Origin of the sequence: Sphingobium sp. S6 (assembly GCF_905120495.1) — a bacterium.
GTDB lineage: Bacteria > Pseudomonadota > Alphaproteobacteria > Sphingomonadales > Sphingomonadaceae > Sphingobium > Sphingobium agri.
In genome coordinates, this window is record NZ_CAJHOG010000001.1 from 1 (window position 1) to 54,204 (window position 54,204).

Annotated in this window: 58 protein-coding genes (1 of these 58 only partly in view); 29 read left to right on the forward strand and 29 right to left on the reverse strand. The window is 63.9% G+C overall.

Going from position 1 to position 54,204, the window contains the following annotated elements; translation table 11 throughout:
- Window positions 1–376: 376 nt before the first annotated feature.
- The 6 genes from SPHS8_RS00005 to uvrA form a co-directional block, all read right to left on the reverse strand.
- Window positions 377–616, reverse strand: coding sequence for a hypothetical protein (locus SPHS8_RS00005; RefSeq protein ID WP_201513370.1), 240 nt, complete (start codon window positions 614–616; stop codon window positions 377–379).
- Between the two features lie 301 nt (window positions 617–917).
- Window positions 918–1,178, reverse strand: a complete 261-nt coding sequence (locus SPHS8_RS00010) for a hypothetical protein (RefSeq protein ID WP_097091098.1) — start codon at window positions 1,176–1,178, stop codon at window positions 918–920.
- Between the two features lie 68 nt (window positions 1,179–1,246).
- On the reverse strand, window positions 1,247–1,459 hold the full coding sequence (locus tag SPHS8_RS00015) for a cold-shock protein (RefSeq protein ID WP_097092702.1): 213 nt from the start codon (window positions 1,457–1,459) through the stop codon (window positions 1,247–1,249).
- A 306-nt stretch (window positions 1,460–1,765) separates the two neighbouring features.
- Window positions 1,766–2,809 carry a hypothetical protein gene (locus SPHS8_RS00020; protein WP_201513371.1) on the reverse strand — a complete coding sequence of 348 codons (1,044 nt, stop codon included), beginning with the start codon at window positions 2,807–2,809 and terminating at the stop codon, window positions 1,766–1,768.
- A 133-nt stretch (window positions 2,810–2,942) separates the two neighbouring features.
- Entirely contained in the window at window positions 2,943–4,784 is a 1,842-nt protein-coding gene (locus SPHS8_RS00025; protein WP_201513372.1) for an RNA-directed DNA polymerase, read from the reverse strand.
- A gap of 53 nt (window positions 4,785–4,837) precedes the next feature.
- Window positions 4,838–7,786 (reverse strand): excinuclease ABC subunit UvrA, encoded by a 2,949-nt coding sequence (gene uvrA / locus SPHS8_RS00030; protein WP_201513373.1) that lies wholly within the window; start codon window positions 7,784–7,786, stop codon window positions 4,838–4,840.
- 470 nt (window positions 7,787–8,256) lie between these two features.
- Between uvrA and SPHS8_RS00035 the strand changes: the two genes are divergently transcribed.
- The 5 genes from SPHS8_RS00035 (at window position 8,257) to SPHS8_RS00055 (ending at window position 10,597) form a co-directional block, all read left to right on the forward strand.
- A complete protein-coding gene (locus SPHS8_RS00035; RefSeq protein WP_201513374.1) occupies window positions 8,257–8,619 on the forward strand; it encodes a UrcA family protein in 363 nt (120 codons plus the stop codon).
- A 225-nt stretch (window positions 8,620–8,844) separates the two neighbouring features.
- Window positions 8,845–9,078 carry a hypothetical protein gene (locus tag SPHS8_RS00040; protein WP_201513375.1) on the forward strand — a complete coding sequence of 78 codons (234 nt, stop codon included), beginning with the start codon at window positions 8,845–8,847 and terminating at the stop codon, window positions 9,076–9,078.
- 109 nt (window positions 9,079–9,187) lie between these two features.
- Window positions 9,188–9,436 (forward strand): hypothetical protein, encoded by a 249-nt coding sequence (locus SPHS8_RS00045; protein WP_201513376.1) that lies wholly within the window; start codon window positions 9,188–9,190, stop codon window positions 9,434–9,436.
- Between the two features lie 42 nt (window positions 9,437–9,478).
- Window positions 9,479–9,841 carry a winged helix-turn-helix domain-containing protein gene (locus tag SPHS8_RS00050; protein WP_201513377.1) on the forward strand — a complete coding sequence of 121 codons (363 nt, stop codon included), beginning with the start codon at window positions 9,479–9,481 and terminating at the stop codon, window positions 9,839–9,841.
- A gap of 207 nt (window positions 9,842–10,048) precedes the next feature.
- Complete coding sequence (locus tag SPHS8_RS00055; protein ID WP_201513378.1) at window positions 10,049–10,597, forward strand: hypothetical protein; 549 nt, start codon at window positions 10,049–10,051, stop codon at window positions 10,595–10,597.
- A gap of 203 nt (window positions 10,598–10,800) precedes the next feature.
- On the opposite strand, the gene SPHS8_RS00060 is transcribed toward SPHS8_RS00055, so the two are convergent.
- Window positions 10,801–11,667, reverse strand: coding sequence for an SDR family oxidoreductase (locus tag SPHS8_RS00060; protein WP_201513379.1), 867 nt, complete (start codon window positions 11,665–11,667; stop codon window positions 10,801–10,803).
- A gap of 92 nt (window positions 11,668–11,759) precedes the next feature.
- Window positions 11,760–12,638 (reverse strand): hypothetical protein, encoded by an 879-nt coding sequence (locus SPHS8_RS00065; protein WP_201513380.1) that lies wholly within the window; start codon window positions 12,636–12,638, stop codon window positions 11,760–11,762.
- A 103-nt stretch (window positions 12,639–12,741) separates the two neighbouring features.
- Between SPHS8_RS00065 and SPHS8_RS00070 the strand changes: the two genes are divergently transcribed.
- Window positions 12,742–14,052 (forward strand): SLC13 family permease, encoded by a 1,311-nt coding sequence (locus SPHS8_RS00070; RefSeq protein ID WP_097091108.1) that lies wholly within the window; start codon window positions 12,742–12,744, stop codon window positions 14,050–14,052.
- Here the strand turns inward: SPHS8_RS00070 and nhaA are convergent.
- The 16 genes from nhaA to SPHS8_RS00150 form a co-directional block, all read right to left on the reverse strand.
- Window positions 14,030–15,226: a Na+/H+ antiporter NhaA gene (gene nhaA, locus SPHS8_RS00075; RefSeq protein ID WP_201513381.1), complete on the reverse strand. Its 1,197-nt coding sequence runs from the start codon at window positions 15,224–15,226 to the stop codon at window positions 14,030–14,032. The genes SPHS8_RS00070 and nhaA overlap by 23 nt on opposite strands.
- 186 nt (window positions 15,227–15,412) lie before the next feature.
- Window positions 15,413–15,853: a nuclear transport factor 2 family protein gene (locus tag SPHS8_RS00080; protein WP_236574892.1), complete on the reverse strand. Its 441-nt coding sequence runs from the start codon at window positions 15,851–15,853 to the stop codon at window positions 15,413–15,415.
- Window positions 15,854–15,962: 109 nt separating this feature from the next.
- Window positions 15,963–16,220, reverse strand: coding sequence for a hypothetical protein (locus SPHS8_RS00085; RefSeq protein ID WP_201513383.1), 258 nt, complete (start codon window positions 16,218–16,220; stop codon window positions 15,963–15,965).
- Between the two features lie 133 nt (window positions 16,221–16,353).
- Window positions 16,354–16,932 carry a helix-turn-helix transcriptional regulator gene (locus tag SPHS8_RS00090; RefSeq protein WP_201513384.1) on the reverse strand — a complete coding sequence of 193 codons (579 nt, stop codon included), beginning with the start codon at window positions 16,930–16,932 and terminating at the stop codon, window positions 16,354–16,356.
- A 246-nt stretch (window positions 16,933–17,178) separates the two neighbouring features.
- Entirely contained in the window at window positions 17,179–17,877 is a 699-nt protein-coding gene (locus SPHS8_RS00095; RefSeq protein ID WP_201513385.1) for a hypothetical protein, read from the reverse strand.
- 105 nt (window positions 17,878–17,982) lie between these two features.
- Window positions 17,983–18,345, reverse strand: a complete 363-nt coding sequence (gene csgH, locus SPHS8_RS00100) for a curli-like amyloid fiber formation chaperone CsgH (protein ID WP_201513386.1) — start codon at window positions 18,343–18,345, stop codon at window positions 17,983–17,985.
- 2 nt (window positions 18,346–18,347) lie between these two features.
- Window positions 18,348–19,037: a hypothetical protein gene (locus SPHS8_RS00105; protein ID WP_236574893.1), complete on the reverse strand. Its 690-nt coding sequence runs from the start codon at window positions 19,035–19,037 to the stop codon at window positions 18,348–18,350.
- 42 nt (window positions 19,038–19,079) lie between these two features.
- Window positions 19,080–20,429, reverse strand: coding sequence for a hypothetical protein (locus tag SPHS8_RS00110; protein WP_201513388.1), 1,350 nt, complete (start codon window positions 20,427–20,429; stop codon window positions 19,080–19,082).
- Window positions 20,430–20,489: 60 nt separating this feature from the next.
- Complete coding sequence (locus SPHS8_RS00115; protein ID WP_201513389.1) at window positions 20,490–21,725, reverse strand: hypothetical protein; 1,236 nt, start codon at window positions 21,723–21,725, stop codon at window positions 20,490–20,492.
- Window positions 21,726–21,754: 29 nt separating this feature from the next.
- Entirely contained in the window at window positions 21,755–23,785 is a 2,031-nt protein-coding gene (locus SPHS8_RS00120) for a hypothetical protein (RefSeq protein ID WP_201513390.1), read from the reverse strand.
- A 146-nt stretch (window positions 23,786–23,931) separates the two neighbouring features.
- Window positions 23,932–25,002 (reverse strand): CsgG/HfaB family protein, encoded by a 1,071-nt coding sequence (locus SPHS8_RS00125; RefSeq protein WP_236574894.1) that lies wholly within the window; start codon window positions 25,000–25,002, stop codon window positions 23,932–23,934.
- Window position 25,003: 1 nt separating this feature from the next.
- Window positions 25,004–25,528 (reverse strand): curli assembly protein CsgF, encoded by a 525-nt coding sequence (locus SPHS8_RS00130; RefSeq protein WP_268933184.1) that lies wholly within the window; start codon window positions 25,526–25,528, stop codon window positions 25,004–25,006.
- A gap of 708 nt (window positions 25,529–26,236) precedes the next feature.
- Window positions 26,237–26,932: a tRNA (guanosine(46)-N7)-methyltransferase TrmB gene (gene trmB / locus SPHS8_RS00135; protein WP_201513391.1), complete on the reverse strand. Its 696-nt coding sequence runs from the start codon at window positions 26,930–26,932 to the stop codon at window positions 26,237–26,239.
- Between the two features lie 176 nt (window positions 26,933–27,108).
- Window positions 27,109–28,314, reverse strand: a complete 1,206-nt coding sequence (gene metK / locus SPHS8_RS00140; RefSeq protein ID WP_201513392.1) for a methionine adenosyltransferase — start codon at window positions 28,312–28,314, stop codon at window positions 27,109–27,111.
- Between the two features lie 59 nt (window positions 28,315–28,373).
- Entirely contained in the window at window positions 28,374–29,969 is a 1,596-nt protein-coding gene (gene lnt / locus SPHS8_RS00145) for an apolipoprotein N-acyltransferase (RefSeq protein WP_201514815.1), read from the reverse strand.
- An 11-nt stretch (window positions 29,970–29,980) separates the two neighbouring features.
- A complete protein-coding gene (locus SPHS8_RS00150; RefSeq protein WP_201513393.1) occupies window positions 29,981–30,616 on the reverse strand; it encodes a YqaA family protein in 636 nt (211 codons plus the stop codon).
- A gap of 143 nt (window positions 30,617–30,759) precedes the next feature.
- On the opposite strand from SPHS8_RS00150, the gene SPHS8_RS00155 reads away from it, so the two are divergent.
- Window positions 30,760–31,563 carry a hypothetical protein gene (locus SPHS8_RS00155; RefSeq protein ID WP_201514816.1) on the forward strand — a complete coding sequence of 268 codons (804 nt, stop codon included), beginning with the start codon at window positions 30,760–30,762 and terminating at the stop codon, window positions 31,561–31,563.
- 253 nt (window positions 31,564–31,816) lie between these two features.
- Entirely contained in the window at window positions 31,817–32,386 is a 570-nt protein-coding gene (locus tag SPHS8_RS00160; RefSeq protein WP_201513394.1) for a hypothetical protein, read from the forward strand.
- Window positions 32,387–32,569: 183 nt separating this feature from the next.
- Here the strand turns inward: SPHS8_RS00160 and SPHS8_RS00165 are convergent, their stop codons facing one another.
- A complete protein-coding gene (locus SPHS8_RS00165) occupies window positions 32,570–33,019 on the reverse strand; it encodes an acetyltransferase (protein ID WP_443020023.1) in 450 nt (149 codons plus the stop codon).
- 109 nt (window positions 33,020–33,128) lie between these two features.
- On the opposite strand from SPHS8_RS00165, the gene SPHS8_RS00170 reads away from it, so the two are divergent.
- The 9 genes from SPHS8_RS00170 to SPHS8_RS00210 all read left to right on the forward strand — a co-directional run bounded on the left by SPHS8_RS00170 (window position 33,129) and on the right by SPHS8_RS00210 (window position 39,525).
- Window positions 33,129–34,463, forward strand: coding sequence for a DNA-packaging protein (locus SPHS8_RS00170; protein WP_201513396.1), 1,335 nt, complete (start codon window positions 33,129–33,131; stop codon window positions 34,461–34,463).
- Window positions 34,464–34,525: 62 nt separating this feature from the next.
- Entirely contained in the window at window positions 34,526–34,864 is a 339-nt protein-coding gene (locus SPHS8_RS00175) for a hypothetical protein (RefSeq protein WP_201513397.1), read from the forward strand.
- Between the two features lie 233 nt (window positions 34,865–35,097).
- On the forward strand, window positions 35,098–36,225 hold the full coding sequence (locus SPHS8_RS00180; protein ID WP_201513398.1) for a phage portal protein: 1,128 nt from the start codon (window positions 35,098–35,100) through the stop codon (window positions 36,223–36,225).
- A 98-nt stretch (window positions 36,226–36,323) separates the two neighbouring features.
- Window positions 36,324–36,644, forward strand: coding sequence for a DUF6127 family protein (locus tag SPHS8_RS00185; protein WP_201513399.1), 321 nt, complete (start codon window positions 36,324–36,326; stop codon window positions 36,642–36,644).
- Window positions 36,641–37,054 (forward strand): HK97 family phage prohead protease, encoded by a 414-nt coding sequence (locus tag SPHS8_RS00190; RefSeq protein ID WP_201513400.1) that lies wholly within the window; start codon window positions 36,641–36,643, stop codon window positions 37,052–37,054. The genes SPHS8_RS00185 and SPHS8_RS00190 overlap by 4 nt, the downstream gene beginning before the upstream one ends.
- 124 nt (window positions 37,055–37,178) lie before the next feature.
- Window positions 37,179–38,294, forward strand: a complete 1,116-nt coding sequence (locus tag SPHS8_RS00195; RefSeq protein ID WP_201513401.1) for a phage major capsid protein — start codon at window positions 37,179–37,181, stop codon at window positions 38,292–38,294.
- Between the two features lie 63 nt (window positions 38,295–38,357).
- Window positions 38,358–38,933: a head-tail connector protein gene (locus tag SPHS8_RS00200; protein WP_443020024.1), complete on the forward strand. Its 576-nt coding sequence runs from the start codon at window positions 38,358–38,360 to the stop codon at window positions 38,931–38,933.
- Window positions 38,909–39,127 (forward strand): hypothetical protein, encoded by a 219-nt coding sequence (locus tag SPHS8_RS00205; protein WP_236574896.1) that lies wholly within the window; start codon window positions 38,909–38,911, stop codon window positions 39,125–39,127. Before SPHS8_RS00200 ends, SPHS8_RS00205 begins: the two co-directional genes overlap by 25 nt.
- Window positions 39,124–39,525, forward strand: a complete 402-nt coding sequence (locus SPHS8_RS00210) for a DUF3168 domain-containing protein (protein WP_201513404.1) — start codon at window positions 39,124–39,126, stop codon at window positions 39,523–39,525. The genes SPHS8_RS00205 and SPHS8_RS00210 overlap by 4 nt, the downstream gene beginning before the upstream one ends.
- Window positions 39,526–39,792: 267 nt before the next feature.
- Here SPHS8_RS00210 and SPHS8_RS00215 read toward each other — a convergent pair whose 3' ends face one another.
- The gene (locus SPHS8_RS00215) at window positions 39,793–40,122 is read right to left on the reverse strand and encodes a hypothetical protein (RefSeq protein ID WP_201513405.1); all 330 of its coding nucleotides are present in this window, start codon (window positions 40,120–40,122) and stop codon (window positions 39,793–39,795) included.
- 54 nt (window positions 40,123–40,176) lie between these two features.
- Here SPHS8_RS00215 and SPHS8_RS00220 point away from each other — a divergent pair, with 54 nt between their 5' ends.
- The 11 genes from SPHS8_RS00220 (at window position 40,177) to SPHS8_RS00270 (ending at window position 50,067) form a co-directional block, all read left to right on the forward strand.
- Window positions 40,177–40,584 carry a phage tail tube protein gene (locus SPHS8_RS00220; RefSeq protein WP_097091129.1) on the forward strand — a complete coding sequence of 136 codons (408 nt, stop codon included), beginning with the start codon at window positions 40,177–40,179 and terminating at the stop codon, window positions 40,582–40,584.
- A complete protein-coding gene (locus tag SPHS8_RS00225) occupies window positions 40,581–40,892 on the forward strand; it encodes a gene transfer agent family protein (RefSeq protein WP_201513406.1) in 312 nt (103 codons plus the stop codon). Before SPHS8_RS00220 ends, SPHS8_RS00225 begins: the two co-directional genes overlap by 4 nt.
- Window positions 40,889–41,086 (forward strand): phage tail assembly chaperone, encoded by a 198-nt coding sequence (locus SPHS8_RS00230; protein WP_201513407.1) that lies wholly within the window; start codon window positions 40,889–40,891, stop codon window positions 41,084–41,086. The genes SPHS8_RS00225 and SPHS8_RS00230 overlap by 4 nt, the downstream gene beginning before the upstream one ends.
- 120 nt (window positions 41,087–41,206) lie before the next feature.
- On the forward strand, window positions 41,207–41,758 hold the full coding sequence (locus tag SPHS8_RS00235) for a tail tape measure protein (RefSeq protein ID WP_201514817.1): 552 nt from the start codon (window positions 41,207–41,209) through the stop codon (window positions 41,756–41,758).
- Window positions 41,755–44,085, forward strand: coding sequence for a DUF2460 domain-containing protein (locus SPHS8_RS00240; protein WP_201513408.1), 2,331 nt, complete (start codon window positions 41,755–41,757; stop codon window positions 44,083–44,085). The genes SPHS8_RS00235 and SPHS8_RS00240 overlap by 4 nt, the downstream gene beginning before the upstream one ends.
- Window positions 44,082–44,897 (forward strand): DUF2163 domain-containing protein, encoded by an 816-nt coding sequence (locus SPHS8_RS00245; protein ID WP_201513409.1) that lies wholly within the window; start codon window positions 44,082–44,084, stop codon window positions 44,895–44,897. The genes SPHS8_RS00240 and SPHS8_RS00245 overlap by 4 nt, the downstream gene beginning before the upstream one ends.
- Window positions 44,894–45,316: a peptidoglycan endopeptidase gene (locus SPHS8_RS00250; RefSeq protein ID WP_201513410.1), complete on the forward strand. Its 423-nt coding sequence runs from the start codon at window positions 44,894–44,896 to the stop codon at window positions 45,314–45,316. Before SPHS8_RS00245 ends, SPHS8_RS00250 begins: the two co-directional genes overlap by 4 nt.
- Complete coding sequence (locus SPHS8_RS00255) at window positions 45,304–47,499, forward strand: phage tail protein (RefSeq protein WP_201513411.1); 2,196 nt, start codon at window positions 45,304–45,306, stop codon at window positions 47,497–47,499. The genes SPHS8_RS00250 and SPHS8_RS00255 overlap by 13 nt, the downstream gene beginning before the upstream one ends.
- Window positions 47,500–47,528: 29 nt before the next feature.
- Window positions 47,529–48,032 (forward strand): DUF2793 domain-containing protein, encoded by a 504-nt coding sequence (locus tag SPHS8_RS00260; protein WP_201513412.1) that lies wholly within the window; start codon window positions 47,529–47,531, stop codon window positions 48,030–48,032.
- Between the two features lie 177 nt (window positions 48,033–48,209).
- A complete protein-coding gene (locus tag SPHS8_RS00265; RefSeq protein ID WP_201513413.1) occupies window positions 48,210–49,298 on the forward strand; it encodes an OmpA family protein in 1,089 nt (362 codons plus the stop codon).
- Window positions 49,299–49,518: 220 nt separating this feature from the next.
- Window positions 49,519–50,067, forward strand: a complete 549-nt coding sequence (locus SPHS8_RS00270) for a superoxide dismutase family protein (protein ID WP_201513414.1) — start codon at window positions 49,519–49,521, stop codon at window positions 50,065–50,067.
- 32 nt (window positions 50,068–50,099) lie between these two features.
- Here SPHS8_RS00270 and thpR read toward each other — a convergent pair whose 3' ends face one another.
- Window positions 50,100–50,645, reverse strand: coding sequence for an RNA 2',3'-cyclic phosphodiesterase (gene thpR, locus SPHS8_RS00275; protein WP_201514818.1), 546 nt, complete (start codon window positions 50,643–50,645; stop codon window positions 50,100–50,102).
- A gap of 159 nt (window positions 50,646–50,804) precedes the next feature.
- Between thpR and SPHS8_RS00280 the strand changes: the two genes are divergently transcribed.
- Complete coding sequence (locus SPHS8_RS00280) at window positions 50,805–51,539, forward strand: Bax inhibitor-1/YccA family protein (RefSeq protein ID WP_201513415.1); 735 nt, start codon at window positions 50,805–50,807, stop codon at window positions 51,537–51,539.
- A 79-nt stretch (window positions 51,540–51,618) separates the two neighbouring features.
- Here SPHS8_RS00280 and SPHS8_RS00285 read toward each other — a convergent pair whose 3' ends face one another.
- Both SPHS8_RS00285 and clpA read right to left on the reverse strand, forming a co-directional pair.
- A complete protein-coding gene (locus SPHS8_RS00285) occupies window positions 51,619–52,248 on the reverse strand; it encodes a glutathione S-transferase family protein (protein ID WP_201513416.1) in 630 nt (209 codons plus the stop codon).
- A gap of 218 nt (window positions 52,249–52,466) precedes the next feature.
- Window positions 52,467–54,204: the 3' portion of an ATP-dependent Clp protease ATP-binding subunit ClpA gene (gene clpA, locus SPHS8_RS00290; RefSeq protein ID WP_201513417.1), read on the reverse strand. Its footprint extends 581 nt past the window's final position; only the last 1,738 of its 2,319 coding nucleotides appear in the window; the start codon falls outside the window, past its right edge — the gene reads right to left on this strand; it ends in the stop codon at window positions 52,467–52,469.

Below are 54,204 nucleotides of genomic sequence, written 5' to 3' on the forward strand. Positions count from 1 at the left end.
CGGACTGGTCGGTGACCTGTTCAAGGTCGTGCCGGAGTTGACTGGCAAGCTGTGATTATGGTGCCGGAGGGAGCTTGCTCTCTCCGGTCGCTGTTGCGGCATTGAAAGGGCGTGGCGGGGCTGCGCCCTTTTTGCGTTCGGAGAGGATGGCGTCGCGCGATTGTGGAGAGGCGGACATTAGTCCGCCCGCCACAGCGCCGCGAAAGGGGGGAGAACGCGGAGCCGGGCGGGCGGTGGCCAGCGGCCAGAGGGATGAGCCGCCGGAAGAGAAATTTTGAAGCGTCAGCTTTCGACGTGACGTCGAGCAGCGGTTTTGCCGCCGGTCAGCCAGCGCCGCGCCGCTGGAATGTAAGGGCGCGGCGGAACGCTGTTCCGTTCAGCTGACGAGGGGCGAGCTGGACGGCGTCTGGCGCGGGGCGGTTGAGGTGACCGCGGGGGACATGTCACTGCCGCTGAGGCTGCTGCTGCTGGAGCTGCCGGTACGGCTGGAAAGGTCGCCGCGTACCTGATTGTAGCGGCCGACGAGGTCATCCTTGAACTCGGTCAGCTTGCCTTCGTCATACAGTTTCTTGCCGACATAACCGGCGATGGCGCCGAAAATCAGAGTGCGGATCATTTGGTGTAGCTCCTTACCGGATAATATCTGCCAGGTTCGCGGGGATAACCGGTCAGGAGGCGTCGAGTTCCGGGCGCTTTGGGAGTAATCGACAAGATGAGCGGCTGTGGCGATTTCCGGATGGGCGATTGCGAGCCGCTTGAGCGAAATGGCGGAAAAGCGCGATTCCGGGAGGCTGTTGCCAGCATCGCCGCCATCATCGGGAGCGGCGGGGTGAGGCTTCGCGCAGCGGCCAGCGGTGCTTATGAGGGGCGCCCTGCCTTGGCCCGTCCGGGGGGGTGGCAGCATGGCCCCGCTATGATCAGGCGTCGGCGGGGGCCTGCTGGGCCTGCAATTCGTTAGAGGCGTCGTCGGACGGCGCAGCGGCAGCATTTTCTTCAGCGAGCGCGGCGGCGGCGGCTTCGCGACGGGCGCGGTTGCGGTCGGCGAGATCCTGCCGCTCTGCCATGGCGAGGAAGCCGGCCTCCGATCGGAGGCAGCGGTCGCGGACATTGGCGAGAGTGGCGGCGTCCGCTTCGCTGCGGGCCTGGGCGGCGAGGGCGCGATAGTCGGGGTGGGTCATGGGCGCTCCTTTCTCGAAAAATGGTGCCCGGGCGCTGCAAAGCCGCGCCCGGACGGTTCGGCAGAGGCTTATTCAGCGTGCTGAAGGTTGACGGCCGCCATCTTGCCGCGGCGGTCCTGTTCCAGATCATAGGATACGCGGTCCTTTTCGCGCAGCGTGGCAAGGCCAGCGCGCTCGACAGCGGTGATGTGGACGAACGCGTCGGGGGTGCCGTCGTCAGGGGCGATGAAGCCATAGCCCTTGTCGGCGTTGAAGAATTTGACGGTTCCGGTGATGCTCATGGTAGTTCCTTCGTTCGTACGGCCCATCCAGCGTGGACGGACCGGTCGCTAGAGGGGCAGGGAAAGAAGGAAGTTTGGTGCCGCAAAGCGCCGAAAGACCGTCGATTTGCGTCTGTAGCAGTGGAGATGTGGGGAGGGGGTGGGCGGATTGCAAGGGCGGGGGATTGCTGGGGTGCTGAAATGGTAGAGCGTGTTCCTGCGAAGGCAGGAACCCAGTCCCGCCCTTGTTTGGAAACTCAGCGTCTGGACTAGGCTCCTGCCTACGCAGGAGCACGGTGAATTTGCCGCAAGCCTCCTGCCATCCCATCACCCCGCCTGTTCCAACGCCGTGAAACCGAAAAAGGCGTCGCGCGCCAATGCGGCGGCGGCCTCATAGGGGCGGCGCTGGGCTTCCTCCATTGCGGCCAGGGCTTCGCTTTCCTGCGGGGTCAGGTCGCGCTCATAACCGTCTATGTCGTATATGTCGCCGCTCTCTTCGCCGTCGAAGCCGGGCGGGGCGGGATAGTCGGTGCGCCAGGCTTCGCGCTCCTCATCCCACCATGTGCCGCGCAGGCGCGCGGCAGCTTCGTCGGGCGGAAGGGTGGCGCGATCGACCAGCGGCGGGCGAAGTTCACACTGTTCATGGAAGGGGTGGGCCTGACCCGCATTGGCGGCCTTTTTGCCCTCATGCAGCGCCATGCGGGCGGCGATGAAGAGCGCGGCGGAAGCGCCGGGGGAAAGGGCGGTGGCGGTGGCTTCGATGCATGGGCCAAGTGCGGGATCGCGCAGGCTGGCGTCGTGTGAGGCGGCTTCGTCCATGTCCGGCGTGACGGGGGTTGTGGGCGGGGCGAGGCCGGGCTGGTCCTGCTGCGCCGGGGCCTGTTCGGGCGCGGACTGCCGTGGCTGTTCCTCCGGGCAGAGCATGTCGAGATAGGCGGCGAAATCCTGCGCGACGACGCGGGCGAGGGCGGCGTCAGAGCCTTCGGGCGGGCTGTCGGCCATGCGGTCAAGGCGGGAGAGCATCGACATGGCGAGGCGGTTGTCGTGGCGGTGGCGGGTGATTTCGCCTGCGTCCATGTCCTTGCGGATCACTTCCTCATGGCCGGTGAGGGCGCGGGCGAGCAGTTCGTCGGCGAGGCGCGCGCGGGCGATGAGGATGGCCGCGTCCCAGCCGAGGCGAAAGGCCGCGCCGTCGCGGCGGATGCGCAAGGCATAGGCGGCGCGGGGGGAGATGTGGACGGCGTCGCAAGCCGTGGTGATGACGCCGGTGGCGGCGAGGGTTTCCAGAAACTGCCGCTGCCGCGCGGGGCTCCAGCCGTCGGCGCGGACTTGCTCGGCGGCGGTGGGGAGCGGGGGAAAGTGGTAGGACATGGGCAAAGCTCCGGTTTAGGGGAGGGTTTGCCGGGACGGTATCAGGGGTGAGGGGTTGTAGGACAGAACAAAATGGGAACGATATGTGGTCGCTGGTTGCCCTTGGAGAACCGCTCGAAGTGCATGATGCCCACTAGGGGAGTGTCCGCATCTTTTGATCGATTATTGCGCGATAATATACGTCTCGACGCATAGTAGTATGCTTGAGAAGAAATTTGGCCTTATCTGCTTTTGAGAAGTTCAGATTAGACAAGTATCCTAATATCATTCCAAATTTTTGATGGGTTAGTCCGTTGATGTAAGATGGATTTGGTGCCTTGATAAAGTTTTTGATTTTAGAAAATTCTTCCCCGAACACCATATGATCCAAGAAGTTTATTACGTCTGCTGAAGAGCGACCGCCGATTTTTTCTAGCCTTGCTCTAACAGGGGCGTAGGTTCGATGGCCTCTCAGATAAGGCAGGAAGCCGGCCACCCCGCGGATAATAATTGGTTCTGTGCGCCATGTGTGCTCACCGGCATCGATCATCTTTCGCAGTTCAGTGTGACTGAAGAACCTTGAGGCGATCAACAAGGCAGATAACAGTCCAAACGGATTGCTTTGGTCGAACGAAGATATGAATTCATGCAAAATTCGCTTATTTATCTTCTTGGTGTATCGGGCGGTGGTGAAAGCGTTCGCAATCCGGAGGTATGTCACGTCGTCTACGATCTGACCTGTTTTCAGGCACAATGTCACGATCTTCATGGCAGTTGTAGGGTCGGATGACCGCGAGACATAACGCATTAGAGTCTCTCGCATGCCGGGCATGTTGAGGAACGCTTCTCGGAATATATGCTCCTTTAAAGGAGCGTCAAAAATTCGCGAGTAATTGATAAGACGCTTTAGTATCTTAGAGCCGTTGCCATTATGGAAGACGCCTTTTTTCCACCAGCGATCCATCAGCCATGGAAGAAGGTTTTGCTGACGAGTTGTGAGCGTACCGGCCGATAAATGCGCGTTCAGTTTTTTCTCGATTTTATCAACAAGCTCATTTTCGTAGATGCAAAAATGTTCTTTAGCTTTTTCCGCAGACAGAATTCGGGTTTTGCCAGAGTTAAGGCGGATATGGCGGCTTTGAAGCGTGAGGTCTAAATCTCGCAATACCTTTTTCGCATCGGCCAGATTGTTGGCTCCGATGTCGATATCATCCATGTATCGTGCGAACTCAATGCCTGGATAGTCTTTCAGCAATCCGTCTGCTTCAAACAGAAATGTGTGAGCTAACATCCGTGCTGCGTCGAAGTCGCATTGTGGCAAACCGAGATCATCATTCTGCATGTAATCAGGCCGCCAGATCATAGCCTTTAATATCGAAATAAGGATATCTAAAACGATCTCTTTGGTGTCAATAAGATCGGTAAGTACAGATCTTAGGCCTGAATATCTAATCCAATCATAGTAATTTGCGATATCTGTTACCACTATATACTTATATCTGTCAGAAAATCCCAGAATCTCTCTCTGAAATTTTAGCCATACGCCTATTGGTCCATATTCATCCTCGAGACCTTTTTTTGGCTTTGAAAAAGCATGATCTTTAGGCGCATAAAACGACTTATCTGATGGCGCGGCTTGTTTGAGTTCAGACCAGAGGGAGTCTGCAAGCACTTGCAGCACGAGCGCATCTCGTGGGTCCGGCAGAACAAGCAATCTACACAGACCCTGTGATTTTTCCGACGTAAGACGAGTTACGTGTGAAGGAACATAGCTCCCGGCGTGTATCTCTGTTGCGATGGCTGCGCAAACAGCAGGATGGCTTACATGCAGGTCGAGATATTCGATAGGATCGGGGATGATTTGTCTCTTCAAATCATCGCGGACTTTTTTCTTCCACGAGTAGGCAAGGCTCGCACCATTTATGCTGGTTGAGAGCGTTTTTACCTTCGCGGAGAATTTAGGAGAGTGCATCGTCCTTAGTTGACCTTCATCCAAGCTCGCCTTTACAGCCGCTTTGCTAATGTTGGTCAATTAAAGCAAGTAGTTGGTCACTCCGCCGCAACCGCCTCCAGCCCCAACAGCGGCGCCAAATAGCGCCCGGTGAAGCTCCGGGCGTTCTTCGCGACCTTCTCCGGCGTGCCTTCGGCGACGACTTCGCCGCCCTTGACGCCGCCTTCGGGGCCCATGTCGATGATCCAGTCGGCGGTCTTGATGACGTCGAGGTTGTGCTCGATCACGACCACGCTATTGCCCTGTTCGACCAGGGCGTGGAGGACTTCGAGCAGTTTGCGGACGTCTTCGAAGTGGAGGCCGGTGGTTGGCTCGTCCAATATGTAGAGGGTCTGGCCGGTGGCTCTGCGGGAGAGTTCCTTGGCGAGCTTGACGCGCTGGGCTTCGCCGCCGGACAGGGTGGTGGCCTGCTGGCCGACCTTGATATAGCCCAGGCCCACTTCGGCGAGCATCGCCATCTTGTCGCGGATGGGGGGGACGGCCTTGAAGAATTCCACCGCGTCCTCGACCGTCATGTCGAGCACGTCGGCGATGCTGTGGCCCTTGAACTTCACCTCCAGCGTTTCGCGGTTGTAACGCGCGCCGTGGCAGACGTCGCAGGTGACATAGACGTCGGGGAGGAAGTGCATCTCTATCTTGAGCACGCCGTCGCCCTGGCAGGCTTCGCAGCGGCCGCCCTTGACGTTGAAGCTGAAGCGGCCGGGCTTGTAGCCGCGCGCTTGTGCTTCGGGGAGGCCCGCGAACCAGTCGCGGATGTTGGTGAAGGCGCCGGTATAGGTCGCCGGGTTGGAGCGCGGGGTGCGGCCGATGGGCGACTGGTCGATGTCGATCACCTTGTCGCAATGTTCAAGGCCGGTGACCTTGTCATGCGGGCCTGCGACGATGCGGGCTCCGTTGAGGGTGCGGGCGGACGCGGCGTAGAGGGTGTCGATGGTGAAGCTGGACTTGCCCGAGCCCGAGACGCCGGTGATGCAGGTGAAGGTGCCGAGCGGGATGCTGGCGGTGACGTTTTGCAGGTTGTTGGCGCGGGCGTTGTGGACGGTGAGCTTCTTGCCATTGCCCTTGCGGCGCTTTGTGGGGACGGTGATGCGGCGGGTGCCGTTGAGGTAATCCGCGGTCAGGCTGTCCTTGTGGGCGAGCAGTTCGTTGAGGGTGCCCTGCGCGACGATGGTGCCGCCGTGGACGCCTGCGCCCGGACCCATGTCGACGATATAGTCGGCCATGCGGATCGCGTCTTCGTCATGCTCCACGACGATGACGGTGTTGCCGAGGTCGCGCAGGCGCTTGAGGGTGATGAGCAGGCGGTCATTGTCGCGCTGGTGCAGGCCGATGCTGGGTTCGTCGAGGACGTAGAGGACGCCCGACAGGCCGCTGCCGATCTGCGACGCGAGGCGGATGCGCTGGGACTCGCCGCCCGACAGGGTGCCGCTGGTGCGGTCGAGGTTCAGATAGTCGAGGCCGACATTGTTGAGGAAGCCGAGGCGCTCGACAATTTCCTTGAGGATGGCCTTGGCGATCTGGTTCTGCTGGTCGGTGAGCTGGGCGGGGAGGGTGGAGAAAAAGCCGAGCGCGTCCACCACCGAGCGGCGGGTGGACATGGAGATGTCCTCTCCCGCGATCTTGACGGCGCGGGCTTCGGGCTTGAGGCGCGCGCCGTGGCAGGTCTCGCACGGCATGGCGGTCTGGTATTTGGATAGTTCCTCGCGCATCCAGGCGGAGTCGGTCTGGAGGAGGCGGCGGTTCAAATTGCCGATGACGCCTTCGAAGGGTTTCTTGACTTCGTAGGATTTTCTGCCGTCGACGAACTTGAGCGTGACGGGCTTGCCTGCGGTGCCGTGGAGGATAATGAGCTTGACCTCCGGGGGGAGATCAATCCAGGGCGTTTCGAGGTTGAAGCCGAACTCCTTGGCGAGGGAGCCGAGGACCTGCATGTAGTAGGGGCTGGGCGGGTTGGACTTGGCCCAGGGGACGATGGCGCCCTTCTTGAGGGTGAGATGCTCGTTGGGGACGACGAGTTCGGGGTCGAACTCCTGCCGCTCGCCAAGGCCGTCGCAGGCGGGGCAGGCGCCTTGCGGGGCGTTGAAGGAGAAGAGGCGGGGCTCGATTTCGGGGATGGTGAAGCCGCTGACGGGGCAGGCGAATTTTTCGCTGAAGACGATGCGGTTGGGGGGGACTTCGGCGCCTTTCAAGGTGCCTTCGCGCTTGGGGATAGCCCCCACCCCCGGCCCCTCCCCTGAAGGGGAGGGGAGAATGTCGGCCACGGTCCCGTCGGCCAGGTCCACATAAGCCAAGCCGTCCGCGAGCTTTAGCGCCTGTTCGAAGCTGTCGGCTAGTCGGGTGCCCATGTCGGCGTCCACGGCGAGGCGATCCACCACCACTTCGATGTCATGCTTGTATTTCTTGTCGAGGGCGGGGGCGTCCTCGATCAGGTACATTTCGCCGTCGATGCGGACGCGGGTGTAGCCCGCCTTCTGCCATTCCAGCAGCTCCTTCTTATACTCGCCCTTGCGGCCGCGGACGACCGGGGCGAGGAGGTAGAAGCGGGTGCCTTGCGGAAGCTGCATCACGCGGTCGACCATCTGGCTGACGGTCTGGGCGCTGATCGGTTCTCCGGTCGCGGGGGAGTAGGGGATGCCGACGCGCGCCCAGAGGAGGCGCATATAGTCGTATATTTCAGTGACGGTCGCGACGGTGGAGCGCGGGTTGCGGCTGGTCGTCTTCTGTTCGATCGAGATGGCGGGGGAGAGGCCGTCGATATGCTCGACATCCGGCTTCTGCATCATCTCCAGGAACTGGCGCGCATAGGCGGAGAGGGACTCCACATAGCGACGCTGCCCTTCGGCATAGATGGTGTCGAAGGCGAGGGAGGATTTGCCCGAGCCGGACAGGCCGGTGATGACGATCAGGCTGTCGCGGGGGAGATCGACGTCCACGCCCTTGAGATTATGCTCGCGCGCGCCGCGTACGGAGATTGTGGTCAGACTCATGGGGGCGTGTTGTTCCAGATTTGTTCTGATGGGGCAAGTTTATCGCGCGGATATGGGATAGCGGGCGGCGGCTCGCAAGCGGGGCATGCTTTCCGGCGCGAGCGTGCGGCGGATCGTCGAAAGAGAAAGCGAAATTAACCTGTTTAGGTGTATAAGGAACTTCATGGGAAGGCCGTAACGGCGGCGTCTTCCGAGTCCAGAGACAGAAGAGATCCCGGATAGCCCGACAGCATCCCGGATACGCCCCCGGCCATCCCTTGCGCCGGGGGCGTTTTACTGTTCACGCCGATTTCGGTGAACGGTGTTTTACGCTACGACAACAAGGCTTTTCCGGGTCGACAGCTGCTTTTGTTGGGAGTATTTCTGCGCCGACCGAGAGGACTGACGGGTCCCAGCCTTACGGTTGATCGCGGGCAATGTCGCCTTCAAGAGCGACAAGGCCGCAGCAGTTCAATTGAGGGGGACCAATCATGACTTTTTTTGCCAAGCGCAGCGGCGCGTTGCTCGCCGCTTTGTCCGCGACCTTGTTCATGGGCGCGGCGGCACAGGCTGGCCCCATTCCGTTCGAATCCAACGGCCGTACCGTGGAGGTACGCTATGGCGATCTGGACCTGTCGAAGAAGTCGGGTCAGCGGGAGCTGACCGCGCGTGTCCGCCGCGCTGCCGTGAAGGTGTGTCCGGGGCGTACGATGAAGGATCTGCGCGCCTGCCAGATCGCGGCGGTGGATCATGTCCGTGAGCCGATGGCTATCGCGATCGCAAAGGCGCAGGGCCAGGACGGGAGCCGCTTTGCTGAGGTTGGCAAGGACAAGGTGCCGGGCGCGGGGAATTGAGTGTCCGCGTTTAAAGGGTGACCAGCTCTTCGTCGCCGGCGTTGCGCTGGCCCACCCCCTAACCCCCTCCCGCTTGCGGGAGGGGGAACAAGGAGGGCTGGCAGCATTACCCCGGATGACGGGCGGGGTGTGATGTTGGCTCAGGATGCTCCCTTGGAACCGGCTATCGGGACTGGCCGTTGATCCTGCGTGGCGCGCGGTGTTCGCTGCGCCAAGGAGAGCAAGATGAGCGACAAGACCGATATTCGTCCCAACAGCCGTGAAGAGGCGCATGATGAGCGCCCCACGGATGCGCAGGACCATGCCGTCACCACCGAGGAGCAGCTGGAAGAAGGATTGATGGACAGCATGGATGCGTCCGATCCGCCATCGGCGACCAAGCCGGGCGATCATGGCGATCCGGTTCCTTCATCGGGCTTCCAGGAAGAAGAAGATGAGGATGAGAAGGCCGGGCGATAGACGGCGGCGATATTGATGATATGATCGATGGGCGAGGCGAACCGGATCGGCGGTGGCCGGGCGGTTCGCCGAGCGCACGACGCTGCAAAAGGTGAGAGGAGCCTTATTGATGCCGACTTCCGCTACTCCCGCGATCGAACGCATTGCCCGGGTGCTGGCCGGACGCCAGCTGAGCCTGAATGGCGAGGGCAGCGATCCGCACGCGTCGGGCGCGGTGGATGCGAGCTGGCAGGACCATGTGGATGATGCCTATGCGATCCTCCACACGCTGCGCGAACCCGATGAGCAGATGGCGCAGGCGGGCGACGTCGCCGTGTGGCGCAGCATGATCGGAGCGGTGCTGGAACGGCGGCCCTGACGCGGCATTGGCGGTGCGGCCCGCCCATGCCATAGAGCGCGGATGAGCGGACCGGGCCTCAAGATCAAGATACAGCTTTATTGTGGCGACGAGATCGCCATGGGGCCGGGCAAGGCCGACCTGCTCGACGCGATCGTCAGCGAGGGATCGATTTCGGCGGCCGGGCGGAAGCTGAAGATGAGCTATCGCCGCTGCTGGATGCTGGTGGACGTGATGAACCGGTGCTGGTCCGCGCCGCTCGTCGCGACATCGAGCGAGGGCGCGGTGCTGACGGAGTTGGGGCTCAGCGTGCTTTCCCAATATCGCGGATTGCAGAAGGCCGCGGCGAGCGCGGCGGGGCGGTCGCACTGGCCCGACCTGGCGCGGGAGTTGCGGGGCGCGCCGCTGCCGATGAAGGAAAATTAATTGTCCGCGCTATCTTATCTTTCGTTGCTGGAATGAACGGAGAGGATGGGCCACGCGTTTCCATTCGGCGCATTCACAAAAATTACATGTTGCAGCGCACAAAGAAACGTGATTCCTTATAGTTGTCGGCAGAACCGGCGCTTAATCTTTCAGTAACCATGAAAGGCGCATGATCTGCCGATCGACTTGAAGTCGGAGGGCAAGAGCATGGGCACCAATGCAAGACCGGCTGACGGGGCAATCACCCTGGCTGAATTGCGCGAATTCGCCAGTTTCCCGTCTGCCACGCAGCGCTACATCCGCAGATCGCTGGACATCGGCCTCCACCGCCGCGATGCCATGAAGCTATGGTCGCGCGACATGGTGGAGGAAGCGAGCATCCGTGCGCAGGCCCGCATTTACGGGCGGCTGGACGAGATCAAGGCGCGAGTGCCCGACGATAGCGGCCTCGATCAGATGGAGCCCTTCATGGCACCGCTGGTGACGATATCGGCATTCGATCTGGGGCAGGACCGGCTGAGCAGCTTTTCCGCTTATCGCTTCCTGTATGAGCGGCTGTTGGGGGCGGGGGCCCGGCCGTGGTTGCCAGGGGCCTTCTGCGCGGCGGCGAGCCTGCCGCATCTCCATCCCGAGAAGCGCCGGGCGTTGTTGCAGTCGATCAGCGAAGCGGCGGCTACGGCAGCGGGTTGGTCGAACCGGGAGCCGACATTCTACCCTGAGTGGGTGGAGAAGGTGGATTTGAGCAAGGCGAACTGATGGGTTCTTCATGCCGTCACCCCAGCGAAGGCTGGGGTCTCGGGCAGTATCGCGCTTCATCTCCTGAGATCCCAGCTTTCGCTGGGATGACGGATTGGGCGGGCTTTACGGGCCCTCTCTGGCTTTTGCTGCGCTCGGCACCTCGGCCAGAGTCACGTGCCTCTGGCCGACCCCTGAAGGGGAGAGGGACTTACCTGTTTCACTCACCCATTCACGATCGTGCCGCCATTGGGGTGCAGGACTTGCCCCGACATGTAGCTGGAGTCCTCGCAGGCGAGGAAGAGGAAGGCGGGGGCGACTTCGTTGGGTTGGCCGGGGCGGCCCATGGGTACGGATTCTCCGAAATGTTCGAGCTTTTCCGGACTCGCGCCGCCTGATGGATTGAGCGGGGTCCAGATGGGGCCGGGGGCGACGGCGTTGACGCGGATGCCGTCTTTCACCAGATTTTCCGACAGGCTGCGGGTGAAGGCGGTGATCGCGCCTTTGGTGCTCGAATAATCGAGCAGTTCCGATGAGCCCTGATACATGGTGACGCTGGTGCAGTTGACGATCGCCGCGCCTTTTTTGAGGTGCGGTCGGGCGGCCTGGGTCAGGAAGAACATGCCGAAGATGTTGGTTTGGAAGGTGCGGCGCAGCTGTTCCTCGGTAATGTCGGTGATGTCCTGATCGGGATGCTGTTCACCGGCATTGTTGACGAGGATGTCGAGGCGGCCGAAGCGGTCGATGACTTGTTTCACGGCATCGTCGCAGAAGGATTTTTCGCCAATGTCTCCGGCGATGGTGAGGGCCTGTTGTCCTTCGGCTTCGACGATCTGGGCGGTTTTCTTCGCGTCGTCATGTTCGCAGAGGTAGAGGATGGCGATGTCCGCGCCTTCGCGGGCGTAGAGGGCGGCGACCGCGCGGCCGATGCCGCTGTCCGCGCCGGTGATCAGGGCGACCTTTCCTGCGAGGCGGCCGGAGCCGGGATAGCGAGGTTCCCATTCGGGCTTGGGCTCCAGCTTGCTTTCGTGACCGGGCAAGCCGTCTTCGTGGATCATCTCTTCATGATTGTCGGATTGGGTGTCGGGCATGGCGCATCTCCTTTTCCCGGCCAACACTTTGGCAGGGGAGATGGTTCATGCTGTTGTGAGCCGGAGCGCGAGATCGGGTGAACGGGTGGCTTTCAGTGCCCGGCGGAGCCCGCCGCGCCGCGATTTTCCCAGATGGCGAGCGGTGCGTCGGCGCCCGGCATTTCCATGCGCACTTCGCGCAAGGAGACGGCGATGACGCAGGCGGGGCGCTGTTCCACGCCTGACGGCTGGACGCAGTGGACGGGGCCGTTCCCCGGCACCTGCTCGATCCGGCCGATGAGGCGGAGCCTGAGACCGCGCGAAGGGGCGAAATCTTCCGGGGCGAGGCGCAGCACCTTCTCGAAAGGGCGGCCCTGGCGCCAGAGGTCGTTGCCGTCATTCTGGCCGAATTGGGCGAGGGCGAGAGTCTGATCGGGTGCTGGCGCAGGGGCTTGCTGATCGGGAGAGGCTGTCCTGGGCGCGGCGGGGCATTCGTCGCTGGTGGACCAAGGGCGCTCCATCCAGAACCCCTCGGCATCATAGCCGTCGCCGCCGGGGGGAAGTTCGAAGTCGGCGGCCTTCCACGCGACCGGCATGGCATGGACGCGCAAGACTCCCGCCGCCTCATCATAGCGCCAGCGCATGGGGGCGGCGCTATCCTTGTCCGCCTCCCCGGAGCAGCCGAAGGGAAGGGAAAGCTCGAACCGCTGCCCTACCGCCCCGGCGATGTCGGCGGGCAGCGGCTTGCCCGATGACAGGGCATCGGCGGCGCGGCGGGCGAGATCGGCTATCTCCGCACGGCCCCAGAGGCGGGGCGACTGCGGCAGGACGGGGATGGGCGGTGGGATCACCGCGACGGGCGCGGGTGCGGGCGGCGGAGCCTTGGGCGCGGTGGCGCGGCCCAGCAGGAAGCCCCCCGCGCCGATGGCGATGAAAGCGGCCAACCCCGCGGCTATGGCGAGCCGGCTGGTCCGGGCACTGGGTTCACGCATAAGCCATTGATAGCAAAAAAGTCCTCCTTCTCCAGAGGATAATCGCCCTTTTTCCGCCTTGCTGCGTTGACAGGGGCGGCAGCAGGCACGAGGCAGGGGGCGCATGACGATTGACCAAGTTCTGACGCTGCTGGTGCTGGCCGCCGTCGTCGCCGCGCTGATATGGGACAAGGTGCGCGCCGATGTCGTCGCCCTGTCCGGCGCGGCGGTGCTGTTGATGACCGGCGTCGTGCGGCCCGTCGATGTGCAGGGCGCTTTTGCGAGCCCGGCGATCATCGCGCTCGCGTCGCTGTTCGTCATTGCCTATGCGCTGGAGCTGTCGGGCCTGCTCGACCGGGCGATCGCCATGGCGGTGTCGATGTGCAAGCGGATGGGCGCGACCGGCATGTGGCTGCTGCTGTCGATGATCGGCGCGGTGTCCTGCTTCCTCAATTCGACGCCGATCGTCGTGCTGGGCGCGCCGGTGGTGCGCGACGTCGCCAATGCGCTGCGCCTGTCGCCCAAGCGGTTCCTGATGCCGCTGTCCTACATCACCATATTGACCGGATGCTGCACCCTGATCGGGACGTCCACCAATTTGCTCGTCGACGATATGGCCAGCGTGGCCGGGCAGCCGCGCTTCGGCATTTTCGAAATTACGCCGGTGGGCGTGCCGATGGCGCTGGCGGGCGGGCTGTACCTGTTCCTGTTCAGCAAGAGGCTGCTGGGTGGGCGGCATGAAGCGGATGAGCGGGAAGGGGAAGCGCAGCCGATCGACGCGTCCCATGTGTACAGCGCGCAGGTGGGCGACCCGGCGGTGTTCGCCGAGCCCCGGCCGCTGAACCCCGCAAAGGCGGCGATCGCACTCAGCGTGTTCGCGGCGGCGGTCGGGCTGGCGGCGATCGATGTCGCGCCGATTGCGGCGAGCGCCTTTGCAGGGGCGGTGTTGCTGATCCTGCTGCGGGTGATCAGCGCGGACGAGGCCTATAGCGGGCTGCGGCCGCAGATCCTGATCCTGATCGCGGGGATGGTGGTGATCGGGATCGCGATGGAACAGAGCGGGCTGGCGGCGGATGCCTCGCGCATGCTGATCGGCAGCGTTCATGGGCTGAGCCCGCTGATCGCGCTGGTGGTTCTGTATCTTGTGACGATGGTGCTGACGGAGTTGCTGTCTAACGCGACGGTGGCGGTGCTGGTGACGCCGGTCGCGGTGGCGCTGGCCGACAGCCTGGCGGTCAGCCCCCGGCCTTTCCTGGTCGCGGTGATGATGTCGGCAAGCGCCGCCTTCGCCACGCCCTTTGGCTACCAGACCAATGTCATCGTCTATCAAATGGGCGGATACCGATATATGGATTTCGTGCGGGTGGGCCTGCCGCTCAACATCATCACCTGTGTCGTCGCGATTGCTGCGATCAGCGTGTTTTTTCCGTTCTGATCGGGCCGGGCGCCAGCCGTAGCAGGAGGTAACCGGCGGTGGCGGACGCAAGCGAGCCCAGCAGGATGCCGAGCTTGGCGGTGTCGCTTTCATGAGGGTGGGCAGCAAAGGCGAGGCCGCCGATGAAGAGGCTCATGGTGAAGCCGATGCCGCAGAGCAGGGCGACGCCGTAGACCTGCGTCCAGCTGGCATGCGCCGGGCGGCTGACCCAGCCGAGGCGGGACAGGAGCCAGACCGCGCCGAAGATGCCGACCTGCTTGCCAGCGAAGAGACCAAGCGCGATGCCGAGCGGCACAGGCGCTGCAAGGTCGGGCAAGGAAAAGCCGGTCAATGCCACGCCCGCATTGGCGAAGCCGAACAGCGGCACGATGGCATAGGCGACCCAGGGATGCAGGCCATGTTCCAGCCGGGACAGGGGCGAATGCTGGTCGTCGGGCGCGGCGGGCGTGCGCGCCAAGGGGATGGTCATCGCGACGGCGACGCCTGCCAGCGTGGCATGGATGCCGGATTGGAGGACGCAGAACCAGACGAAGAGGCCGATCAGCAGATAAGGCCAAAGCTGATTGACCCCAGCGCGATTGCAGAGGGCGAGGCAGACGAGGCCCGCTGCGGCCAGGGCGAGGGGCAGCAGGCTCAGTTGTTCGCTGTAGAAAAGCGCGATGATGAGGACGGCGATCAGGTCGTCGATGATCGCGACGGCGGTCAGGAAAATCTTGAGCGACCCCGGCACGCGGCGGCCGAGCAAGGCCAGCACGCCGAGCGCAAAGGCAATGTCGGTCGCAGCGGGAATCGCCCAGCCGCGCATGCCGATCGCGTCGCCCCTGTTAATCGCGATGTAGATGAGGGCGGGGACGACGACGCCCGCAGATGCCGCCAAACCCGGCAGCAGGCGATCGGGCCATCGGGCGAGCTGTCCGTCCAGAACCTCCCGCTTGATCTCCAGCCCCACCACCAGGAAGAAGAGCGCCATCAAGCCATCGTTGATCCAGTGCAGCAGGCTGAGCCCGCCAATATCGATGTGGAGCGTATGGAAATAGGTGGCCGATTGGGCAGAGTTGGCGATCAGCATTCCCAGAGCCGCCGCGCCTATCAGGATGATGCCGCCTGCCGCTTCCGCCGCAAGGAAGGCGCGCATCATCGAAAGGGGGCGGGCGACAAGGGAAGGAACGCTCATGGGAGGTTCCTAGAGCATCGTGCGCAAAAGTGGGAACCGGTTTCGCGACTAAAAGGATGCGATAACAAAACTGGAGCGCGCTGCGTCCGATTGAACGCAGCGCGCTCTAGCGGCCAATGGGGAGGAGGGCCGCCCGTCTGCGAGAGGACGAGCGACCGCGGTGCCAGCCGATCCTTGCTAAAAAGATCAGGCCGGGCCCGGCCCCAGCACTTCGATGCTGCCGATATGGGCCCGGTTCAGTTTCGTGCGGTGAACCATCTGCCAGTGACCGTCCACCTTCCGCCAGCGATCATGATATTCGCCGAGGGTCGAGAAGGTCAGGTAACCCTTGTCGCCCATGCCTTTGTGCATGTCGGTGACATAGCAGCGGCTGGTCGCCTGATCCCCGGTGACATCGACGACGAGGTTGCCCAGAAGATGTTGGGTCGGCCCGCAATCGTCGAGGAAGGAACGCATCAGCGCGATCACCTCGTCACGGCCATTGAGCGGGCCTGTTCCCATGTCGGCGGTCGCATCCTCTGCCATGACAGAGCCGATCGCCTGCCAGTCGCGCTCATCCATGGCGCGGGCGAAGGCATAGAGCGCGCGTCCGATCTCCCGCTCCGCCAGCAAGATTTCCAGGTTCATGGGCAATTCTTTCCTTTGGCATCCTCTCCAATGGAATCGACAATAGGCGGAGGATCGGGCTTCGCAAACACGTCATACATGCGTGTTGCGCGATCGTGGAGCGCAGCTGTCAGTGTGTTTCCGTGCGCAACCGGTCGGCCAACTGCTCGATTTCGAAGGGCTCAAGGACCCAGGTGCGCGTCTTGCGGCCGATCCGATGGATAGGCTGGGTGAGAAGGACGCGCGCCTGTTCCCGCGCATGCGGTTTGAACATGGCGAAATGCTGGGCGCAGTCGCGGATCGTGCCGATGAGCGGCGCCCGTCCTTCAAGGTCGATCAAGGTTGCAGGCTGATCCCAGGGGATGGCGGATGTGGGATGATCGGTCATGGAACAGCTCCAGTTTGATCATCGTCCCTATCGGATTTGGGAAGAATGGGAAGGAGGAAAGCGGACCTTTGCCAAGCCAGGAAGCGGGCGCATCGGGCGATAAACGGCCCGGGAGAACAGATATGGCCGCTGATCAGGTGATACGGAAAGGCATCAGCATCTTGAAGAGTTTCTCGCGGGACTGGGCGCCGATCTTTCCGTATAATTTTCGGACCTGGGTGCGAACCGTGTCGACCGATACGTTCCTGTCCTGCGCGATTTCCACGACTGTCTTGCCCCGAAACAGCGCCAGAGCCGCTTGCGTTTCGCTTTCGGTCAATCCGTAGATACTTCCGAAATCGGCGAACATGATGCGCTTTTCGGCATGGGAGCAGCTGACTTCGAGGCAGAACATGCCGGTCGAGGGTTCATGATGACCAAACATCACGAAATGGCCGTCACCATCCTTGACGGTCAGTATTCCGGTTTCGGTTTGCGATTTGAGATCGGACAAAAAGGATGAGAATTTGGTGCGGAGGCTGGCGTCGACTAGCAGTTGCCCTGCTTCTTCGCGCAATATCTTACTGGCTTCTATCGCGCGTCTGCCCTCATCATTCCACCATTGGATGTGATATAGTGAATCAATGATGAGACGTCCTCTGAAGTCAGCGGAGATCCACCCGAGGGCGAGCGCATCGAAAGGCTCAAGACTGGTTTGCAGCATCCCCACCATAGCCGAACAGTAAAAACTGAAGACGGAAATGCCCTAAAAGGTAAAAAGATGCGTGGCAATATCTTAACGATTGCGATCAATTCTATATTTGAATTTCAAGAAAATGACCGGGCGGTAATATTTCAGAGATCTGGAAAATCTTCTACTAGGATCTCGCCTTACTTGATCTAGCTCGTCCAAGGGGGCTCAGTTGCTCCCTTCACGGAAGCAGCTGAGCCCATTTGCCGTGGACGGTTATGCGGCGTTTTATTGGCGGATCGCGACGATGTTGGCGATGCCGCTTTGCGAGACGCTGGCGAAGCTGGCCGCTGTTCCCTGGACGATCGTGGCGCTGTTGCGGTCGCCGGATTGCAGCAATGTGGCGACGCCCTCTGTCGAGGATTGCAGGATTTCGCCGACATTGCCGGTGCCGCGCTGAAGCAGGACGGAGACATTGCCGACGCCATATTGCTGCTGGACGGCGCGGTTGTTCGAGCCTTCCTGCGAGGCGAACTGGATATTGCCTTCGCCGCGCCAATCCTGCTGCAGGCTGTTGCCCTGCGCGTCCGTGGCTTCGTAGGAGCCGGTGCCACTGCGCAGATACCGTCCAAGATCCAGGCCGTAGCCCAGGAAAGCCATTTCGACGGGCGCGCCCGATGAGGAGAGATTTTGCGAAAGCTGGTCGGCACTCGCAGCCTGAGCGAAGGACAGGCCGCCCGAATTGGCCTGGAAAGCGGCGTCGATCGCCTGCTGTTGCGGCTGAGCCTGCGACACGAACGCGTTTCCAGCCGTGGGCGAAACGATCTGGCCGACGATCTGGGAAGACCAGGCAGGGCGCTGGCCGATCTGATCGATCAATATATCCGATTGCGCGGCGAAAGCGGATCCCTGGTAAAGAAGCGCGGCCGACAGGCCCAAAATCGCGAGGCACTTCCTGCCATCAACCCGTCCATATGTGTGCGCCATTACGTCCTCCGGCATATGTCCCCGGAGGTAGGTTTATGGGCTGGGCCGTGAAGATATCGTTAGTTCAGCGTTAGTAGGCTGTTATGCATAACAAAGCGTTAGCGGCTATTTGACGATCTGGTCCTGGGCGGCCAAGTCCTTGCCGCGATAGATTTTGAGCTGGATCGTATAATGGTCGTCGGCCGCGATCGAACCGAAAGCCAGATGGGAAAGGCGCACCAGTTGATGCGGGGCAGCCTTTACCACGCCTGCCTGCTTGACCTTTGCATTGCCGGCAACGCCTTTCTTTTCACCGATCAGTTCATAGCGGCCTTCGAACGGCTGTTGCGCCGTCACATAGCCCACGAACCGTTTCGCGGCATTGGGCGCGTCCTCGACCAGGATGCGCGCCTTCAGTTCGGGTTCGGCGGCGTGGGCGGAGACGGTCATCATCATTCCGGCAATGAGGGGCAGGATGGTGCGGATCATCGTCAGTTCCTTCCCGGCACGACGACGGAACCGCCGCCGGGCACGATGACGGGCTGACCATTGGGGGCAGGCGTCGAGTTGGCGATCGAGTCCGAGGCCGCCTGCGCCGCGACGGCCTGCGCGACGGGAGAATTGGAAACGTCGCCGGAGCTCAGCCGCCGCGCGACCTCTCCGGCATCGGGCGCGCGGCCGCGTGACTGCTGTTCGCTGGCGACGCGCTGCGACGCCCGCTCTTCATCGCTGGTGAGCAGGGCTTCTTCCGCGGATATTGGCGGCGGGGGCGGCGCAGCCTCGATCACGCTGTTGCAGTCCACGCCCTTGGGCGGTTCGCCCCTGCCTTCGGCCGCGCGGGCACAGGCGTCGACCAGCCCCGGGGGCAGGGCGTTGATGCGGGGGTTCACGTTGCGGTCGGCAAGCTGAGACGTGGGGGCAGATCCGGCGGTGCGTGGGGCGATCTGGCGGAGTGCTGGCTCGCGGCCGGTACGCGATGAGGAGAGCTGGCCCTGAAGCGCGGGGGCCTGGGAAGCGCTCGACGAGATCTGGTCCGAGGCGCTTGCCGCGCCGACTTGTGGCACCGCGCGGCCTGAGGAATGGGTCGGCAGCTGCTCAACCGCCAGGTCACTGCGCTGCGCGAGCGCGGATGTTCCCCCGGCCAGAAGAACCGTGATCAACAATAGGGTTCGCATAGACATTTCGCTCACGGTTCAGGACGCAGGGTGCCGCTTCAATATAGCCTATTGCCGGACCTGCGCAAAATTGCGGTCGCCGGTCTGGGCGACGCTGCTGTAGCTGCCGGCGGTGCGTTGCGACACGAAGGCTTCGTTGCTGGCGCCGGTCTGGGCGATCAGGCTGACCACCGCCATGTCGACGGTGCCCGCGACGGCGCTTTGCAGGACGCTGGCGTAATTGCCGTTGCCGCCGCCCTGCTCGATCGTGGATTTGGCATAACCGGACTCGGCGGTCTGGTAGACATGGGCGTCATTGCCGTTGCTGTTCTGGCGGATGGTCGATTCCTGAAGGATGCCGCGCTGGAACACGGTGGCGAAGTTGCCCGACACATCGCCATTTTCCAGGCGGCCCTGTTCGATCAGGCTATATTGGCCGCCATCGACGACGTCGCCATCCTGCCGGACGAAGGCGAGATTGTCGGAGCCATATTGATGGGTGATGGCGTTGGCGTCGTCTTCCTGAAGAATGACGCCCCGGTTGCCATAGCCGACCTGCCGGACGATGGCGCGATTGTTGCGGCCGATCGTGTCGCCGACTTCGAAGGCGAAGGTATTGGGGCTTTCAGCGCCCTGCTGGATGACGGTGTCGTTTTCCGCCCCCTCCTGCTCGATCAGGGCGTCGTTGCGCGCGGCGACGGCGTTGAACTGGACCGGAACCTCGCGCAGGCTGATGTCGCGGAAGCCGCCCTGCTGAATGGTCGCATTGTTGGCGAGGTTGTTGCCGCTGAACGCGCCTGCCGACAGGTCGAAGCTACGGTGGGTCTGCTGGATGCGGCCATAGTTGGAATAAAGCAGGCCGCCCGAGCCGATCGCCGAGCCCACCTGACCCACATAAGCGCGGTTGAGCGAGCGCTGACCCGGCGCGCGGGTGTCGGCCTGTTCGATGAGGGTCGCATTGTCCTCACCCGCCTGGTTGACGACGGACCAGCCCGCATTGCCCGCAGCCTGGTTGATATTGGCAAGGTTGCGCAGGCCATCCTGCTCGACCGCCGCCTTGTTGCCCAGCGTATCGAACTGCAGCCCAGGCACCTCATCAAGGTTGAAATTGCCGATGATCGACGATGCGCTGGAGTTGAAGGCCGAGATGATGGCGCCGCGAACATCGCCCTTGTTGAAGCCGCGCACGTCGCTGCGGTCAGGCACATTGTCGCTGACGAGGCCCGCATCCTGCGACTTGCCGAGCGCGTTGGCGAGGACCTGATCCTGGATGAAGCTTTGCGGCGTGTCGGCGATCTGGATGTCGGTGACGAGGATGCCGTCGCCTGCGGTGATGGTTTGCGCGGCGGCGCGGGTGGCCAGCGGCAGGCTCAAGGAAACAGCCGCGCCGAGCAGCCAGAGATTGTTCCTGTTGCGCATCTTGTTGCTCCTGAGCCCGTAGCGGTTGGATGAGCTGGCCCGTCAGATCGGGCCGAGCGGTCAATATTGGGTGACGCTGATCGCGCTTACGCCATTGGTGCCGGCCTGCTGTTCTATGCCGATGCTATGATTGTTGCCGATCTGAGTGATGGCGGCGGTCGCGTTGCCCGGCTGGCGCAGGGCGATGCTGTTGTTGTCGCCGAACTGGCCGAGCAGGGCGGTGTTGTTGTCGCCATTCTGCTGAAGCGTGATGCTGTTTTTCGTGCCATCGCCGCGATCGCTGTAGCTGGCGAGCACCGCTTCGGCCGACTGGGTGTAATTGGCGCTGCCCGCAGCCGCGCCGAGCGTACCGGCGGAGGCCAGCGCGGTTTCCGCCCATGCTTGGGTAGCGCCGCCATTTCCGGCCTGGACCTGTACGGCGATATTGTTGTTACCGGCTTGATGCGCATAGGCCGAGTTGAAGCCGCCGTGCTGAACCTGGACGGCACTGTTGCCGCCGCCGGTCGCGCCATTTGGCGTGCCCTGCACGATCGCGGCTTGGTTGAATGAGCCGGAGATGGCCTGCGCCGCCTTGTTGTCGTTGCCCAGCTGCGACACGTGGAAGTCGTTGCTGTCGCCCTTGATCAGAACGCCCGCGAGGTTGCGCTCGCCCGATTGGCGGATAACGCCGGATTCGAGGTTGGCGAGTGGGGTGAGGGTGATGGATGATCGAAGCGCTTTGAGCCCTGCGTTGCCGTTTTCGCCATCGTTGCCGTTATTGCTCTCGCACGGGTTTCCAACGCCGCGGCCATGCCCCTCACCGCAGGGATCGCCTTGGCCGTTGTTGGCGTGCTTAACCTTGAAACTGCCTTGCGCGAGTCCGGTCAGTCTCTTCGGTTCAAAAGCCATTGTGCGGCCAGTTCCTCCTACGACATCCCCCCGCCCGTTGCGGTTGCCGGTGACCGACACGACCGCGCGATTGCCTTGGCCGCTCTGGGTCAGGTCGAGAAGGTTCTCAGACCCCTTCGTCTGAGCCCGCGCCGTCGATCCGGTCGCGCCGCTTTGGTCGATGCTGGTCTGGTTATAGTCGCCCACCTGCTCGATGAAGGCGACAGATTGAGCGTTCACACCGGAGCATGTGGCGACCGCAGCCATCGCTGCTGAACCCAGCGCCGCGATCAAGCGCGCCTTGCGCGTCCAATTGCCTGTCATCCGCATGTCATGCTCCTTCTCGGCATTCTGGCCCTTGGCTGGCCGATCATCCTTCACCTGAACAAAGCCTTGGGCTTTGCTGAGCAGAAGGATGCGGGACGGCATGACGCCGCCCCGCAACTTCTTGTGCGCAATTACTGCGAGACGGTGGCGACGTTGTAGTTGCCGGTCTGCGAGATCGTGCTGTAGGAGTTCGCAACGGTGCTCTGGGTGACCGTCGAACGGTTGCCCTTGCCCGACTGCGAAATGATGCTGTCGACATCGGCAGCACCCTGCGTGACCGACGAGATGTTGCTGGTGCCGTTCTGCGCGATCTTGCTGTAGGCGCCAGCGCCGCTCTGCAGCACATCGGCTTCGTTCAAATCACCCGTCTGGCTGATTTCGCTGATGTTGTTGAGAGCGCTCTGGGTCACATTTGCGCGGTTCTCGGAGCCGCCTTGAAGAACATCGCTCTGCGCGCCCAAAGCACCGGCGAGTTGCTTGATGGTTGCGGCATTGTCGCTACCGTCCTGCTTCACGCCGCTGCGGGCCTTGTCGTTCTGAGTAACAGTCGACTTGTTGCGGTTGCCGATCTGATCGATAACGCTGTCAGCATCAGCCGTCTGGGTGACGGTTGCTTCGTTACGCGAACCGCTCTGATAGATGTCGCTGAACGCGCCATCCGCGGTGGCAGTCTGGCTGACAGTCGCCTTATTATCTTCGGACGAAGGCATAGCCGAACCGCCACGGATGTAGCCCTGACGGACCTGCGAGTTCGCAGCGTCTCCAGCCTGCGTCAGGCGAGCTTCGTTGTCGGTGCCGATCTGGTCGATGAAGCTGATGCCGCCAACGCCCGACTGATTGACATTGGCATAGTTGCTGATGCCGGTCTGCTTGACTTCGCTGTCATCGCTGGCGCCCGATTGGTCCACAACTGCGTCGTTGCCGCCGAAGACGGTCGACCAACGCGGAGTCGAGGTCTGCGTTACGATGCTCTTGGCGCCCTCACCGCTCTGCCGCACGAAGGCGTCATTGCGGTCATTCGACTGGGTGACGGTGCTCTTGGCGCTCGCGCCGCTCTGGCCGACATTGGCGTCGTTCAGGAAGCCGGTCTGCTTGACATTGCTGTCGGCAGCCTTGCCGCTCTGGTTGACGTCCGCCTCGTTGAGGTTGCCCTTCTGCGTCACGACGCTCTTGGCATAGGCGGACTGCACGACACCGGCGAAGTTGCCGTTGCCGGTCTGCGAAACGGCGCTGTCAGCGTTGAAAGCGGGGTTGGCCAGCACATCAGCTGGATTGAAGTCATCACCGCTCTGATCGACCGAGGCGATGTTGCCGTTGCCGTTCTGGCCGACAGTGCTGACAGCTTCTAGGCCCGACTGCACGACGAACGCGCCATTCAGGTTGCCGGACTGTACCACGTCGCTCTTGCGACCGAATGCGTCAAAGCCGGGCGCTCGCAGGGCGGGAGTCTGGCTGACATAGGCCTGGTTGAAATTGCCGTTCTGGCTGGTGGATGCATCATCCATTTCACCCTGAGCGGTTTCGGCGGTGTTGTTGCTGCCGCGCTGGGTGATGACAGCCTTCATGCGGCCGTCTTGCTCGCCGATGAATGCGGTCGCACCCTGCTGGATGCCAGCGTCATTGCCGGTGCCCTTCTGGTCAACTTCGGCATAGTTGGCAAAGCCGCCCGAACCGGCCTGGCCCTGCAGAACAACGGCGTCGTTGCGGTCGGACGAGCTAGAGCTGTTGCCAGTATTGTCCTGCTTCACGACAACGCGCTGGCCCTTGCCGTTCAGGTTGCCCGGCAGTGGATATTCGGCCGGGAGGAAGCTGTCATTGTAGCTGTCGGTGCCGACTTGGACGACCGTGGCAGAGTTAGCACCGGTCTTCTGGCTGCCAGTGGACTTCTGCGTAACATCGGCCAAGCTGCCCTGCTTGGTGACGTTGCCGCTCTGCGTAACCACCGAGCTGTTGCGCTTGCCGCCAGTCTGATCGACATTGGCTTCGTTGTTGTTGTTGGTTTGAGTAACGCTCGAGTTGTTGGTCGAGCCGCCGCCAGCGACGGTCTGAACCTGGCTGTTGACGGTCGAGCTATCCAGAGCGCCGAAAGTTACGGTCTGCGCGTTGGCGGCACCTGCCGTCAGCGCCAGCGCCGAAGCGCCGATAAGAAGCTTCTTGATCATGTTAATCCTCCTGTTTCAACTCAAGTGCCGCGATGTTGTGCGGCGGCTAGGCTTACCGGCTCCCCAGTTCGGTAGCGCCGGGCGGGCAGGCCTTCGATCTCCCTGCCCGCTCGTCACACTCTCCCCCGCTCGGGAGGCGAGTTTGTTCACCGCGCGGTCGGCTGACCGGCGGAATTCTGATTGTTGTTGGCGGCGACCTTGGCCGATGCGGCCTGGCGGTTGCCGGAGGCGCGGGCCTGGGGCTTTGCGGCCTTGGCGCGTGCGGTCTTCTTCGGGTCGTCGATCGGGTCGGTGTAGTAGGGACCCGTGCGGCGGAAGGCGGCGGCGATGGCGCGTTCCTTCTCTTCCTTATAATGGTTGAGGTAGGTCTGGCCCGCAGCTGCGTCGGCGAAGCTCCACAGCTGGCGGCCGCCAGGCTGGGCGCCTTCCATGATGAGGGCGTAGACCGCCTTTTCGATCGCGGCCTGCGTGGCGATCTGGATCGGTTCGTTGGCCGACACGCCCGCTTCTCCTTCCAGCAGCTCGTCAAATTCGACGAATTTGAAGACGTTGGTGTTGAGCGCGACCGAGGCGACCGTCTTCGACGTGACGACATTGCCCAGCACTTCGCCCGTCTTCACGCTGATGGCGCGCAGATAGACGGTGACGGTGTTCTGGCGATATTGCATGTCGCCGCCGATGCCGAGGAAGCGCGCGCCGATGCCGCCGGTCTGGGTGTTGCTGTCATAGCCGATGATGCCGCCTTCGAGCAGGATGCCGGCGAAGAGCAGCGAAGGCAGGACGCTGGAGGGCGTTTCCGCTTCGCCCAAATAGCGCTGCCGCATTTCGCGGATGATCTGGCGCTCTTTGAGCAGGTTGTCGAGCCGTTCGCGCTCCACCACGGTGAACCAGTTGCCATTGCCTGCGTCGCGCAGCGCCTTGATGAGGACGCTGGTGCCGCCCTGGGTCACGGCGCGCGACAGGCTCTGGATATTTTCCGAGGGCTTGAGCTGGCCGGTCTGGTCGGTGAAGCTGTACACCGCGATCGGCACCGGCTGCGGCGGCGGCGGCAGGTAGATGAGGTCGCGCTGGACAGGCGTGACGGGCGCGATCTGCGGCGCGGAGCTGGCGGATGCCACCAGTTCGTGCGGGACCGAACACCCCCCAAGAGTGGCCGCCATGCAGCCGACGAGCGCAGCAGCAGCCGAACGCTTCACGATATTCCCCCTGATGCTCATCTTATTGCCCCGTGAGACTGGTGTTGCCGGTGAGGCTGGCGGCCAGCGAGCTTTCCACCGAGTTGTTTCCGATGGCGGATGCCGCAGCCGCATTCGCGTTGGCGTTGTTGAGCGTCAGCACCGGGACGACGATGTCCGTCGTCTCACCGGTCGAATTGTCGAAGATGCTGAGGCGGATTTCGCTCAACGTCCGTTCGAAGGAAATCTTCTGGTCGCCAACCGTAAATTCTCCCGAAGTCCCCGGATCGGAGCCCGTAATGGCTTCAACGACGCTGGAAGACAGGGCGGAGAGCAGACGGCTTTGAATCTGCCGGGCGAACAGTTGTGCCTCGGTCAGTTCGCCGGTTCCATCACCGCCATTAGACTTTTGGGGCGGGCGTTGCGCTGTCGCTGTGGCGAGAAGATGGTCGGAATTGAAGGGATTTCCGCCAAATGAAGGATTTCGGAACTCGAACTTCAGTTCCTGGGCCGAAGCGGGTGTCGCCAACGCGATCACTACCAGCGTGGCCAATCGTAGATGTTTCACTATTCAAGCCCCTTATTACTGCATCATAGGTGCTGCACGGCCGTGGAGGCCTTTGCAGGTCCACGCATGAGGAACGCGTCATGGGTGCCCGAACAGGTGAAGTGTTCGGGGCGGAAGCTATTTGAAAGGAGGAGCCCTAAACTGGGCCCGGATCATTTTCGTCAGGATGACGGGTGATTGTTTCCTGATATAACAGGCAGGAAATCGGTGGATGCGGGGCATCCTCCAACGATCAGGCTCTTCTTACGCATACACCACTTCCCCCAACTTCGGCGCAACTGGACATTGACCGCAATTTCGCCGCGGCACGCTATCCAATTGTCGGCTGCAGGGTGGCGACTCGTTTTTTATTGTCTACCCTTCGCTAAGGGGCCAATTAACAAAGGCCTAACGAATGATATATACCCAAAATTGAGTAGGGGCACCTGAGTAGAGCCCGGATTTAGCCGGAAATTTTGGGTTGGGAAGCTCAAACCCACGGCTTTCCTAGGGCGAACAAAGTTAACGATGCCAAGGATTATTTAGCAAAAAAACTTCTTCGTCTCTAATTGGTACAGGCTGTTGGGACGAAGACCATTGGCGGGCAATGATTGGCCTTATGGCAGCAATGGACAGGAGATGCGCTCCCGATGTTGCGGCGGCGCGCTGCATGGATGTCGAAGCAATAAAAGACGGCAACAGGACCTGTCCTGCGCTATGGTAAGCGCCTTACTTGCGGCGGTAGCGGAAGTACCAGACTTCATGGCCGAGGCGGCGGGCCTTGGCTTCGTAGCGGGTTTCGGGCCAGCCGCCGGGGCGGGTGAGGAAGTCCCTGGGCTCGCTGGCCAGCCAGTCGAAATCGGGGTGGCCGTTCATCACCATCATCGCCCAGCGCAGATAGACGGGATGGTCGGTGCCGAAGCGGAACTCGCCGCCGGGCTTGAGCTTCCGGGCGATCATTTCCACCGGGCCCGGGTTCATCATGCGACGCTTGGCATGACGCGCCTTTGGCCAGGGATCGGGATGGAGGAGGTAGACGAAGCTGAGTGCGCCATCGGGAATGCGCGCGAGGACCTGAAGCGCGTCGCCCATATGGACGCGGATGTTGCCGAGGCCCTGCTCGCGGATGTGGCCGAGCGCGGTGACCACCCCATTCAGGAACGGTTCGCAGCCGATGAAGCCATGATCGGGCAGCAGGTCGGCGCGGTAGGCGAGATGCTCGCCGCCGCCAAAGCCGATCTCGAAATGGAGCGGACGATCATAGCCGAACAGATTGGCGGCGGTGACTTCGCCCTCTTCGGGGACGGAGAGGGCGGGGAGCAGGGCGTCGACCAGCTGCTGCTGACCCGCGCGCAGCTTGTGGCCTGACTGGCGGCCATAGAGGCGGTTGAGCGTTGTGGGGTCGCCGGATTTGTGCGCGGTCATGGGCGGGCGCTTAGCGGGGTGGAGCTATCGGGGCAAGTGGCGCGCGCCCTTCGACAGGCCAGGACGGACGGAAGTCGAGGGCGCGTCATCCCGTCATTCGCCGGGATGAGGCAAAAGCAAAGGGCGGCGCGCAGGATTGCCCGCGCGCCGCCCTTTGATGCGATGAGAAGGGAGGCTTAGAGCGCGGCCTTCAGCTTTTCGACGAGGTCGGTGCGTTCCCAGGGGAAGAAATCGCCTTCCGCCTTGCGGCCGAAATGGCCGTAGGCTGCGGTGGGGCGGTAGATGGGCTTGTTGAGGCCGAGATGCGTGCGGATGCCGCGCGGGGTGAGGCCGCCCAGTTCCTTGATCGACAGAATCGCCTCCTCAATCTTCGCATCATCGAGGCTGCCGGTCCCGTGGGTGTCGACATAGAGCGACAGCGGCTCCGACACGCCAATGGCGTAGGCGAGCTGGATCGTGCAGCGGCGGGCGAGCCCGGCGGCGACGATGTTCTTGGCGAGATAGCGGGTGATGTAGGCGGCCGAACGGTCAACCTTGGTCGGGTCCTTGCCGGAGAAGGCGCCGCCGCCGTGAGGCGATGCGCCGCCATAGGTGTCGACGATGATCTTGCGGCCGGTGAGGCCTGCATCGCCATCCGGGCCGCCGATTTCGAAGCTGCCGGTGGGGTTGATGTGATAGACGGTTTCGTCGGAGAGCAGCTCGCCGGGCAGGACTTCGGCGACGACGCCCTTCACATAGTCCTTCAGTTCCGCTTCCTTTTCGCCCTGGTCGTAACCAGCGGCATGCTGGGTCGAGACGACGATGGCGGTGGCGGCGGCGGGCTTGCCATTTTCGAAACGCAGCGTGACCTGGCTCTTGGCATCGGGCTCAAGGAAGGGCGCGCGGCCGGAGTGGCGGTCATGCGCCATCTTTGCCAGGATCTTGTGGCTGTAGTCCAGCGTGGCGGGCATGAGGTCGGGCGTTTCGTCGCAGGCGAAGCCGAACATGATGCCCTGGTCGCCAGCGCCTTCATCCTTGTTGCCGGCGGCGTCGACGCCCTGCGCGATGTGGGCGGACTGGGCATGGAGATTGTTTTCGAAGCGCAGGGTTTCCCAGTGGAAGCCGTCCTGCTCATAGCCGATGCGCTTTACGGTTTCACGGACGGTACGCTCAATCTCTTCTTGCGCGCCGGGTGCCCACTGGTCATTTTCGTAGACGCCCTTGCAGCGGATTTCGCCTGCCAGCACGACCAGCTGCGTGGTGGTCAGCGTTTCACAGGCGATGCGGGCTTCTGGGTCCTTGGACAGGAACAGATCGACGATGGCGTCGGAAATCTGGTCCGCGACCTTGTCGGGATGGCCTTCGGAGACGGATTCCGAGGTGAAGAGATAGTTGCTGCGCATGAGACTCCCGTAAGCCAGCTGGCGTGAAAGGCGACATAAAGAAAAGTTTATGTGCCCTATTAGCCCTTCACCCTGCGGATGGCAATGGCCAGTCCGGCCAGCAGCGCCATGAACAGGATCGCCGCCCAGTTACCCAGATGCGCGAACAGCGTCGGCGGGAGTGCGGGAGGGAGCGCGCCTTCCAGATATCCGGCGCGAGGGAGGCCGAGTGCGCGTAGGACATGGCCGCGCGCGTCGATGACGGCGGACACGCCCGTCGGGGTGGAGCGGATGATGGGCATGCCCTCTTCGATCGCGCGCAGGCGGGCTTGCGCGAGATGCTGGACCGGGCCCCAGCTGCCGAACCAGGCGTCGTTGGACGGGTTGAAGAGGAAGGCGGGGCGGTTCTTCGCGTCGATCACCTGACCGGAGAAGATGATCTCGTAACAGATCTGGACGCCCATGCTGAGCTGCGGGCGGCCGAGCGTGGCGGGGAGAGGCAGGCTTTGTGGGCCGGGGCCGGGCCAGAAATCTGCGTCGCCGGGCACGAGGCGGGAGAGGCCGATCGGCTGGAGGAGCGCACGCATGGGGAGATATTCGCCATAGGGGACGAGATGCGCCTTGTCATAGCGGCCGAGCAGCTGCGCCTGGGGTGAGACGATGAAGAGGCTGTTGGCGGCTCCCGCGAGCGCATTGGTGATGACGCCGTCTTTCTCGACTTGCTTGAAATAGACCTTGGTCGCGCCGGTCATCAGCAGGTCGCCGGGGCCGAGCAGGCTGGCAAGACGCGCGCGCCATTGCGGTTCCATGTCGAGATAGGCAGGGATGGCGGCTTCGGGCCAGAAGATGAGGCGCGGGGCGGGGCGCGGCTGGCCGGAAAGGGCGGCGAGGGTGCGGAAGTGGGCTTCTTCCAATTCGGGCGAGTATTTTTCGTCCTGGCCTATGTTGGGCTGGACGACGCGGATCAGCGGGGCGCCTGCGGGGGTGGGAGGGGCCTGGGTGAGTTGGCCCCAGATTGCGAGGGCGCAGAGGGGGACGGCGATGGCTGCGGCGGGAACGAACTGGCGCTTAATGACGAGGAAGATGGCTCCGGCGGCGAGAACGGCGAGGGCGCTGACGCCATAGGTGCCGATCAGGGTGGCGGCTATGGTGATGCCGGTGGGGAGCAGGGTGACGCCAAGCGGGTTCCAGGCGAAGCCGGTGAAGACGAGGGCGCGGAGATACTCGCTGATGAGCCAGGTGGCGGCGAAGAGGAGGATAAGGGGGAGGTTGTTGTTTGCCTCGCTGCGCTCGGTGCCCACCCCCGGCCCCTCCCGATTACGGGAGGGGAGGATGGAAGACAGCCACCATGCCCCCAGCGTTGCCAGCCCCGGATAGACGGCGAGGTAGAGGGACAGGAGGACGACCGCTCCGTAACCGAACCAGTGCGGCATGGCGTCCTGGAAGGTGAAGGCGTGGGCGATCCAGTTGAGGCCCAATGTGAAGTGGCCGAGGCCGAACAGCCAGCCGCGCGTGAAGGCGGCGCGGTGGGTGGGGGCGCTTTCGATCAGCCACAGGAGGAGCGCGAAGCAGGCGAGGGTGACAGGCCAGAGCTTGAGCGGTTCAAATCCGGTTGCCGCGACGAAACCGGCGAGCAGGGCGGTGAGCCTTGGGAAGCGGGCGGGCAGCTGCATCATCGGGCGAAAAGTCAGTGGATCGTGGCCATGGTGGCGTTGCTGCACGTGTCGCTCTTGTCCCCGCCGCCCGAAAGCATCGATGCCGCGATGAAACCGCCGACAACGAGGACGAGGAAAGCTGCGGACAGGAGGCCGAGATATTTCTCGATGAACGCCTTTATGGGGCGGCCGAATTTCCAGAAGAGGAAGCCGACCAGCATGAATTGGAAGGCGCGGGACAGGATGCTGGCCCAGATGAAGGTGAAGAGCGAAAGGCCGATGAAGCCCGAGGTGATGGTGATCAGCTTGAACGGGATGGGCGTCGCGCCCTTCACCAGGATGATTTCAGCGCCATATTCGCGCAAGTAGCAGGCGGCTACCGGGAATTTTGCGGCGAGGCCCAGCGCGTCGAGGATCTGCTGTCCGACGGCTTCGTAGAGGAAATAGCCGATCGCATATCCGAACAGGCCGCCCAGCACCGATGCGAGGGTGCAGATGATGCCGAAGCGGATCGCCCGTTCGGGCCGCGCAAGGCACATGAGGCCGAGCAGCGGATGCGGGGGGATCGGGAAGAAGCTGGATTCCATGAAGGATATGGCGAAGAGCCAGCGTTCGGCATGGGCGTGGGCGGCTTTGGCCAGCGTCCATTGATAAAGCTTGGTGAGCATTGGAGGCGGGCCTAGCGGAGATTGCGGGGGACCGCCAGCGCTTTCATCCCATTACGGAGTCGCAACATCGTGAAGGCGTTGACGTGGTGGGAGCGGCTGGGCATCACCCCTTTTCTCCGCAGCAGCAGCCCGGCCCGACTTCAGTGACGATCTCCAACATATCATGGCCGAAATTGCGCGAGCGTGGCGGGGGATTGATCTTTGCGCTGGGGCTGAACGCACTGCTGGTGCTGGCGCTGCTGACATTGGCGCCCGCGCTTGATCCCGAGAAGGTCGATCCGCGCAATCCGGTGACGTTCGAAATGGCCGCTTCGCCTGAACCTGAGGCGGAGAAGAGTCCGGAGCGGACCGAGAAGAAGAAAAAGGAAGAAGCGGCGGCGCCGGAGAAGAAGAAGGTCGAAAAACCTGAAGAGCCGCGCAAGCCGGTCGAGAAGCCCGTCGAAACACCGGTCGAAAAGCCGATCGTGACGTTGCCCGTGCAGCCCAAGATGCCGTTCCTGCAACTGGACAGCGCGCAGATGGCGGCGGCCGATATCGGCAAGATGCCGAAGAAGGATGATAGCCAGAGCGCAGGCACGTCTGGTCAGGGGAATAGCCGCGTGGCGGCGGGGCCGGGCGAAGGGCCGGGCGGCGTCCAGCTGTTCGAGGCGGAATGGTATCGGCGGCCGACGCCTGCGGAGCTTGGCGGTTACATGCCGCCCAATGCGCCCGCTGGTGGATGGGGGTTGGTGGCGTGCAAGACGGTGGAGAATTTCCGGGTCGAAAATTGCCAGGCGCTGGGAGAATCGCCGCAGGGTTCGGGCTTTGCCCGCGCGGTGCGGCTGGCGGCGTGGCAGTTCCTGGTGCGGCCGCCGCGCGTCAATGGGAAGGTGATGGTGGGCAGCTGGGTGCGCATCAGGATCGACTATAGCCGCGCGCCTGCCAGTGGCGGCGGTGCGGGCATGTGAGTGCGGTTGCGGTCCTGACAGGATTGTGATGTGTAATAACCTATATGGATGATGGTTGTAGGGGATTTGGCGAGTGAGTGGATAAAATATGGCGGGATGGCGAACCTATATGGAACATTTCTCTTGACATCGTGACGCTCTTCTGACAGAGATGTCGATATTGGGAATTGTGAGTCGCCGGGACGGTGACGCGGCAGGGGCTGGTCCGAAAGGAACCGGCCCTTTTCTGTTGGGGAAAGCGGAGGGCGAGGACATGGCGGATCAGAATGGCGCGAAGGTGGTGCGGCGCTTCTCCGGCAAGGCCAGCGATGCGCCGGACAGGGAGCTGTCGGTGCAGCACAGCCAGCGCGGATCGGGTGGCAGCGGCGCGCAGTTGCGGGCGGTGCGCAAGGATGGATGGACCGCCGAGCGGCGGAAGATCTTCATGGAGACGCTGGCGGCGACCTGCAATGTGAGCGAGGCGGCGCGGGTGGCGGGGAAGAACCTGTCGAGCGCCTATTATCAGAAGCGGCGCGACCCCGGCTTTGCGCGGGAATGGGCGCAGGCGCTGAGCGTCGGCTATGGCGAACTGGAGGCGCTGCTGCTGCGGCAGGCGCTGTTCGGCACGGAGGAGGAAGAGGTCGTGCTGGACGGCGAGGGGATGGTGAAGAGCCGGAAGGTGAAGCGCGGGCATCCCAATGCGGTGGGGGTGCGGCTGCTGGTGCAGCATCGGCGCGAGGTTGGGGAGAAGCTGGCGGCGGAGACTGTGGACCGGCCGGACGGGGCGGATGCGGTCGAGCGGTTGCGGGCGGCGCTGGAGAGGGTGCGGGAGAGGCGTGGGTGAGGAGGAAGTGTCGGGTGAGGCGAGGCGGCTTTCCTTCTCCCTCTCCCCTTTAAGGATCGATGAGAGGCACGTGACTCTCATCGAGGTTGGGGAGAGGGGAGCAACCCTTGTTGCTTACAGTCCCCTCTGCCGCCTTCGCTTTGCTCGGCACCCTCTCACCTAAAGGGGAGAGGGGACTTTGGGTCACTTAAGAGCTTCAGGAGCGTGCCTCAGGTGTAGCAACGGGTAAGGCCTGCCCTGGCCATCCCTTTCCGATCTGCCGGTGCGAGCGAAGCCCATGCGTTCGTAGAAGGTGACGGCGCCTTCATTCTGTTCATTGACGTCGGTCGTCATGGCCGGGTGGAGGGCGAGACCGTGATCGACGAGCGCGCGGCCGACGCCTTTGCCGTGCCACGCCGGGTCGATGAAGAGGGCATCCATGTGCGTGCCGTCGATCAGCATGAATCCGACCGCGCGGTCATCGGCATCGGTGGCGAGCCATGCGGGGGATTGCGGCAGGAAGCCGGACACTTCCGCATCGATCGCCTGACGGTCGGCGGGATCGAGGAAATCATGGGTTGCGTCGACGGCGCAGCGCCAGATGTCGAGCAGGCGAGCACCATCGGCGGCGCGGGCGGGGCGGATCGATATCATGGGCGGCATATAGGGACGCAGCGGAGCAGGCGAAAAGGCGCATGATAAAAAAAGGCCAAAATGAGGCACTTGGCCGGTAAGGGGAACTGGTGAGGGGAGCGAATGGCCGATGGGTGGCATGTCGGATTTCGAGAGATTGGCGGCCCTGCCCGATGCGGCGCGCGAGCGTGTGCTGGCGGGGTTGAACGGCGCAGCGGCGCAGGCGCTGGAGCATGATTGGGAATGGCTGGCCCGGCCCGAGCAGCTGGCGCCCGAGGGCAGCTGGCGCATCTGGTTGATGATGGCCGGGCGCGGATTTGGCAAGACGCGGGCCGGGGCGGAATGGGTGCGGCGGATTGCGGAGAATGACGGCGCGGCGCGGATCGCGCTGGTCGGCGCGACCCTGGGCGAGGCGCGCAGCGTGATGGTGGAGGGGCCGTCGGGACTGCTGTCCATTGCGCCGTGGTGGAACCGGCCGGTCTTTTCGCCAGCGTTGCGGCGGCTGGTGTGGCCCAATGGGGCGATGGCGCTGCTGTTCGGCGCGGCGGACCCGGAATCGTTGCGCGGGCCGCAGTTCAGCCATGGCTGGGCGGACGAGATCGCGAAATGGCCGCAGGGAGAAGCGGCGTGGGACAATATGATGATGGGGATGCGACTGGGGCGCGCTCCACAAGTGATGGCGACGACGACGCCACGGCCGGTGCCGCTGGTGCGCGGGCTGGTGGCGCGGGACGGCGCCGATGTCGCGTTGACGCGAGGGCGGACGGCGGACAATGTGGTCAACCTGGCTGAAGGCTTCGTTGCGGCGATGGAGCAGAGCTATGGCGCGACGCGGCTCGGGCGGCAGGAACTGGACGGCGAGTTGATCGAGGAGGTCGAGGGCGCGTTGTGGAACCGGGAACTGCTGGAGCGGTGCCGGGTGGCGCATGTGCCGGGCGGCGGGGATGGCGAGGCTTTGCTGTCGCGCGTGGTGATCGGGGTCGATCCTCCGGCGTCGGCGCATGGTGATGCTTGCGGGATCGTGGTGGCCGGGATGGGCGGCGACGGGCGGGCCTATGTCATTGCCGATGCGAGCGTCGAGAAGGCGAGCCCGGAAAGCTGGGCGCGGGCGGTGGCGCAGGCGGCGGTGCTGCATGGCGCTGACCGGGTCGTTGCCGAAGCCAATAATGGTGGGGCGATGGTGGAGAGCGTGCTGCGCGCGGCGGAGGCTGCGCTGCCGGTGCGGCTGGTTCATGCCTGCCGGGGAAAGGCGGCGCGGGCCGAGCCTGTGGCGACGCTGTATGAAGCCGGGCGGGTGCGGCATCGGGGAGCCTTCTGGGCATTGGAGGATGAGATGTGCGGGCTGATCGCCGGTGGCGGCTATGCCGGGCCGGGGCGGTCGCCGGATCGGGCGGATGCGCTGGTCTGGGCTCTGACCGAGTTGATGCTCGGGCGGCGCGGCGACGCGCGGGTGCGGGCGGTTTGAGGAACCCGGCTGACCGGCGCGGCGTATTATCCCAAGTCAAGTTTTTCGAGGGAGTGAGGCTGATGAAATTGGCCAGGATCATGATGGTGGCGGCCGGCGCGACTTTGGTGGCGACGCCGGTGATGGCCGCGTCGCTCAATAGCAAGGAGCGGGCGCGGGTGGCGCGGGCGGCTCCGCGTGACCGGGATGATGTGCGTCACTGCCTGTTGCAGGCGAAGAAGGGACGCGATCGCGGGACGGTGATCGGCGCGGCTGGCGGCGCTGGCGTGGGTGCCTTGGCGGGCGGCAGCCTGGGTGAGTCCCTGCTGGCCGGTGCGGCTGGGGCAGTGGCTGGGCGCGTGATCGGGAAGAGCGAGGGGACGAATGCCGAATGTGATCGGGTGTTGCGGCGTAATCCCTGAGTTGGTGGGTGTAAGTCCTTTTTGTCATCCCGGGCTTGACCCGGGATCCCGCTTCTTCTTCCGCAATACGGACAAGGAAGCGAGACCCCGGGCCAAGCCCGGGGTGACGATCTCAAGATAGTAGGTTGGGTGAGGGCCTTCCCCTCTCCAAGTTTCGCTAGGCGGCTGTCGCCGCCAAGCTTCACTATCCTCTCCCCTGAAGGGGAGAGGATTTTTGCTTTTGTGGGGTCTTCATGAAATTTTTCGGGGCGAAGGCCGCGCGGGGTGGCGCGCGGCCAGTGTTGGCGCGTGCCTGGGGTTCGGGCGCGGTGGCTTTGGGGGAGTGGCCTGCTTCCTATGAGGCGCAGGTGCGCAGCGGCGTGCTTGGCAATCCGGTGGCGCAGCGCGCCTTGCGATTAGTGTCGGAAGGGGCGGGGGCGACGGCTTTATTGGCGAGCGGGGTGGAGGAGGAAGAACGCGGGCCGGTGCTGTCGCTGCTGACGCGCTGTTCGGCGGGGCAGAGTCTGGTGGAGACGCTGGCGAGCCATTTGCTGCTGCATGGCAATGGTTATGTGCAGGTGATGACGGGAGCCGATGGCAAGCCGGTCGAGCTTTATGCGCTGCGCCCCGAGCGGGTGAGCGTGGAGGCGGACGCGCGGGGGTGGCCTGCGGCCTATCTTTATCGCGTGGGGGACAGCGTGACGCGGCTGCTGCCCGAGGATGGGGCGGGGCGGGCGTCGATCCTGCATCTGAAGGCGTTGCATCCACTGGACGATCATTATGGGCTGGGCTGCGTGGGCGCGGCTGCTGGGGCGGTGGCGATCCACAATGCGGCGACGGTGTGGAACAAGGCTTTGCTGGACAATGCGGCGCGGCCTTCGGGCGCGATGGTCTATGATCCGGGCGACGGGTCGGTGATGAGCCCGGAGCAGTTCGAGCGGGTGAAACGCGAGATGGAGGTCGCCTTTTCCGGCGCGGCCAATGCGGGGCGGCCGATGCTGCTGGAGGGCGGGCTGGATTGGAAGGCCATGAGCCTGACACCGGCGGAGATGGACTTTGTGGGCCTCAAGGCTGCGGCGGCGCGAGAGATCGCCTTGGCCTTTGGCGTGCCGCCGATGCTGATGGGGCTGCCCGGCGACAATGCCTACGCCAATTATCGCGAGGCGAACAAGGCGCTGTGGCGGCAGACGATCCTGCCGTTGGTGGCGAAGATCTGCGGCGGGCTGGCGCAGGGGTTGCAGGGATGGTGGCCGGGGCTGGGCCTGGCGGTGGACCTGGATGCGGTGCCTGCGCTGTCGGATGAGCGGGCGGCTTTGTGGGAGCGGGTAGCTGCGGCTGACTTCCTTTCGGCGGATGAGAAGCGGGCGATGCTGGGGATTTGAGGTTCACGCGGAGACGCGGAGACGCGGAGGGTTTTTGAGGGCTGCCTTTGGCAGCCTTTTGCGTCTGTGGGTCTTTGCGCGAGGGAGGAGTGGGGCCGATGAAATATGATGGCGAGATGCTGGCGCGGCTGGTGGCTCAGGCTGAAGCGGCGCCGGGGCAGATGGACATGTTGATGATCCGCGCGCTGATCGAGGAGGCGAGTGAGTTGGGCGCGGGGCGGGCCCTGGAGCGGCTGGGGCTGAGCGATGGGCGTGCGGAGGGCGATGTGCGGGAGTTGCGCGAGCTGCTGTCCGCCTGGCGGGACGCGAAGAAGGCGGCGCGCGGGGCGGTGGTCGGCTGGGCGGTGCGGATCGTGATGGCGCTGGTGCTGCTGGGCGTGGCGGTGAAGGCCGGGCTGATCGGGATGGTCCGGGGATGAGCGGCCCGAGCGGAGGGGGCGATGTGCGGTTCGCTGGTTATGCGGCGGTGTTCGATCGGGTCGATCATGGCGGCGACGTGGTGCGGCCGGGCGCTTTTGCAGGCGTGGCGGCGGGGGTGCCTTTGCTGTGGCAGCATTTGCCGGGCGAGGCGATCGGGACGGTCGAGCGAGTGGAGGAGGATGCGCGCGGATTGCGGGTGATCGGGCGCGTGTCGGGGCGGACTGGCGCGGGGAGGGCGGCTGCGCGGGCGTTGAAGGAGCGCGCGGTGGATGGGCTGTCCTTTGGCTATCGGGTGCGGGAGGCGCGGGGGGCTTCGCCGCGAGAATTGCTGGCGCTGGAGCTGGTGGAGGTGAGCGTGGTGACGCACCCGATGCAGCCTTTGGCGCGGGTGATTGCGGTGGAGAGGTAGCGCCTCTCCCCCTCATCCAACTTCGCCTAGCCAGGAAGCTGGCGAGGCTTCGTATCCTTCTCCCTCGAGGGGAGAAGGTTTGATGGGCGGTCCCTTGGGGCCGCCTTTTTTGTGGGAGTGGTTGATGACGGATCAGTTGGAAGCGAGCTTTGATGCGGTGGTGCAGGGTGAGCGTATCGAGGTGCTGGAGGGTGAGGTCGCGGCGCTGAAAGGCGCGCTGGTGCAGCAGCAGCGGCCTGCGCTGGATGGGGTGAAGGGTGGGACGTTCGATCCCAAGCGGGCGGCTTTTGTTGATCGTTACTTGCGGCAGGGGCTTGAGGCCGGGGTGGAGCTGAAGAGCTTTTCCGGCGCGACTGGCGCTGCGGGCGGCTATGCGGTGCCGCGCGAGATCGACCAGATCATCGATGCGACGCTGAAGGGCATTTCGCCGATCCGGTCGATCGCCAATGTCGTGCGCACGGGCAGCGCTGGCTATCGCAAGCTGGTGACGTCGGGCGGCATCGTGTCGGGCTGGGCGAGCGAGACGGGTGCGAGGGCGGAGACGGGAACGCCCAGCTTCAATGAGATCGTGCCGCCCTATGGTGAGCTTTACGCCAATCCGGCGGCGTCTCAGGCGATGCTGGACGACGCGCAGTTCGATGTCGAAGGATGGCTGGCGGGCGAGATCGCGCGTGAGTTTGCGGCGGCGGAGGGTGCCGCCTTCGTCAACGGCAATGGCACGAACAAGCCCAAGGGCTTCCTGACCTATACGGCGACCAATGAGGCCGACGGCGTGCGTGCGTTCGGTTCGCTGCAATATGTGGCTTCGGGGGCTTCGGCGGGCTTTGCGGCGGTGAGCCCGCAGGACAAGCTGATCGACCTGGTGCAGAGCCTGCGCGCGCCCTATCGACAGGGTGCCTGCTTCGTCATGAATTCGGCGACGCTGTCCGCCATTCGCAAGATGAAGACGAGCGATGGCGCGTTCATCTGGCAGCCGTCGTTGGCGGCGGGGCAGCCTGCGACGCTGCTTGGCTATCCGGTGGTGGAGGCCGAGGACATGCCGGACATCGCGGCGGGTTCGCTGTCGATCGCCTTTGGCAATTTCCAGGCGGGCTATGTGATTTCGGAACGTAGCGAGACGAGCATCCTGCGCGATCCGTTCAGCAACAAGCCGTTCGTGCACTTCTATGCGGTGAAGCGGATCGGCGGCGCTGTTTCCAATTCGGAGGCGATTAAGTTGATGAAGTTCGCGGCCTCCTAAGCGGCGCCCTCATCCAACTTCGCCTAGGCCCGTTCGGGCCAAGGCTTCGTATCCTTCTCCCGCTTGCGGGAGAAGGATCATATTTCGTGGGAGGGGCGGTTGGTGCTGGTGCGGGAAGAGGCTGGGGCGGCGGGGGCGTCGCTTGGGCAAGTGAAGGATTATCTGCGGATTAGCGGCAGCGGCGAGGATGGCTTGCTGGACGGACTGATCAAAAGCGCAACGGCGCTGTGCGAGCAGTTTCTGGGGCAGTGGCTGATCCTCAGCGAAGCGCGGGAGACGGTGCGGGCGGATGGCGGATGGCAGCGGCTGTCGGCCCGGCCCGTGTTGGCGATCCTGGGGGTCGACGCAGTGGGGCCGGATGGTTCGGCCGAGGCGCTGCCGGTCGATGCCTATTCGGTGGATATCGATGCTTCGGGCGATGGCTGGGTGCGGGCGCGGCCTTTGTCCGGGCAGCGGGTGCTGGCGGTGCGCTATCGCGCGGGAATGGCGGAGGATGCGGACGGGCTGCCCGAGCCGATCCGGCAGGGGATCGTCCGGCTGGCGGCGGAGCATTTCTCCGCGCGTGGAGGCGAGGTTGCGAGCCCGCCTGCGGTGGTGAGCGCGCTGTGGCGGCCGTGGCGGCGGATGCGGCTGGCATGAAGGTCGCGGCGCTGGCGCGGCTGGTGGAGGAGCGCGCCCGACGGCGGCGGCGCGAGGTGGCCGAGGCCATGCTGGCGGCGGGGGTGGAGGATGCGCGGATCGAGGGGGATGCGGTGCTGCTGTCGGGACGCGGGCTGATGCGGCGATGGCTGGGCGCGCTTGATCTGCGCGATCGGGCGAGGGGTGGGCGATGAGTGCAGAGGTGATGGTGCGGGCTGCGGTGATCGCGGCTTTGAAGGGGGATGCTGCGTTGATGGGCGGCTTCAATGGGCTGTTCGACGGGCAGCCGGTGCGAGCGAGCGTGCCCTATGCGGTGGTGGGCGAATGTATCGCCAGCGACTGGGGCGCGAAGGATGTGGACGGGCGTGAGCTGCGTTTGACGATTGGGCTGCATGATGCCGGGGAGACGCCGGGGCGGTTGGCGGCGTTGCTGGAGCGGATCAATGCCGTGATGCAGCTTCTGGAATTTGCCGAGGCGTGGCGGATCGTCGGGGTGCGGCTGATCCGGTCCCGGGTGGTGAAGGGGCGGGATAAGGATACCTGGCAGGCGGTGGTGGATTATCGGGTGCGGGTGGTTCGGCAAGGCGGGTGATTTTCACGCGGAGACGCGGAGATGCTGCGCTGAAAGCACGGTCATGCATGGCGCTCCGCGTCTCCGCGCCTCCGCGTGATTAATTCTCGCGCAGAGGCGCAGAGTGCGCAGAGCAGGAAGAGATGCTTCGGCGCGGATGGGATTGGGCTGATCAGAGGGTTGTCACGTCTCCCCGCTAACCCGGTTCTCGAGACACGGATTGCGTGACGCTTCTCGACTTCGCTCGAAGCGAACGGAGGCGGCTGCGAGGAACTTCTTTCCGGTGCCTTAGCCGCCCGGTTTGGAGTAATCCTCGAACTCGCCGGTGATCTTGTCGACATATTCGGCGATCTGGTCGTCTGCGTCTGCCTGGGCGTCCTTGTCGGACATGCCGGTGGATTTGTCGTCAGCGACGATGGCGGCGCGGAAGGCGGCTTCCTTCGCGCTGCACTTGGATTTCAGCGTGGACTGGAAGTCGCCAAGCGTCAGTTTCTTGTCGAGCGCGGGGCCGACTTCCTTTGACAGGCACTCGGAATACGCCTTGCGGCCAGCGCCTACGGCGTCGCCGCTTTGCGGGGTGGCGGCCAGCATCATCATGAGGGGAGCAGCGAACAGCATTCGAACCTCTCCAATCGCAATTCAGGCACGGTTTATCTTACGGGAGAATGCTCCATGGGAGTGGAAAAGGGAAGCGCGTTTCTGTTGAAAGTGGGCGACGGCGGGACGCCTGTCGCATACGCAACTGTCGCCGGAATGCGGACCACGCAGCTGTCGGTAAATGGCGAGGGCGTCAATGTGACGTCGAAGGATTCCGGCGGGTGGCGGGAGCTGTTGTCGGGGGCGGGGGTGCGATCCGTCAGCGTGTCGGCGGCGGGCATCTTTACCGGGTCGGCCGCCGAGGTGCGCATTCGCAACCATGCGCTGGCGGGAACGATAGAGCAGTTTGAGCTGAGCTTCGAAAGTGGCGAGCGGATGCGCGGGCGCTTCCTGGTCACGCGGCTCGACTATGCCGGGGATTATAATGGCGAGCGCAACTATGCGCTGAGCCTGGAAAGCTCCGGCCCGGTGGTGTCGGAATGAGCGCGGCCAATCGTGCGAGGGGCGAGGCTGCGCTGGAGCTGGCTGGCGAGACTTTGCGGCTGCGGCCGAGCTTTGCGGCGCTGGTGGCGGCGGAGCAGGAATTGGGGCCGCTGTTCGAACTGGTGGAGCGGGCGGCTGCGGGCAAGTTGTCGCTGTCCGACATGGCGGGGCTGTTCTGGCACTGCCTGGCCGATCCGCCCGAAGGGCTGACGCGCGAGAGGCTGGGCGAGGCGATCGTCGAGGCGGGGCTGGCGAAGCTGTCGCCGGTGCTGGGCGGCATCATCAGGCAGATTTTGGGGGGACGATGAGCTTCTTCAAAGCGGCGGCGCGGCTGGCTGGCGTTGCGGGATGGCTGCTGGGTTGGCGGCCGGATGAGTTCTGGCGATCGACGCCGGTGGAACTGGAGGCGGTGCTGCGGGCCGCGAGGGGGGAGGAGGAAGATATGGATGTTGGGATGGATGCGGGGGAGTTGGCGCGGCTCAGGGGGGTGATGCCGGATTGAGGTGGGTGCTTTCCGTTTCTCGACTGCGCTCGAACGAACGGAGGTATCGTGTGGGGCGCGCCCCCACCCCAACCCCTCCCCTCAAGTGGAGGGGCTTTTTTGTCTGAGCTGGAGGTGGGGATGGACGAGGAAATCGAGACGCTGGTGGTGCGGGTTCGGGCGGATACGCAGGGCTTGTCGCGCGATGTGGAGGCGATGCGGGGGGCGTTGGAAGGGCCGCTGGCTTCAGGCGCGGAGCGGGCTGGGCGGCGGATTGAGCAGGGGTTGTTGCGGGCGGTGCGGAGCGGGCGCTTTGGTTTTGAGGAACTGAAGCAGGCTGCGTTGTCGGTGTTGGAGGAAATCGCCGCCGGAGCGGTGCGGTCTGGCGCGGCAAGTGTCGGGGGTGTGGGTGGTTCCCTGCTGACATTGGGTGCCGCTGCGCTGGGTCTGCCGGGGCGGGCGACGGGTGGGCCGGTGTCGCCGGGGCGCGCCTATGTGGTGGGCGAGCGGGGGCCGGAATTGTTCGTGCCCACGGCGAGCGGCCAGGTGGTCGCACATGGCGGCGGTGGCGGGCGTGATGTGCGGGTGAGCATCGCTGTCCAGGGGCGCGGCGAAGGGTTCGATAACGCCCGGATGCTGGCGCGGAGCGCGCGGCAGGTAGCACGAGCGGTCAGGGGGGCGCTGAACGGATGAGTGGGCTGGGCTATTGGCTGGCGGACGCGCGGCGGGGGCAGGAGGAGCGCTTTATGAAGCGTTTCGCGCCAACGCATTGGACGGTGAACTTCCCGCGGCCGATGATGGCAAGCGTGGTCACGACCGCGCCGGATGCACTGCGGGTGGATGCGGTCTTTTATGGGTCGGGCGATCTGGCGGGGTTGATCTGGGAAGCGGAGGATAAGTGGAGCCATCCGCTGCTGGCCTATGAGACGGCTCGCGATTTTCGCGCGTGCGTGCTGCGATTCCGCTGGCGGAGCGGGGGGCTCAAGCGGCTGGACGAGGTGCATGGCCCGACGCTGACGATCGAGGGGCGGGATGCTGCGGGCAATGCGAAGTCCTGGTATGTGCGGCTGTGGAATTATGCGAGCGGCACGGCGGAAGATGCTGAAGTCGTTCTGAATTTCGCTGATCTGGATGGCGGGTTCCTGCTGCCGGGCGAAGCTGATCCGGTTTGGGCGGGCGATGTCGACCGGATGTTCATTTCGCTTGGCTCCCCCGGCTATGACGCGGGGACGACAGCCTTTGCGGCGGGGGTCGAGGGATGGGCCGAGCTGTCGAACATCCGCTGCGACGGCGCGGGGTCTGTGCTGAGCGTCGGCGATGTGATGGTGCCCGAACATGGGCTGTCGATGGCGACCGGCTATGATGATTGTTTCAACCAGACGCCCGAGCGGATTGTCGAAGCGATCCATGCGCTGGGCTATCGCGGCGACATCAACCATTATGTGGGAATGAGCCATTATTTCCGGCTCGAACCGCTGGGCGGCGGATTTTACGTCAGCCTTGCCGGAGGCGTGCTGAATGCGCCTTGTGCGGCGTGGCATGCGGATTTTGCGCGGCGGGCGAAGGCGCTACGGCTGGGGGTGATCTGGTCGCTTTCCTATGAGCTGCTGGACGCGCATTGCTGGAACGACTGGAAGCAGCGGGCGGAGAATGGCGATCCCGCGCTGACCGGATGGTCGCCGCCTTCGACATTGCTGTCGCCCGCGCATGACGGAGCGATGAGCTATTTGCGGTTAGTGGCTGGGGCCTTTGTTTCCATCGGCTTAAGCGCTGGGATTCCGATCAAGTTTCAGGTGGGTGAGCCATGGTGGTGGGTGATGCCTGCCGATGGGCGGATCTGCATTTACGACGCAGCGGCGCGGGCGGCCTTTGGCGGGAGCCCGGTGTCGATCAGCGACGTGCGGGGAGCTTTGAGCGGCCCGCAAAAGGCTCTGCTGGATCAGGCGGGGGCAGTGCTGGCGGCTTCGACCGCGGCGCTTTGTGCCTGGGTGAAGGGGGTGGCGCCGGGGGCGGTGACGCATTTGCTCGCCTATCTGCCGACCGTGCTTGATCCGCTGGCTCCGGAGGCGAAGCGGGCGAACATGCCGATCGGCTGGGCGTCGCCCGCCTTCGATGTGTTGCAGCTGGAAGATTATGACTGGGTGACGGAGGGCCGCCCTACGCGCACGTCCAGGGGGATCGAGGTGGCGACGGCGCGGCTCGGCTATCCGGTGGAGGAGCAGCATTATTTTTCGGGCTTCGTGCTGCTGGGTGAGCAGGCGGCGCAGTGGCGGCAGATCGCTGACGCGGCGGAGGCGGCGGTGCGGCGGGGGACGGCGGCGACCTTCATCTGGGCGCTGCCGCAGGTGGCACGGGATGGCTTCACCTGCTTCAGACTTCAGGGGGACGATGAGATGCAAGCCTTTGACGATGTGGCGTTTCCGATCGCCATCGGGCGGGAGGCGAGCCTGTCGCCCGCCTTCTCGACACAGGTGGTGGAGAGCCCGTCCGGCCATGAGCGGCGGAGCAGTGATTGGGCGGATGCGCGGCTGTCCTTCGATGCGGGGCCGGGCGTGCGATCGGAGGCGGACATTGTCGCGCTGATCGCTTTTTTCCGGGCGCGGCGCGGGGCGGCGCGGGGATTTCGTTTCACTGATCCTTATGATGATCGCAGTTGCGGGCCGGGGATGGTGCCGACTGCGCTGGATCAGCGTCTGGGGACCGGGGACGGCGTGCGGACGGAGTTTCCGTTGCAGCGCTATTATGGCGAGGGCGAGGAGGCGCAGGCGCGGCGGATCACCCGGCCGGTTGCGGGCAGCATCAGGGTGGCGGTGAATGGCGTCGAGATCATGAGCGGCTGGAGCCATGCGGGGCTGGGCGTGATCGCCTTTGACGAGGCGCCTGCGCCGGGCGCGCTGCTGACGGCGGGCTATCGCTTCGACGTGCCGGTGCGCTTTGCCGAGGACAGGCTGGACATCAATCGCGCGACCTTTTCGGCGGGCGAGGCGCCTTCGGTGCCGCTGGTGGAGATACGCGAATGAGCGGGGTGGAGGCTTTGGGGAAGCCGCTGTCGACGCTTGCCTTCTGCTGGCGGCTGGAGCGGCGGGACGGGGTGACGATCGGGCTCACCAGCCATGACCGGGACCTGGAGATCGGGCATATCCGCTATCGCGCTGCGCCGGGGATGATGCCTTCGGCTATTCGCAGCGGGATCAGCGCGGAAGCGGGTGATACGGACTTGGCTGGCGCATTGATCGCCGATGCGATCAATGAGGCGGACCTGATGGCGGGGCGCTGGGATGGCGCTGCGCTGGAATTGCGGCTGACCGAATGGGAAGCGCCGGGCGTGCTGTGGTGGCTGCTGGCGAAGGGGGAGATCGGCAGCGTGGCGCGCAAGGGCGGGGCGTTCACGGCGGAGCTGGTGGGGGCGATGGCGGCGCTGAAGGCTCCGGTCGCGCCCTCTACATCGCCCGATTGCCGGGCGCGGCTGGGCGACCGGCAGTGCCGGGTCGATCTGGCGGCGCGACGCAAGGTCGTGACGGTGGAGGCCGTCGATGATGTTGAGGTGAGCGCGGCGGGGTTGGCGGAGGGAGTTTATGCCTTTGGCACCTTGCGGTGGATGACGGGACCCAATGCTGGCGCGGTGCAGGGGGTGGTGGATAATGGGGCGAGCCTGCTTACCCTGTCGGACCCGCCCTCCTTTGCCGTCGCGCCGGGCACGCTGGCGTTGCTGACGGAGGGGTGTGATCGGCAGTTGGAGGCATGCCGGGCGCGGTTCGGCAACGTCGTGAATTTCCGGGGGGAGCCCTATCTGCCGGGGACGGACCTGCTGACGCGCTATCCGGGCGCATGAGCAGCGTACAAGCGGACCGGGTCGTCGCGGCGGCGCGCGATCTGGTGGGGGCGCGGTTCCGCCTGCAGGGGCGGAGCAGGGCGAGCGGCGTGGATTGCGTCGGGCTGGCGGCGCTTGCTCTGGCGGAGGCGGGGCATGAGGCTGCCCTGCCGCGAGGCTATGGGCTGCGATCAGGGGACGAGGCGCTGGCCCGTGACTGGCTGGCGCAGGCTGGATTGGTGGCTGTCGAGCGGCCCAAGGCGGGCGACGTGGTGCTCGCGCGGCCGGGACCTTTGCAATTGCATCTGATGATCCTGGTCCCTGGCGGGCATGTCCATGCCCATGCGGGACTGGGACGCGTGGTCGAGACGCCGGGGCCTTCGCCCTGGCCCGTCATCGGCCATTGGCGGACGATAGAGGAGGAGACATGGCGACTTTAGTGCTGACGGCGCTCGGCACCGCCATTGGCGGGCCGCTGGGTGGAGCGATCGGCGGGCTGATCGGCAGCAGTTTCGATCAGGCGGTGCTGTTCAAGCCCAAGGGGCGCGAGGGCAGGCGGCTCACCGAATTGCAGTTGCAGACGTCGAGCTATGGCGCGCAGATCCCGAAACTGTTCGGAACCATGCGTGTCGCGGGTTCGGTGATCTGGGCGACGGACCTTAAGGAAAAGCGCAACCGGAGCGGCGGCGGCAAGGGGCGGCCGAGCGTCACCAGCTACAGCTATTCGGCGAGTTTTGCCGTGGCCTTGTCGGCGCGGCGGGTGCGGGCGGTGCGGCGCATCTGGGCGGACGGCAATCTGCTGCGCGGCGCGGCGGGCGATTTCAAGTCGGGACTGAACGCGTTTCGCCTGCACCTGGGCGGGGAAGATCAGGCGGCCGACCCGTTGATCGCTTCGGCGGAGGGCATCGCCAAGGCGCCCGCGCATCGCGGGATTGCCTATGCCGTGTTCGAGGACTTGCAGCTTGCCGATTTCGGAAACCGCATTCCTTCGCTGACCTTCGAAGTCGAGGCGGATGCGGGGATGGTGGCGATCGATACGGTGGCGATGGACCTGAGTGGCCGCCTGCTTGCCGCTGCTGGGGATGAGAGCGTGCAGGGATTTGCGGCAGGCGGCACCGATGTGGTGGAGGCGATCACGCCGCTGGTGGAGGCGTGGGACCTTGCCTTTGCCGCTGGGGAGGATGGGCTGCGGCTGATCGGAACGGCTCGGGATGAGCCCGAGGCCGAGGTCGGCCAGGCTAAGCTTTGCAAGCGTGTGAATGGGCGAGCCATCGACGCTGTCGAGCAGACGGGCGGGAGCGTCGAGGCGGTGCCGGTGGCGCTCGCCCTGCGCCACTATGATGCGGCGCGCGACTATCAGGCGGGGGTGCAGCGGGTGACGCGGCCAGGGACGGGGCGGATCGAACGTGGCATCGATCTGCCCGTCACCATGCCCGCCGATGCGGCACGACGGCTGGCGGCGCGACGTTTGGGCCATGACTGGACCGGGCGATCGGCCATGACGCTGCGGTGCGGGTGGGAGGCTCTGCGACACGATCCGGGCGATATCGTGACGGTCGAGAATGTGTCTGGGCGCTGGCGGATCGAGGAGCGGGAATGGGAGGCGATGGCCGTGCGGCTGGCGCTGCGGCGGGTGCCTGGAGCCGGGGGTGTGTTGCCTGCGGGTGCATCATCCGGTTCCATCGTGCGGCAGGTGGATGCTCCGCCAGGACCCACATCGCTGATGCTGGTCGACCTTCCGCCGTTGCGGGACGCGGCCGCCACGGCGCCCTTGATCGCGGCGGCGGCAAGTGGCGGAGAAGGATGGCGGGGCGCGGCCCTCTTCGCGATGAGCGGTGCGGGGGAGGCTGACCCGGTTGGCCGCACGGCGCCTCGCGCGGTGATGGGGCAGGCGGACGAGGTCCTGGGGCAGGGGAGCTGCGTGTTGATCGATGCGGTCAACAGCCTGCATGTGACGTTGCTGGCCGATGACATGGAATTGGGCGACGCGGATGAAGCGGCGCTGGCGCAAGGGCGCAATATTTGCATGGTCGGACGAGAGCTTCTGCAATTTTCCCGTGCGGTGCAGACGGGTGCGGCGAGTTTCCGGTTGGAGGGGCTGCGCCGTGGACTGTTCGGAACCGAGTGGGCTATGGCCGAACACGGTCCTGATGAGCCGTTTCTGCTGATCGAGGAGGAACGGCTCACCGAGCCATTTGCCGGGACGGGCAACAGTGAGATCGGCATGACGCTGCGCCTTGCGGCTCTGGGGATCGGTGATGCCGAGCCGGTGGAGGCAGAACTGGCCGTCAGCGGCGAGGCGGTCACTCCGGTAGCGCCCGTTCACCTGCGCGCCTTATCTGACGGGGCAGGCGGCTGGAACATTCGATGGGTGCGGCGCAGCAGGAGCGGCTGGCGGTGGGTCAGCGGGGCGGATGTGCCAATGGGCGAGGAGGTGGAGCGCTATGAACTGCGCGTTCTGGCGGCTGGCGCTTTGCTTCGGCGGATAGAAACCGGGTCGGCGCAGTGGACTTACGGGGCCGCTGCCTTCGATGCCGACGGCGGGGGCGCTTTGACGATCGAGGTCCGGCAGATCGGGTCCTTCGCCCTGGGACGTCCCGCGTGCATCATGCTGCCTGGCTGATAATCGAGAATGGAAAGGAAATCCGACATATGACGAGCGATGCGACGCCGCGCTGGGCGCTGCCGAACCTGTTTGCCGGGCAGGCTCAGAAGGAACTGTTCCATAACGAGGCTTTGGCAAGGATCGACATGCTGTTGCACGGCCAGGTGGAGAGCGCGGACGAGGGTACGCCGCCGCTGTCGCCCGGGGAAGGGCAATGCTGGATCATCGCTGCGGGCGCGACGGGAAGCTGGCTTGGCCGGGAGGGATTGGTTGCGTGCTGGACCGATGGTGGATGGCGTTATGCCGAGCCTCGTGCGGGTCTGGTCCTGTGGGTGGCGGACAGGGGGCATGTCATGCAATTCGATGGCCACGGATGGGCGGACGGCGCCGTGCGGAGCGATGGGCTCTATGCCGGAGGTTTGCGCGTGGTGGGGACGCGGCGTCCGGCGATCGACAACCCCGTGGGAGGGGGTTCCATCGACAGTGAAGCGAGGAGTTCCATAGCGGCTATTTTGTCCGCGATGCGGGATCATGGACTGATCGAAACATGACTTGAACGTGCCCGACTTTTACAGTGCTGGTGCACGGAAATGCTTATATATCGGGGCTCCCGCAGTCCCCTGATGCATTTTGGCAACAGTTTCACCAAATGTGGACTTGCCATGAAACTTTCTTGCCGATACATGGTTTCAGCAGTCCTTCGTGACACTTTTGAAAGGGGAATCCAAATGCGGAAGCTTGCCCTCGCGGCTGCGCTTGCGACCAGTGCCCTGGCCACCCCGGCCCTGGCGCGTGATGATAGCTGGTATATCGGTATCGAATCCGGCGTCACCATCGTTGAAGATCAGGACATCACTTTCAGCCCCGGTTTCGATCCGTCGACCGGCTTGCCCACCGCCAGCACCACGCTGGAAAATGTGGACTACCACAAGGGTTGGGACGCTGACGCCGTCATCGGTTACGACTTCGGTGGTTTCCGCCTTGAAGCCGAAGCCGGCTACAAGCGCGCTAAGGTCGACCTGGACAACAGCGGCTTCGGCGGCTCCGTCTCGGCTCTCTCGTTCATGCTGAACGGTCTGCTTGACTTCGGTTCGGACGATGGCCTGCAGGGCTTCGTCGGCGGCGGTGTCGGCGTTTCGCGCGCCAAGCTCGCCAACGACCTGGTCAACGACAGCGACACCGGTTTCGCCTGGCAGGCGCTGGCTGGCATTCGCTATCCGCTGACCAACAACCTCGACGTTTCGCTGAAGTATCGCTTCTTCAACCAGGACGATATCAACCTCGTCCCGGCTTACACCACTGCGGTGGGCGTTGCTGGCGGTGACGTCGAAACGAAGCTGCGCACGCATAGCCTTCTGCTGGGTCTGACCTACAACTTCGGTGGTGAACCGGCTGCTCCGCCGCCGCCCCCGCCGCCGCCCCCGCCGCCCCCGCCGCCTCCGCCGCCGCCTCCGCCGGTCGCTGAGTGCAGCCCTGGGCCGTACATCGTCTTCTTCGAATGGGACAAGTCGGACATCACGCCTGACGCCGCCACCATTCTGGACAACGCGGTTTCGGCCTACAGCAACTGCGGCAGCGCCCAGGTCATGCTGGCAGGCTATGCGGACCGTTCGGGTTCGGCCTCGTACAACGTCGGCCTGTCGCAGCGCCGTGCGGACGCCGTCAAGGCCTACATGGCTTCGAAGGGCATCCCCGATGGTGTGATGACGACCCAGGCGTTCGGTGAATCGAACCCCCGCGTCGAAACCGCCGACGGTGTTCGCGAACTGCAGAACCGTCGTGTGGAAATCACCTACGGTCCGGGTTCGGGTCAGTAAGCAAGATCTCCATCTTTCGGGATGGATCAAGGTTGAGGGGCTGGTCGAAAGACCGGCCCCTTTTCCTTTGCGGGGTGTAGGGCGACATGGTGCTGCACAGCACCGGAGGAAAGGGGAGCGGCGGCGATCCGCTCGTCGGCTTGGCATTCTGAACTATATGCGCAACAAACAGCGTCTTGCTGCGTTCGCCAGCCATGCTTCATCGGGAGTGCATTTGATCATGAAACGTGCTGCAATCGTCTTCGCGCCGCTCGCCCTTAGTCTTGCCGCATGTGCAAGCACTGACGTCAGCACCGTCAATAGCGGGGCCGCTGGAGCCTCCAGCGCCCGCGCCGTTCTTCTGGCGGCGGATGGTTCGCGCCGCGGCGAGGCCATGGTGACGGAAGCGGTGGACGGCTTGCATGTGGCGGTACGGGCGATGGGGATCACCCCTGGAGTTCATGCGGTTCATGTGCACATGACGGGTACTTGCACGCCTCCCGACTTTGCCAGCGCGGGCGGCCATTGGAACCCCACGGCCCGGCAGCATGGCAAGGACAATCCTGCGGGCATGCACATGGGGGATATGCCGAACCTCACCGCTGGTGCCGATGGCACGGGCCGGATGGAGTTCGTGATAGCTGGCGCTACGCTACGTAGCGGAGCCAATGCTGTGCTCGACGCTGATGGCGCCGCGATCGTGGTTCATGCGCAGGCGGATGATAACAAGACCGATCCTGCGGGGAATGCAGGCGGGCGCATCGCCTGTGGGATATTGTCCGCTGCGTAAGGCAGCATGCTCTTGGTGGACGCGCGCACTCTCTATAAAGCGGCGGACGTGGCGGGGTAGGTCGCCGCAATCTCATAATGCGCGCCGCTCTGGGTCAAATGGCTTTCGAACAGAGCAAATTCATCTACCGTGAAAGGCGCACTGGAGAGACCGGCATGATGGGTGATGAAGCCTTCCGTATCGCCGCCGCTCCGTCCGAAGCGCGCCAGGGTTATATGGGGCAGGTAGGCGCGTTCTTCTGCCGGGAAGCCTGCTGCGACGCAGACGCGGTCAATCTTCCGGTGAAGGTGTTGGAGAGCATCGTGCGGCTGGACGCCTGCCCATAATATATGGGTGTGTCCCTTGCGATCGAACTGGCCGAGGCCCGCCAAGGAGAGCGAGAAGGGGGAAAAGCGAAGGGACGACAGCGCTTTCGCAAGGTCATCGGCGTGGTGGCGGTCGGCATCGCCTATGAAGCGCAACGTCAGGTGAAGTTGATCGTCATCCTGCCAGCGTGCTCCGGCAATGCCGCCCATCAACGGCAGCAACCGCGTCCGAATGTCCTCCGGCGGGCGAATGGCGACGAACAGGCGGTGCATGTTGCCGATATAGTGAGGCCCGGCCGAGGCGCTAGCGGACAAGCGTGCCGATGTGGCGCTATTCCTTCCACGGAGCGTTGGCTCTTCCCTTGAATTGCCACTCATATGGGGCGATAATAGCGATATCGGCGAAAGTGCGCCGGCGAAGGAGACTATCTCATGGCCAATTGGTCTGACCCCCGATCGAATATTGCCGGTTTCGGCGGGGCGACAGTGGCGCGCGGCGAGGCTTTCGACGCTGGCCTGCGCAGCTACATGCTATCGGTTTACAACTATATGGCGAGCGGCGTGCTGCTGACCGGCATCGTCGCGATGCTGTTCGCGTCCAGCGGCTTTGCCTACCAGATCCTGGCTGGGCCGGGCATTCTGAAATATGTGATCATGCTCGCACCGCTTGCCTTCGTGATGGTGATGAGCTTCGGCATGAACCGGCTGTCGACGGTCGCCATGCAGGCGCTGTTCTGGGCCTATGCGGTGACGATGGGGCTTTCGCTTTCATCGGTTCTACTGGTGTATACCGGTACGTCGGTCGCCCAGACTTTCTTCGCCACCGCTGCAGCTTTTGCGGGACTTAGCCTGTGGGGCTATACGACGAAGAAGGATTTGTCCGGCTTCGGCACCTTCCTGATCATGGGCGTGGTGGGCCTGCTGGTCGCGTCGCTCATCAACCTGTTCCTGCGCTCTAGCGCGCTGGACATGGTGGTCAGCTTCATCGGTGTACTGCTGTTCGCAGGCCTCACCGCCTACGACACGCAGAAGATCAAGAGCATCTACGCCCATGTCGCAGGGACCGACATGATGGGCAAGTCGGTGGTCATGGGGGCGCTGAACCTCTATCTCGACTTCATCAACATGTTCCTGTTCCTGCTGCGCTTCATGGGCAATCGCGACTGATCGCACGCTCGCAGACGAACCGAAAAGGCCCGGTGGAGTGATCCGCCGGGCCTTTTTCTATGGGGTAGTTCAAGAGGAGTCAGGATGACTTTTGCATCTGCGCAATGAGCGCGCCGTCCAGTTCCTTCTGCCGTTTGTAGGCCGGGCGTTCGCGCAGGCGGGCGGCGTAGGCTTCGAAAGCTGGGCGGCTATCGATGGTGCCGAAGGTCAGGCCCCAGTCCACTTGGGAGCCGACATAAACATCGGCGGCGGTGAACTGGTCGCCGCAGATCCATTGGCCGCCCGACACCGCTTTCTCCAGCGTGGTGACGGTCTGGTCATAGCTGCCATAGCCCATCGAGCGCTCCCGGCCTTCGGGCACAGTGAGGCCGAGCGCCTTGTTGGAGACCGCCGCCTCGACCGGACCAGCGGCGAAGAACAGCCAGCGATAATAGTCGGCCCGCTGATCGACGGGCGGGGCGAGACCGGCGTCCGGGAAAGCATCGGCCAGATAGGCGCAGATCGCAGCGGCCTCGGTCACGACCTTGCCCTTGTGTACGATGGCGGGAACCTTGCCCATCGGGTTGATGGCGAGATAGTCGGCCGCCTTCATCGTGCTGTCATAGTCGAGGATGGTCATGTCGTAGGGTTGGCCAATCTCCTCCAGCATCCAGCGGGCGATTTGTCCGCGCGACATGGGGTTGGTGTAGAACGCGATGTCTGTGGGCATGGGGTTCTCCCTTAAGTGCGTGAGAGGGAGAGTGCCGCAAGTCGAGGCTGTGGACTATCGGGAATTTTGTTTGGTGGTTGCCTCGGCTGCTGCGCTGGCCCACCCCCTGGCGCCCTTCCGCTTGCGGGAGGGGGGACAAGTTGATCCCGGCCTCTTTGCCCCCCAAAAAAAAGGGCGGCTTCAGGAGCCGCCCTTTCATCTCATCCGCTTCAGGCCGCTTACTTGGCCGGTTCGGCGGGCTTGGCCTTGCCACCCTTCTTGCCCTTCTTGGGGGCCGCCGGGATGATCTCGAAGGCGAGCGCCTCGTCCTTCAGCCGGACATGCACTTCACCGCCATGCACCAGCTTGCCGAACAGCAGTTCCTCGGCGAGCGGCTGCTTGATCTTTTCCTGCATCAGGCGGCCCATCGGGCGAGCACCGTAGAGCTTGTCATAGCCCTTCTTGGTGAGCCAGCCCTTCGCCTCGTCGTCCAGCGTGATGTGGACGTCGCGGTCGGCCAGTTGCAGTTCCAGCTGGAGCACGAACTTGTCGATGACCCGCGCCACGATCTCCGGCGGCAGATAGCCGAAGGGAACTATGGCATCGAGACGGTTGCGGAATTCCGGGGTGAAGAGCTTCTTCACCGCATCTTCCTGCACATCGTCGCGGGTCAGTTCGCCAAAGCCGATGCTTTCCTTCGCCATGTCCGACGCACCGGCATTGGTGGTCATGATGAGGATGGTGTTGCGGAAGTCCACCGTCTTGCCATGGTGATCGGTCAGGCGGCCATTATCCATCACTTGCAATAGGATGTTGAACAGGTCCGGGTGGGCCTTCTCGATCTCGTCCAGCAGGAGGACGCTGTGCGGGTTCTGATCGACCGCATCGGTCAGCAGGCCGCCCTGATCATAGCCGACATAGCCCGGAGGGGCGCCGATCAGGCGGCTGACCGAGTGGCGTTCCATATATTCCGACATGTCGAACCGCTGGAGCGGAATGCCGAGCAGGTTGGCCAGCTGGCGCGCCACCTCCGTCTTGCCGACGCCGGTCGGGCCGGAGAAGAGATAGCTGCCGATCGGCTTTTCCGGATCGCGCAAGCCCGCCCGCGACAACTTGATCGCGGAGGACAGAACTTCGATCGCCCGGTTCTGGCCGAACACGACGCGCTTCAGATCCGTGTCCAACGTCTCCAGCACGGACTTGTCGTCGGCCGAGACGGTCTTGGGAGGGATGCGGGCCATGGTCGCGATGACCTGCTCGATCTCCTTGGGTGTGATCGTCTTCTTGCGCTTCGACGGCACCACCAGCATCTGCATCGCGCCGACTTCGTCGATCACGTCGATCGCCTTGTCCGGCAGTTTGCGATCGTTGATGTAGCGCGCCGACAGCTCCACCGCCGCCTTGATCGCGTCGGGGGTGTATTTGACGTTGTGATGTTCCTCAAAGGCGCTGCGCAGGCCCGCGAGGATCTTGACCGTGTCCTCGACCGAAGGTTCGTTGACGTCGATCTTCTGGAACCGGCGCAGCAGCGCGCGGTCCTTCTCGAAATGGTTGCGGAACTCCTTGTAGGTGGTGGAGCCGATGCAACGGATCGTGCCGCCCGACAAGGCGGGCTTGAGCAGGTTGGACGCGTCCATCGCCCCGCCGCTGGTGGCGCCAGCGCCGATGACGGTGTGGATTTCATCGATGAAGAGGACCGCATGCGGCATCTTCTCAAGTTCAGTGACGACAGCCTTCAGCCGCTCCTCGAAATCACCGCGATAGCGCGTGCCCGCGAGCAGCGCGCCCATGTCGAGGGAATAGATCACCGCTTCCTTCAAGACGTCGGGAACCTCGCCCTCGACGATCTTGCGCGCCAAGCCCTCCGCGATCGCGGTCTTGCCGACGCCCGGATCGCCCACATAGAGCGGGTTGTTCTTCGACCGGCGGCACAGGATCTGGATCGTCCGGTCGACTTCGGCGCTGCGGCCGATCAGC

What these genes read in the sequence shown, in the direction of transcription:
- SPHS8_RS00005 (WP_201513370.1), bottom strand. Translation starts at nt 616, where the DNA reads ATGATCCGCACTCTGATTTTCGGCGCCATCGCCGGTTATGTCGGCAAG.
- SPHS8_RS00010 (WP_097091098.1), bottom strand. Translation starts at nt 1,178, where the DNA reads ATGACCCACCCCGACTATCGCGCCCTCGCCGCCCAGGCCCGCAGCGAA.
- SPHS8_RS00015 (WP_097092702.1), bottom strand. Translation starts at nt 1,459, where the DNA reads ATGAGCATCACCGGAACCGTCAAATTCTTCAACGCCGACAAGGGCTAT.
- SPHS8_RS00020 (WP_201513371.1), bottom strand. Translation starts at nt 2,809, where the DNA reads ATGTCCTACCACTTTCCCCCGCTCCCCACCGCCGCCGAGCAAGTCCGC.
- uvrA (WP_201513373.1), bottom strand. Translation starts at nt 7,786, where the DNA reads ATGAGTCTGACCACAATCTCCGTACGCGGCGCGCGCGAGCATAATCTC.
- SPHS8_RS00035 (WP_201513374.1), top strand. Translation starts at nt 8,257, where the DNA reads ATGACTTTTTTTGCCAAGCGCAGCGGCGCGTTGCTCGCCGCTTTGTCC.
- SPHS8_RS00040 (WP_201513375.1), top strand. Translation starts at nt 8,845, where the DNA reads ATGAGCGACAAGACCGATATTCGTCCCAACAGCCGTGAAGAGGCGCAT.
- SPHS8_RS00045 (WP_201513376.1), top strand. Translation starts at nt 9,188, where the DNA reads ATGCCGACTTCCGCTACTCCCGCGATCGAACGCATTGCCCGGGTGCTG.
- SPHS8_RS00050 (WP_201513377.1), top strand. Translation starts at nt 9,479, where the DNA reads ATGAGCGGACCGGGCCTCAAGATCAAGATACAGCTTTATTGTGGCGAC.
- SPHS8_RS00055 (WP_201513378.1), top strand. Translation starts at nt 10,049, where the DNA reads ATGGGCACCAATGCAAGACCGGCTGACGGGGCAATCACCCTGGCTGAA.
- SPHS8_RS00060 (WP_201513379.1), bottom strand. Translation starts at nt 11,667, where the DNA reads ATGCCCGACACCCAATCCGACAATCATGAAGAGATGATCCACGAAGAC.
- SPHS8_RS00065 (WP_201513380.1), bottom strand. Translation starts at nt 12,638, where the DNA reads ATGCGTGAACCCAGTGCCCGGACCAGCCGGCTCGCCATAGCCGCGGGG.
- SPHS8_RS00070 (WP_097091108.1), top strand. Translation starts at nt 12,742, where the DNA reads ATGACGATTGACCAAGTTCTGACGCTGCTGGTGCTGGCCGCCGTCGTC.
- nhaA (WP_201513381.1), bottom strand. Translation starts at nt 15,226, where the DNA reads ATGAGCGTTCCTTCCCTTGTCGCCCGCCCCCTTTCGATGATGCGCGCC.
- SPHS8_RS00080 (WP_236574892.1), bottom strand. Translation starts at nt 15,853, where the DNA reads ATGAACCTGGAAATCTTGCTGGCGGAGCGGGAGATCGGACGCGCGCTC.
- SPHS8_RS00085 (WP_201513383.1), bottom strand. Translation starts at nt 16,220, where the DNA reads ATGACCGATCATCCCACATCCGCCATCCCCTGGGATCAGCCTGCAACC.
- SPHS8_RS00090 (WP_201513384.1), bottom strand. Translation starts at nt 16,932, where the DNA reads ATGGTGGGGATGCTGCAAACCAGTCTTGAGCCTTTCGATGCGCTCGCC.
- SPHS8_RS00095 (WP_201513385.1), bottom strand. Translation starts at nt 17,877, where the DNA reads ATGGCGCACACATATGGACGGGTTGATGGCAGGAAGTGCCTCGCGATT.
- csgH (WP_201513386.1), bottom strand. Translation starts at nt 18,345, where the DNA reads ATGATCCGCACCATCCTGCCCCTCATTGCCGGAATGATGATGACCGTC.
- SPHS8_RS00105 (WP_236574893.1), bottom strand. Translation starts at nt 19,037, where the DNA reads ATGTCTATGCGAACCCTATTGTTGATCACGGTTCTTCTGGCCGGGGGA.
- SPHS8_RS00110 (WP_201513388.1), bottom strand. Translation starts at nt 20,429, where the DNA reads ATGCGCAACAGGAACAATCTCTGGCTGCTCGGCGCGGCTGTTTCCTTG.
- SPHS8_RS00115 (WP_201513389.1), bottom strand. Translation starts at nt 21,725, where the DNA reads ATGCCGTCCCGCATCCTTCTGCTCAGCAAAGCCCAAGGCTTTGTTCAG.
- SPHS8_RS00120 (WP_201513390.1), bottom strand. Translation starts at nt 23,785, where the DNA reads ATGATCAAGAAGCTTCTTATCGGCGCTTCGGCGCTGGCGCTGACGGCA.
- SPHS8_RS00125 (WP_236574894.1), bottom strand. Translation starts at nt 25,002, where the DNA reads ATGAGCATCAGGGGGAATATCGTGAAGCGTTCGGCTGCTGCTGCGCTC.
- trmB (WP_201513391.1), bottom strand. Translation starts at nt 26,932, where the DNA reads ATGACCGCGCACAAATCCGGCGACCCCACAACGCTCAACCGCCTCTAT.
- metK (WP_201513392.1), bottom strand. Translation starts at nt 28,314, where the DNA reads ATGCGCAGCAACTATCTCTTCACCTCGGAATCCGTCTCCGAAGGCCAT.
- lnt (WP_201514815.1), bottom strand. Translation starts at nt 29,969, where the DNA reads ATGATGCAGCTGCCCGCCCGCTTCCCAAGGCTCACCGCCCTGCTCGCC.
- SPHS8_RS00150 (WP_201513393.1), bottom strand. Translation starts at nt 30,616, where the DNA reads ATGCTCACCAAGCTTTATCAATGGACGCTGGCCAAAGCCGCCCACGCC.
- SPHS8_RS00160 (WP_201513394.1), top strand. Translation starts at nt 31,817, where the DNA reads ATGGCGGATCAGAATGGCGCGAAGGTGGTGCGGCGCTTCTCCGGCAAG.
- SPHS8_RS00165 (WP_443020023.1), bottom strand. Translation starts at nt 33,019, where the DNA reads ATGATATCGATCCGCCCCGCCCGCGCCGCCGATGGTGCTCGCCTGCTC.
- SPHS8_RS00170 (WP_201513396.1), top strand. Translation starts at nt 33,129, where the DNA reads ATGGGTGGCATGTCGGATTTCGAGAGATTGGCGGCCCTGCCCGATGCG.
- SPHS8_RS00175 (WP_201513397.1), top strand. Translation starts at nt 34,526, where the DNA reads ATGAAATTGGCCAGGATCATGATGGTGGCGGCCGGCGCGACTTTGGTG.
- SPHS8_RS00180 (WP_201513398.1), top strand. Translation starts at nt 35,098, where the DNA reads ATGAAATTTTTCGGGGCGAAGGCCGCGCGGGGTGGCGCGCGGCCAGTG.
- SPHS8_RS00185 (WP_201513399.1), top strand. Translation starts at nt 36,324, where the DNA reads ATGAAATATGATGGCGAGATGCTGGCGCGGCTGGTGGCTCAGGCTGAA.
- SPHS8_RS00190 (WP_201513400.1), top strand. Translation starts at nt 36,641, where the DNA reads ATGAGCGGCCCGAGCGGAGGGGGCGATGTGCGGTTCGCTGGTTATGCG.
- SPHS8_RS00195 (WP_201513401.1), top strand. Translation starts at nt 37,179, where the DNA reads ATGACGGATCAGTTGGAAGCGAGCTTTGATGCGGTGGTGCAGGGTGAG.
- SPHS8_RS00210 (WP_201513404.1), top strand. Translation starts at nt 39,124, where the DNA reads ATGAGTGCAGAGGTGATGGTGCGGGCTGCGGTGATCGCGGCTTTGAAG.
- SPHS8_RS00215 (WP_201513405.1), bottom strand. Translation starts at nt 40,122, where the DNA reads ATGCTGTTCGCTGCTCCCCTCATGATGATGCTGGCCGCCACCCCGCAA.
- SPHS8_RS00220 (WP_097091129.1), top strand. Translation starts at nt 40,177, where the DNA reads ATGGGAGTGGAAAAGGGAAGCGCGTTTCTGTTGAAAGTGGGCGACGGC.
- SPHS8_RS00225 (WP_201513406.1), top strand. Translation starts at nt 40,581, where the DNA reads ATGAGCGCGGCCAATCGTGCGAGGGGCGAGGCTGCGCTGGAGCTGGCT.
- SPHS8_RS00230 (WP_201513407.1), top strand. Translation starts at nt 40,889, where the DNA reads ATGAGCTTCTTCAAAGCGGCGGCGCGGCTGGCTGGCGTTGCGGGATGG.
- SPHS8_RS00235 (WP_201514817.1), top strand. Translation starts at nt 41,207, where the DNA reads ATGGACGAGGAAATCGAGACGCTGGTGGTGCGGGTTCGGGCGGATACG.
- SPHS8_RS00240 (WP_201513408.1), top strand. Translation starts at nt 41,755, where the DNA reads ATGAGTGGGCTGGGCTATTGGCTGGCGGACGCGCGGCGGGGGCAGGAG.
- SPHS8_RS00245 (WP_201513409.1), top strand. Translation starts at nt 44,082, where the DNA reads ATGAGCGGGGTGGAGGCTTTGGGGAAGCCGCTGTCGACGCTTGCCTTC.
- SPHS8_RS00250 (WP_201513410.1), top strand. Translation starts at nt 44,894, where the DNA reads ATGAGCAGCGTACAAGCGGACCGGGTCGTCGCGGCGGCGCGCGATCTG.
- SPHS8_RS00255 (WP_201513411.1), top strand. Translation starts at nt 45,304, where the DNA reads ATGGCGACTTTAGTGCTGACGGCGCTCGGCACCGCCATTGGCGGGCCG.
- SPHS8_RS00260 (WP_201513412.1), top strand. Translation starts at nt 47,529, where the DNA reads ATGACGAGCGATGCGACGCCGCGCTGGGCGCTGCCGAACCTGTTTGCC.
- SPHS8_RS00265 (WP_201513413.1), top strand. Translation starts at nt 48,210, where the DNA reads ATGCGGAAGCTTGCCCTCGCGGCTGCGCTTGCGACCAGTGCCCTGGCC.
- SPHS8_RS00270 (WP_201513414.1), top strand. Translation starts at nt 49,519, where the DNA reads ATGAAACGTGCTGCAATCGTCTTCGCGCCGCTCGCCCTTAGTCTTGCC.
- thpR (WP_201514818.1), bottom strand. Translation starts at nt 50,645, where the DNA reads ATGCACCGCCTGTTCGTCGCCATTCGCCCGCCGGAGGACATTCGGACG.
- SPHS8_RS00280 (WP_201513415.1), top strand. Translation starts at nt 50,805, where the DNA reads ATGGCCAATTGGTCTGACCCCCGATCGAATATTGCCGGTTTCGGCGGG.
- SPHS8_RS00285 (WP_201513416.1), bottom strand. Translation starts at nt 52,248, where the DNA reads ATGCCCACAGACATCGCGTTCTACACCAACCCCATGTCGCGCGGACAA.